Source organism: Acidimicrobiia bacterium, assembly GCA_040878325.1.
In the GTDB taxonomy this organism is placed as follows: domain Bacteria; phylum Actinomycetota; class Acidimicrobiia; order Spongiisociales; family UBA11373; genus JAUYIV01.
This window is the reverse complement of record JBBDMM010000004.1, coordinates 1-48,594: the sequence shown is the minus strand read 5'-3', so window position 1 is coordinate 48,594 and position 48,594 is coordinate 1. Positions and strand designations below refer to the sequence as shown.

At 66.3% G+C, this 48,594-nt stretch carries 47 protein-coding genes and 1 tRNA gene; 25 read left to right on the top strand and 23 right to left on the bottom strand.

Annotated features, from left to right (window positions below; genetic code table 11):
• The first annotated feature begins 52 nt into the window (after positions 1–52).
• Positions 53–1,048 carry a GNAT family N-acetyltransferase gene (locus WD184_02190; GenBank protein MEX0825558.1) on the top strand — a complete coding sequence of 332 codons (996 nt, stop codon included), beginning with the start codon at positions 53–55 and terminating at the stop codon, positions 1,046–1,048.
• Positions 1,049–1,078: 30 nt separating this feature from the next.
• On the opposite strand, the gene WD184_02185 is transcribed toward WD184_02190, so the two are convergent.
• Positions 1,079–2,488 (bottom strand): septum formation family protein, encoded by a 1,410-nt coding sequence (locus tag WD184_02185; GenBank protein MEX0825557.1) that lies wholly within the window; start codon positions 2,486–2,488, stop codon positions 1,079–1,081.
• Between the two features lie 25 nt (positions 2,489–2,513).
• Between WD184_02185 and WD184_02180 the strand changes: the two genes are divergently transcribed.
• Both WD184_02180 and WD184_02175 read left to right on the top strand, forming a co-directional pair.
• Positions 2,514–3,563: an alpha-hydroxy acid oxidase gene (locus WD184_02180; GenBank protein MEX0825556.1), complete on the top strand. Its 1,050-nt coding sequence runs from the start codon at positions 2,514–2,516 to the stop codon at positions 3,561–3,563.
• A 150-nt stretch (positions 3,564–3,713) separates the two neighbouring features.
• A complete protein-coding gene (locus WD184_02175) occupies positions 3,714–4,424 on the top strand; it encodes a hypothetical protein (protein ID MEX0825555.1) in 711 nt (236 codons plus the stop codon).
• Positions 4,425–4,446: 22 nt separating this feature from the next.
• On the opposite strand, the gene hflX is transcribed toward WD184_02175, so the two are convergent.
• From hflX to WD184_02155, 4 genes are all read right to left on the bottom strand, one after another.
• A complete protein-coding gene (gene hflX, locus WD184_02170) occupies positions 4,447–5,739 on the bottom strand; it encodes a GTPase HflX (protein ID MEX0825554.1) in 1,293 nt (430 codons plus the stop codon).
• 154 nt (positions 5,740–5,893) lie between these two features.
• Positions 5,894–7,687, bottom strand: a complete 1,794-nt coding sequence (locus WD184_02165) for an ABC transporter ATP-binding protein (GenBank protein MEX0825553.1) — start codon at positions 7,685–7,687, stop codon at positions 5,894–5,896.
• A 50-nt stretch (positions 7,688–7,737) separates the two neighbouring features.
• Positions 7,738–7,827 (bottom strand) — tRNA-Sec (locus WD184_02160).
• Between the two features lie 85 nt (positions 7,828–7,912).
• Positions 7,913–8,722: an ion channel gene (locus WD184_02155; GenBank protein MEX0825552.1), complete on the bottom strand. Its 810-nt coding sequence runs from the start codon at positions 8,720–8,722 to the stop codon at positions 7,913–7,915.
• Between the two features lie 223 nt (positions 8,723–8,945).
• Here WD184_02155 and WD184_02150 point away from each other — a divergent pair, with 223 nt between their 5' ends.
• Together WD184_02150 and WD184_02145 are read left to right on the top strand one after the other, a co-directional pair.
• The gene (locus tag WD184_02150; protein ID MEX0825551.1) at positions 8,946–9,563 is read left to right on the top strand and encodes a helix-turn-helix transcriptional regulator; all 618 of its coding nucleotides are present in this window, start codon (positions 8,946–8,948) and stop codon (positions 9,561–9,563) included.
• 14 nt (positions 9,564–9,577) lie between these two features.
• On the top strand, positions 9,578–10,501 hold the full coding sequence (locus WD184_02145; GenBank protein MEX0825550.1) for a D-2-hydroxyacid dehydrogenase: 924 nt from the start codon (positions 9,578–9,580) through the stop codon (positions 10,499–10,501).
• Positions 10,502–10,606: 105 nt separating this feature from the next.
• On the opposite strand, the gene WD184_02140 is transcribed toward WD184_02145, so the two are convergent.
• The gene (locus tag WD184_02140; GenBank protein ID MEX0825549.1) at positions 10,607–11,935 is read right to left on the bottom strand and encodes an NAD-dependent malic enzyme; all 1,329 of its coding nucleotides are present in this window, start codon (positions 11,933–11,935) and stop codon (positions 10,607–10,609) included.
• Positions 11,936–12,060: 125 nt separating this feature from the next.
• Here WD184_02140 and WD184_02135 point away from each other — a divergent pair, with 125 nt between their 5' ends.
• The 7 genes from WD184_02135 (at position 12,061) to WD184_02105 (ending at position 18,027) form a co-directional block, all read left to right on the top strand.
• Complete coding sequence (locus WD184_02135) at positions 12,061–12,906, top strand: thioredoxin family protein (protein ID MEX0825548.1); 846 nt, start codon at positions 12,061–12,063, stop codon at positions 12,904–12,906.
• A 141-nt stretch (positions 12,907–13,047) separates the two neighbouring features.
• Entirely contained in the window at positions 13,048–14,133 is a 1,086-nt protein-coding gene (gene coxB, locus WD184_02130; protein ID MEX0825547.1) for a cytochrome c oxidase subunit II, read from the top strand.
• Positions 14,130–15,989, top strand: a complete 1,860-nt coding sequence (ctaD, locus tag WD184_02125; protein ID MEX0825546.1) for a cytochrome c oxidase subunit I — start codon at positions 14,130–14,132, stop codon at positions 15,987–15,989. The genes coxB and ctaD overlap by 4 nt, the downstream gene beginning before the upstream one ends.
• Entirely contained in the window at positions 15,986–16,588 is a 603-nt protein-coding gene (locus WD184_02120) for a cytochrome c oxidase subunit 3 (GenBank protein MEX0825545.1), read from the top strand. Before ctaD ends, WD184_02120 begins: the two co-directional genes overlap by 4 nt.
• Before the next feature lie 2 nt (positions 16,589–16,590).
• Complete coding sequence (locus WD184_02115; protein ID MEX0825544.1) at positions 16,591–16,887, top strand: cytochrome C oxidase subunit IV family protein; 297 nt, start codon at positions 16,591–16,593, stop codon at positions 16,885–16,887.
• 7 nt (positions 16,888–16,894) lie between these two features.
• Positions 16,895–17,725, top strand: coding sequence for a cytochrome c oxidase assembly protein (locus WD184_02110; GenBank protein MEX0825543.1), 831 nt, complete (start codon positions 16,895–16,897; stop codon positions 17,723–17,725).
• Positions 17,722–18,027 (top strand): hypothetical protein, encoded by a 306-nt coding sequence (locus WD184_02105; GenBank protein MEX0825542.1) that lies wholly within the window; start codon positions 17,722–17,724, stop codon positions 18,025–18,027. Before WD184_02110 ends, WD184_02105 begins: the two co-directional genes overlap by 4 nt.
• Positions 18,028–18,163: 136 nt before the next feature.
• Here the strand turns inward: WD184_02105 and WD184_02100 are convergent, their stop codons facing one another.
• From WD184_02100 to WD184_02085, 4 genes are all read right to left on the bottom strand, one after another.
• Positions 18,164–18,871, bottom strand: a complete 708-nt coding sequence (locus tag WD184_02100) for a hypothetical protein (protein MEX0825541.1) — start codon at positions 18,869–18,871, stop codon at positions 18,164–18,166.
• A gap of 8 nt (positions 18,872–18,879) precedes the next feature.
• On the bottom strand, positions 18,880–19,053 hold the full coding sequence (locus WD184_02095; GenBank protein ID MEX0825540.1) for a hypothetical protein: 174 nt from the start codon (positions 19,051–19,053) through the stop codon (positions 18,880–18,882).
• 114 nt (positions 19,054–19,167) lie between these two features.
• Positions 19,168–19,557 (bottom strand): DUF2237 domain-containing protein, encoded by a 390-nt coding sequence (locus WD184_02090; GenBank protein MEX0825539.1) that lies wholly within the window; start codon positions 19,555–19,557, stop codon positions 19,168–19,170.
• A gap of 30 nt (positions 19,558–19,587) precedes the next feature.
• Positions 19,588–20,010, bottom strand: coding sequence for a VOC family protein (locus tag WD184_02085; GenBank protein MEX0825538.1), 423 nt, complete (start codon positions 20,008–20,010; stop codon positions 19,588–19,590).
• A gap of 108 nt (positions 20,011–20,118) precedes the next feature.
• Between WD184_02085 and WD184_02080 the strand changes: the two genes are divergently transcribed.
• Complete coding sequence (locus tag WD184_02080) at positions 20,119–20,808, top strand: hypothetical protein (GenBank protein MEX0825537.1); 690 nt, start codon at positions 20,119–20,121, stop codon at positions 20,806–20,808.
• 10 nt (positions 20,809–20,818) lie between these two features.
• On the opposite strand, the gene WD184_02075 is transcribed toward WD184_02080, so the two are convergent.
• The 3 genes from WD184_02075 to WD184_02065 form a co-directional block, all read right to left on the bottom strand.
• On the bottom strand, positions 20,819–21,595 hold the full coding sequence (locus WD184_02075) for a hypothetical protein (protein ID MEX0825536.1): 777 nt from the start codon (positions 21,593–21,595) through the stop codon (positions 20,819–20,821).
• 317 nt (positions 21,596–21,912) lie between these two features.
• Positions 21,913–23,025: an LCP family protein gene (locus WD184_02070; GenBank protein MEX0825535.1), complete on the bottom strand. Its 1,113-nt coding sequence runs from the start codon at positions 23,023–23,025 to the stop codon at positions 21,913–21,915.
• A 48-nt stretch (positions 23,026–23,073) separates the two neighbouring features.
• A complete protein-coding gene (locus WD184_02065) occupies positions 23,074–25,101 on the bottom strand; it encodes a thioredoxin domain-containing protein (protein ID MEX0825534.1) in 2,028 nt (675 codons plus the stop codon).
• 321 nt (positions 25,102–25,422) lie between these two features.
• Here WD184_02065 and WD184_02060 point away from each other — a divergent pair, with 321 nt between their 5' ends.
• Together WD184_02060 and WD184_02055 are read left to right on the top strand one after the other, a co-directional pair.
• A complete protein-coding gene (locus WD184_02060) occupies positions 25,423–26,439 on the top strand; it encodes a sigma-70 family RNA polymerase sigma factor (protein ID MEX0825533.1) in 1,017 nt (338 codons plus the stop codon).
• A gap of 156 nt (positions 26,440–26,595) precedes the next feature.
• Positions 26,596–26,979 (top strand): CBS domain-containing protein, encoded by a 384-nt coding sequence (locus tag WD184_02055; protein ID MEX0825532.1) that lies wholly within the window; start codon positions 26,596–26,598, stop codon positions 26,977–26,979.
• Between the two features lie 18 nt (positions 26,980–26,997).
• On the opposite strand, the gene WD184_02050 is transcribed toward WD184_02055, so the two are convergent.
• The 3 genes from WD184_02050 to WD184_02040 all read right to left on the bottom strand — a co-directional run bounded on the left by WD184_02050 (position 26,998) and on the right by WD184_02040 (position 30,303).
• Positions 26,998–27,372 carry a hypothetical protein gene (locus WD184_02050; protein ID MEX0825531.1) on the bottom strand — a complete coding sequence of 125 codons (375 nt, stop codon included), beginning with the start codon at positions 27,370–27,372 and terminating at the stop codon, positions 26,998–27,000.
• A 30-nt stretch (positions 27,373–27,402) separates the two neighbouring features.
• Positions 27,403–27,810 (bottom strand): hypothetical protein, encoded by a 408-nt coding sequence (locus WD184_02045; protein MEX0825530.1) that lies wholly within the window; start codon positions 27,808–27,810, stop codon positions 27,403–27,405.
• Positions 27,811–27,945: 135 nt separating this feature from the next.
• A complete protein-coding gene (locus WD184_02040; GenBank protein ID MEX0825529.1) occupies positions 27,946–30,303 on the bottom strand; it encodes a DUF87 domain-containing protein in 2,358 nt (785 codons plus the stop codon).
• Between the two features lie 87 nt (positions 30,304–30,390).
• Here WD184_02040 and WD184_02035 point away from each other — a divergent pair, with 87 nt between their 5' ends.
• Positions 30,391–30,741 (top strand): hypothetical protein, encoded by a 351-nt coding sequence (locus tag WD184_02035; protein ID MEX0825528.1) that lies wholly within the window; start codon positions 30,391–30,393, stop codon positions 30,739–30,741.
• Between the two features lie 46 nt (positions 30,742–30,787).
• Here WD184_02035 and WD184_02030 read toward each other — a convergent pair whose 3' ends face one another.
• Complete coding sequence (locus WD184_02030) at positions 30,788–31,333, bottom strand: LOG family protein (protein ID MEX0825527.1); 546 nt, start codon at positions 31,331–31,333, stop codon at positions 30,788–30,790.
• 209 nt (positions 31,334–31,542) lie between these two features.
• On the opposite strand from WD184_02030, the gene WD184_02025 reads away from it, so the two are divergent.
• Positions 31,543–32,946, top strand: coding sequence for a tryptophanase (locus WD184_02025; protein MEX0825526.1), 1,404 nt, complete (start codon positions 31,543–31,545; stop codon positions 32,944–32,946).
• A 67-nt stretch (positions 32,947–33,013) separates the two neighbouring features.
• Here WD184_02025 and WD184_02020 read toward each other — a convergent pair whose 3' ends face one another.
• Positions 33,014–34,393 (bottom strand): hypothetical protein, encoded by a 1,380-nt coding sequence (locus WD184_02020; protein MEX0825525.1) that lies wholly within the window; start codon positions 34,391–34,393, stop codon positions 33,014–33,016.
• Positions 34,394–34,838: 445 nt separating this feature from the next.
• On the opposite strand from WD184_02020, the gene WD184_02015 reads away from it, so the two are divergent.
• From WD184_02015 to WD184_02005, 3 genes are all read left to right on the top strand, one after another.
• A complete protein-coding gene (locus tag WD184_02015; protein ID MEX0825524.1) occupies positions 34,839–35,894 on the top strand; it encodes an NAD-binding protein in 1,056 nt (351 codons plus the stop codon).
• 58 nt (positions 35,895–35,952) lie between these two features.
• On the top strand, positions 35,953–36,366 hold the full coding sequence (locus WD184_02010; GenBank protein MEX0825523.1) for a cyclic nucleotide-binding domain-containing protein: 414 nt from the start codon (positions 35,953–35,955) through the stop codon (positions 36,364–36,366).
• Between the two features lie 76 nt (positions 36,367–36,442).
• On the top strand, positions 36,443–37,258 hold the full coding sequence (locus WD184_02005) for an MBL fold metallo-hydrolase (GenBank protein MEX0825522.1): 816 nt from the start codon (positions 36,443–36,445) through the stop codon (positions 37,256–37,258).
• A gap of 162 nt (positions 37,259–37,420) precedes the next feature.
• On the opposite strand, the gene WD184_02000 is transcribed toward WD184_02005, so the two are convergent.
• Positions 37,421–38,968 carry a putative glycoside hydrolase gene (locus tag WD184_02000; protein ID MEX0825521.1) on the bottom strand — a complete coding sequence of 516 codons (1,548 nt, stop codon included), beginning with the start codon at positions 38,966–38,968 and terminating at the stop codon, positions 37,421–37,423.
• A 98-nt stretch (positions 38,969–39,066) separates the two neighbouring features.
• Between WD184_02000 and WD184_01995 the strand changes: the two genes are divergently transcribed.
• Both WD184_01995 and WD184_01990 read left to right on the top strand, forming a co-directional pair.
• Positions 39,067–39,381 carry an XdhC family protein gene (locus WD184_01995; GenBank protein MEX0825520.1) on the top strand — a complete coding sequence of 105 codons (315 nt, stop codon included), beginning with the start codon at positions 39,067–39,069 and terminating at the stop codon, positions 39,379–39,381.
• Complete coding sequence (locus WD184_01990) at positions 39,378–40,073, top strand: XdhC family protein (protein ID MEX0825519.1); 696 nt, start codon at positions 39,378–39,380, stop codon at positions 40,071–40,073. The genes WD184_01995 and WD184_01990 overlap by 4 nt, the downstream gene beginning before the upstream one ends.
• Before the next feature lie 9 nt (positions 40,074–40,082).
• Here WD184_01990 and WD184_01985 read toward each other — a convergent pair whose 3' ends face one another.
• The 4 genes from WD184_01985 to WD184_01970 are packed head-to-tail and all read right to left on the bottom strand — an operon-like array spanning position 40,083 to position 44,475.
• Positions 40,083–40,613, bottom strand: a complete 531-nt coding sequence (locus WD184_01985) for a nitroreductase (GenBank protein ID MEX0825518.1) — start codon at positions 40,611–40,613, stop codon at positions 40,083–40,085.
• Between the two features lie 33 nt (positions 40,614–40,646).
• Positions 40,647–42,569 carry a penicillin-binding transpeptidase domain-containing protein gene (locus tag WD184_01980; GenBank protein MEX0825517.1) on the bottom strand — a complete coding sequence of 641 codons (1,923 nt, stop codon included), beginning with the start codon at positions 42,567–42,569 and terminating at the stop codon, positions 40,647–40,649.
• A 48-nt stretch (positions 42,570–42,617) separates the two neighbouring features.
• A complete protein-coding gene (locus tag WD184_01975; protein MEX0825516.1) occupies positions 42,618–43,385 on the bottom strand; it encodes a methyltransferase domain-containing protein in 768 nt (255 codons plus the stop codon).
• A gap of 7 nt (positions 43,386–43,392) precedes the next feature.
• Positions 43,393–44,475 carry a hypothetical protein gene (locus WD184_01970; GenBank protein MEX0825515.1) on the bottom strand — a complete coding sequence of 361 codons (1,083 nt, stop codon included), beginning with the start codon at positions 44,473–44,475 and terminating at the stop codon, positions 43,393–43,395.
• A 67-nt stretch (positions 44,476–44,542) separates the two neighbouring features.
• Here WD184_01970 and WD184_01965 point away from each other — a divergent pair, with 67 nt between their 5' ends.
• From WD184_01965 to WD184_01955, 3 genes are read left to right on the top strand one after another with little or no spacing between them, the layout of a single operon-like run.
• Positions 44,543–45,679: a carboxylate-amine ligase gene (locus tag WD184_01965; protein ID MEX0825514.1), complete on the top strand. Its 1,137-nt coding sequence runs from the start codon at positions 44,543–44,545 to the stop codon at positions 45,677–45,679.
• Positions 45,680–45,719: 40 nt separating this feature from the next.
• Positions 45,720–47,159, top strand: coding sequence for a TldD/PmbA family protein (locus tag WD184_01960; protein ID MEX0825513.1), 1,440 nt, complete (start codon positions 45,720–45,722; stop codon positions 47,157–47,159).
• The gene (locus WD184_01955) at positions 47,156–48,487 is read left to right on the top strand and encodes a TldD/PmbA family protein (protein MEX0825512.1); all 1,332 of its coding nucleotides are present in this window, start codon (positions 47,156–47,158) and stop codon (positions 48,485–48,487) included. Before WD184_01960 ends, WD184_01955 begins: the two co-directional genes overlap by 4 nt.
• Positions 48,488–48,594 lie beyond the last annotated feature (107 nt).

The window sequence follows — 48,594 nt, the reverse complement described above, 5'->3', positions numbered from 1 at the left end:
GCGCGGAAGGCGGAAGGCGGAAGGCGGAAGGCTCCCTGTATCCTCCACGCCGATGCCCAGCCTTCCTGAACCAATCGACCGCGTCCGCTTCCGTCACTTCGGGGGCGATGACGACTTAGTTGGCATGGTCGCGGTGCTCTCTGCCGCCAAGCGGGCCGACGGAGTGGACCGCACCGACACGGTCGAGACCATGCGGAACGTCTACAGCAATCTCAACAACTGCGATCTCGACACCGACCTCTTGATCGCCGAGACGGACGACGGCATCGTCGGCTACTTCCGGGTCACCTGGTGGATCGAAGAGGCGACCCGGGTGCGGGTGCTGGTCCATGTGGGATGGGTGCATCCGGCAGTCCGCGGGCTCGGGGTGGGCACCACGATGCTCGAGTGGTCTGAGGCGCGCCTTCGGGAGATTGCCGCCGAAAAGCCCTACGACGCGGGAACCACCGTGTTCGAGTCGTGGTTCGACGACGGCGAGGTCGTCCGGCGGGAGGCGCTCCAGGCGGCCGGTTACGCCCCTACCGAGATGTATGCCGAGATGACCCGGCCGCTCGACGAGCCGATTCCCGACCTGCCCTTGCCCGATGGTCTCGAACTCCGCCCGATGTCCATCGACGACGCCCGCAGGGTGTGGGAGGCCGATCAGGAAGCATTCCGGGATCACGTCGGCTACTCCCCGGGCACCGAAAACGATTACCGCGAGTTCCTCGGGGGCCACTACTGCAAGGATCCCTCGTTGTGGAGGGTCGCTTTCGAGGGCGATCAGATCGTCGGCATGGTCCTCAACTACATCGACCACGACTCGAACAAGGAGTACAGCCGCAAGCGCGGATACACCGAGAGCATTTCGGTGCAACGCCCGTGGCGCGGCAAGGGCGTGGCCCGGTCCCTGATCGCCGAGAGTATGCGGATGTTTCGTGGCATGGGAATGACGGAGGTGGCCCTGGGCGTGCACACCACCAACCCCACCGGCGCCTTTCGCCTGTACGAAGGCCTGGGCTACAAGGTGGTCGCGACCAGCAGGGAGATGCGCAAGGCGTTCGAGTAGCGCTGCCCGTTGTTGGGCTTCGTCTCTCGGCTACCCGCCGATCGCCACCGGGGCGAACATCGGGTAGCCGGTGGGGGCATCGAGAGCGAGCAGCGATTGGTCGGAGCCGTCCCAACGCATCACCCAGATCTGGGTGGCTCGGTGACGGTACGACTGGAACGCGATGTACTCGCCGTCACGAGACCAGGTCGGGTACTCGTCGTCGCCTGGGTGGTCGGTGAGCGCGACCTGGCCCGAACCGTCGGCGTTCATCACCCAGATGTCGAAGTTGCCCGAACGGTCGGAGGTGAACAGGATCTCGGTCCCGTCGGGCGACCAGGCCGGGTCTCCGTCGAAAGCGAGGTTGTTGGTCAACTGGCGAACATCGGTGCCGTCCGAGTTCATGACGAAGATGTCACTGTTGCCATCGGTCCGCCGCCGAAAGGCGATCTGGGTGCCATCTGGCGACCAGGTAGGCGACGAGTCGCGATCTTCGAATTCGGTGAGTCGGGTGACCACCCCACCCGCATCGAGGTCGATTACATAGATCTCGAATTCGTCGCTTTCCCGATCGGAGATGAACGCGACCTTGGTGTCGACCGGTGCGATCACCGGCCGATCGTCGCTCCCCTCCGCCTCGAGGAGGGGCAGGACGCCCTCTTCGTCCACGAGAGCCAGGAACAGGTCGCTGTCACCCCCTGCGCCGATCGCGGCGAACGCCACCGCGCTGCCGTCCGGCGCCCACGATGGTTGAGAGCTCAGAGTGCCGGTGGCCTCTCCGGAAGTCAGATTCCGCGTCAATTCGCCGGTGGTGCCATCCATCAGCCACACGTCGAGGACGCCATCGACCTCGGCAAGCACCGCGAGGGTTTCGCCATCGACCTGAAGCGAGCCGCTGAAAGTGGTCCCGAGGAGGGGCTCGTCGGAATTCACGGCACAAACCGCCTGACGCGCTCCGGCGGCCCAGTCGGCCTCGTCGGGCCATACCACGAAGGCCGAAAGGAGCGTTTCGCCGAGGGGTCGGCCCAGATGACCTTCGAACGCGGCGTCACACCCAGCGGTCGCCGAGTCATTGACCGCCTCTTCGCCGGGGTATGAACCGCCGGCACCGGGAGCGATGTCCACCAGTGCGGCGACTTCGTTGTCATGGGCGGCTTCGCAAGGGACGATTGCCGGAGGTGTGGAGAAGTCGAAGTCGTCGCCGTTGAAGACACTGTCGAAGCAGATGCCGGCGGCGAGATCGTCGAACCACGTCCCCTGCCCGGGCGCGGCGCTGCTCGTGGTGGTGGAGGCGGTTCCAGCCCCAGTGGTGACGGTGGTGGACCCCGTGCCCCCACCGCAGGCGGTGGCGAGGACCATCAAGGCCATGAGTGCGGCTGCTCTGCGGATGTCGGCCTCCCTCGTGAGTCGGCAGAGGCTACCTGTCCGATAGGGCTTGGCGGCCGCGCCGCCTCGGCGCATGGTCCAGGCCGGTAGCCTCGCCCGAATGGATTCCGCTGCACTCGAGACGCGAGCGCGCCAGGTGCTCGACCGGGCGGCCTACGAGTACTTCGCCGGCGGGTCCGACGACGAAGTCACGCTTCGCGACAACGAGGCGTCGTGGCAGCGGCTGCGGCTGATTCCGCGCGTCATGCGGGATCTGTCCTCGGTGTCCATCGAGCAGACGTTGTTCGGTAACCAGATGGCTGCTCCGATGCTTGTCGCCCCCATGGCGTTTCAGCGGATGGCGCACCCCGATGGCGAGGTGGCCACTGCTCGAGCCGCTCATTCGGCCGGCATCCCAATGGTCATCTCGACGATGTCGACCGTGACCCTGGAGGACATCGCGGCGGCAGTCGGTGACTCGCAACGATGGTTCCAGTTCTACCTCCATCGCGACCGCGGTCTCAGCCGTCGGCTGCTCGAGCGTGCCGAGGGGTCGGGATGTACTGCGGTGGTGCTCACGGTCGACGTTCCGGTGGTGGGGCGGCGGCGCCGGGACGAAACGAATCGGTTTCAGCTCCCCGACGGCATCACGGTCGCCAATCTCGAAGCCTCTCTCGAGAGCGGCGGAGGCTCGGCCCTGTCTGAGTACTCCGACGCTGCATTCGAGCCATCGTTGACACCCGACCTCCTCGAATGGATCGCCGGTGTCACCGCTTTGCCGCTGCTGGTCAAGGGGGTTCTGCATCCAGACGACGCGGTCGCGGCCGTCGAAGCGGGTGCCGCCGGCGTGATCGTGAGCAATCACGGGGGACGCCAACTCGATGGTGCGATTGCGTCGGCGGACGCTCTTCCCGCCATCGCCGACGCCATCGGCGGGCGGGTACCGCTGCTGGTGGACGGCGGAATCCGTAGTGGCACCGACATCCTCAAGGCACTCGCCCTTGGGGCGACCGCAGTCCTGGTGGGCCGGCCCGTGCTGTGGGGTCTGGTCGTGGGCGGGGAGCACGGGGCGGCGGCGGTGCTTGAGGAACTGGCCCAGGAGCTGACCCGGGCGATGACGCTGTGCGGGGCCAAGACGGTCGGCGACATCGAAAGGTCCCTGATCGCGTAGCCGGGCGGCCTTCCGCCATCCGCCTTCCGGCGGGCACGAGTCGGCTCCTTTCTTGCTGGAGCCGGAGCAGGAGCAGGAGCCGGAGCCGAGGCCGAGCGAAGCGAGGCCTCCTGCGGTACCTTTCAGGCACCAATCTGGAGGGATCCGCCCATGGAGGACATCGACTTCACCCCGGTACAGCACAAGACGTGGGCTGAGCTGTACCGTCGGCAGCTACCGAAGATCCGCAAGCATGCCTGCTCGGAGTACATCACCGGATTCGACCTGCTCCAACTCCCCGCCGACGAGATTCCGAGCCTCGATTACCTCAACTCGAAGATCACCCCGGCGAGCGGCTGGACCATCGTCCGCACGGATACTCGCTACACCGACAGCGACGAGTGGTACCGCTACTTCGATCGCAAAGAGTTCCTCATCACCAACTACATGCGGTCATGGGAGGAGCTCGATTGGACACCGGAGCCCGACATGTTCCATGACATCTTCGGCCACCTTCCGTTCTTCATGCTCCCCGAGTACGCCGCGCTGCAGGAGATGTTCGCTCCTGCCTATCTGGCGACCGATGACTCGGAGGAGAAGGAGAACATCAAGCGGCTCGCGTGGTACTCGACCGAGTTCGGGATGAAGCGCGAGGACGGCGAGCTCAAGGTGTTCGGCACCGGCTTGATGTCAGGGGGCGACGAATTCACCCGCGCGGCCGAGGGAAAGATGGACTACCACGACTTCACCGTCGAGAACGTGGTGGGTCACGACAAGGTGATGTACGAGCAGCACACCGAGCTGTACGTGGTCGGCTCGCTGGACAGCCTCAAGGCCGAGCTGGCACGGTTCTTCGACCCCATCCTCGAACGAGCGTCCTGACCGTCATTGGTGGACGGCGTGACTAATCGAACGACCCGGCGTAGCGTTTCGGTATCCGGGCCTTCACCCGGGTTCCTGCGGGCTCGTGGGACTCCGACACGATGTCGCCGATCCGGTGGATCAGATCGACCAGGTCACCACGTTCGAAGGGGATGAGCACCTCGACGTCGATCCGGTCGAGAGATAGCGTCACGTCGAGCGCCTCGAGCAGGGCATCGATTCCGGTTCCCCGGGTCGCGGCAACCGGCACGGCACCGGGATGACGGGCGAGGAGCCGGTCCACTGCAATCGGTGACGCGATATCGATCTTGTTGAGCACCATCATTTCCGGGATCTGATGCGCCTCGATCTCCTGCAGGGTCGCCCGGACGGCGGCGATCTGGCGCTCGGGGTCGTCCGCGGCCGCGTCGACCACGTGGACCAGCAAGTGGCTGCCGACCGTTTCCTCGAGCGTCGAGTGGAACGCGTCGACCAGTCCATGGGGAAGGTCGCGCAGGAAGCCGACGGTGTCGGATACCACCACCTCGCGGCCGCTGGGCAATTCGAGCCGCCGCACCGTGGCATCCAGGGTGGAGAACAGCCGGTCCTCGACGAGTACTCCGGCGTCAGTCAGCCGGTTGAGCAGGCTCGACTTGCCCGCGTTGGTGTATCCCACGAGAGCGACCGAAGGAACCTCTGACTTCATCCGGGCCTTGCGCTGGGTCGCCCGGACCACCTCGAGTTCCTCCAGTTCCACTTTGAGCTGGGAGATTCGGCGCAGCACCCGCCGCCGGTCGGTTTCGAGGCGGGTCTCGCCTGGGCCGCGGGTGCCGATTCCGGCGCCAAGGCGGCTCATCTCGACGCCCTTCCCGCGGAGGCGGGGGAGCAAGTAGTGGAGCATGGCGAGTTCCACCTGCGCCCGGCCGGCCTTGCTGGTGGCGTGCTGGGCGAAGATGTCGAGGATCAAAGCCACCCGGTCGACGACGTCGGTCCCGAAGATCTCCTGGAGATTGCGCTGTTGGATCGGGGACAGCTCCCCGTCCACGACCACCAGGTCGATGTCACTCGCCCGACCGATGTTCGCCAACTCTTCGGCCTTTCCCTTCCCGATGTAGGTGGCGGGGTCGGGTTTGGGACGCTTCTGCACCGCCCGCTCCACCACGATGGACCCGGCCGTGTCGACCAGTCGCTCGATTTCGTCCAACGACATGTCGACCCCTGACGAGTCGCGCCCGTCGTCGAGGGCGACGATCAGGGTCCGCTGAACGGCGACCGTGACATCGGTGACGGTCGCAGTGAGCCGGCGCCGAGAGCGCCCAACATGTCGGTTGGTCATGTACGCATGTTCCCACGGGTGTGGACGGCTAGCGTCGCCGACCGCGATGCGCGATGCGCGACCGGCTGAACGCTTGGCGAGACTCTCACCGCTCTCTTGCGGGAGGCGGGAGGCGGGAGGCGGGAGGCGGGAGGCGGAAGGCATGAAGGCTGCTTCAGCCTTCATGCCACCTCACTGCCTCACCCGTCTGCACATCCCACAGAGCGCGGTAGATCCGGGAGTTGGCGAGCAACTCGTCGTGCGTGCCCACTTCGGCTACCCGGCCGTCGTCGAGCACATAGATGCGGTCGGCGTGGCGGATGGTGGAGAGGCGGTGGGCGATCACGACAGTTGTTCGGTCGAGGGAGATCCGCTCGAGGGACCGTTGGATCGCCGCTTCGGTCTCGTTGTCGACGGCCGAGGTCGCTTCGTCGAGTACCAGGATCGGCGGGTCGACCAACACCGCGCGAGCGATCGACACGCGCTGGCGTTGGCCGCCGCTCAGCTTCTGGCCGCGCTCGCCGACGATGGTGGCGTAACCCTCGGGGAGGCGGGTGATGAATTCGTGGGCCTCGGCGATTTCGGCGGCTGCCCGAATCTCATCGTCGGTGGCTTCGGGCCGCCCATAGGCGATGTTGTCGCGCACGGTTCCGTGGAACAGGAACACGTCTTGGCTCACGAGGCCGATCGCCCGTCGCAGGTCCCGGGCCTTGAGGTTGCGCAGATCGTGCCCGTCGACCGTGATCCGCCCCGAGTCGACGTCGTAGAAGCGGAGCAGCAACTTCACGAGGGTCGTCTTGCCCGATCCGGTGGCTCCGACGAAGGCGGTGGTTCGTCCCGCCTCGGCCGCCACGTTGATGTCGTTGAGGACGCGGTGGCCCGCCTGGTAGGCGAAGGTGACCCCGTCGAAGTGGAGGTCGCCCTTGACCGTCTCGCGGGGGAGCGGTCGATCGCCGTCCTGGAGACGCGGTCGAGCGTCGACGACGTCGAGGATGCGGTTGGTGGACGCCATGGCCCGCTGGTAGAGGTCGAATGTCTCGCCGAGGCGGGTCAACGGCCACAGCAGGCGCTGGGTGAGGAACACCATCACGCTGTAGGCGCCGACTTCGAGGCCGCCCTCGAGCGCCCGGAAGCCGCCCCAGACCAGGGTGGCGGTGAACCCGACCAGGATCACCACGCGGATCAGTGGGGAGAAGGCGCTCGACAAACGAATCGCCGACCGGTTGGCGTGGCGGTATCGCTCGCTCTCCTGTTCGATCCGGCGGACGCTGTCGTCCTCTGCGGTGAATGCCTTGATCGTCGAGATGCCGCCGAGGTGATTGGACAATTCCGCGTTCACCGCCGCCGCCCGCTCCCGCACGTCGGCGTACCGCGGCTCTAGCAACCGCTGGAACCGGAACGATCCCCACAGGATGAATGGGATCGGGAGGAACGCCAGCCAGGCGATGCCGGGGGCCAGGTAGAAGAAGATCGCCCCGATGAGCACCACGGTGGTCAGCACCTGGAGGATCTCGTTGGCGCCACGGTCGAGGAAGCGCTCGAGTTGATTGACGTCGTCGTTGAGCACCGCCATCAGGTCACCGGTCGCCCGGTCCTCGAAGTAGCGGAGCTCGAGTTCCTGCAGCTGGGTGTAGGCGTCTATCCGAAGCTCGTGCTGGATGCTCTGGGCGAGGTTGCGCCAGGCGACCCCGTGCAGGTACTCGAAGAGCGACTCGAGCGCCCAGATGATGAAGGTGATCACGGCCAGCGCCACGATCTGAGAACGCGGCGTCTCGAACCCGAACGACGCCAGCACCGACCCCTCCTGGCGGACCACGATGTCGACCGCGGCGCCGATCAGCATCGGCGGAGCGATGTCGAAGGTCTTGTTGAGCACTGACCACGACGACGCCGCGATCACATCCCGGCGGTGCCCGGCGGCGTAGCGCCACAACCGGCGGAGGGGACGCTTTCGGATCGGCTGCTCCATGTTGGACCCGGCCTTCTTGCGACTTGCCACTTGCGACTTGCTACTCATCGCGGAGGCGCAAGGAATCGAACCCTGCGGGCCGATGAGGCCCGCCTCCGGTTTTGAAGACCGGGGAGCCCACCAGGCACTCGAACGCCTCCGCCGGGCACGCTATCCGGAATCCCCCTATGGGACAATGCGGTTGGCGGGTGGTCTCCGTGTCCGATGTCCGCCACCCGCTCGAGATCAGCCCTCGGGCTGGGGCGGGTGAGGGAGCCGGGCGAGGAAATCAGCCTTGCGCTCCTCGTCGAGCAGGTCCAGCGGGTTGAACGGCGCCGGGTCGAGCACATGGAGCATCGCCTCCCTGCTTGAAATCACCACCAGGTCCGGGGCGGCGTGCCTCATCAACTCGCTGTGGGGGTCGACGATCTCGACCACGATCAGCGCATGGGGGTTCAGAGCGCGCACGCGCGAAGCGATGTGCAGTGTTTTCGCGTCCGGGTCGGCGAAGCGGAGGTTGGCGAACACGAACACCATCACGGCGCCGGCGCAGTTGGCCTGGCGGAGAACCGAGGGGTTGATGGGGACGCCACGCACGAACCAGTGTTCTGGGTAGGGGTTGCGATCGACGAGGTCGGTTGTGATCACAACCGGGTAACCACGGAGTTCGGGCACCCGGGGGAGGCTCTGTACCAGCTCATCGGCGATGGCGGTGTACTCGCAAATCATGATGTGGCCCCCGAACCGGATCTGCGCGGTTCCGGCGCGGTGCCGGTCGATGACGCGGTGAGTCGACTCGACGATCATGGCGATCAGGTTCGTGAACACGAAGAAGCCGCTCACGATCGTCACGATGGCCACTATTCGCCCTCCCTCCGTAATGGGGACGATGTCGCCATAGCCGACAGTGGTGCTGGTGACCACCCACCACCAGATGACGTCGAACCAGGTCTCGATCTCGGGGTTGGTGCCCTTCTCGAAGATCCCGATCCCGACCATCGAGACGAGGAGGCTCCCGAAGGCAACGACAACGAGGAGCCGCATGCGCTGCCTCATTCGAGTCCGTCGCCCTCCTCGTGGGTTCCGCCAAGGTAGCGGCTCGACCGCCTGTTAATGCCTCTTCGGCTGACGCCTCATCGCGGTGTCGGCCGGGTCCCTGCCCAGCCGACCGTGGGGCCTTTGACCGTCCACTGCCTCACGCCGCCCGTGGTGTCTCGTTGCGGTTGACTCGACTACACACGGTGGTCGGGTTTCGTTTACGATGCCTCCTGTGGGAGTCATGAGATCGGTCCGGCCGCGGTTCGGGCAGGCCTTGCGCGCGCGGCGTTTCGACTTGGGGTGGACCCAGGCGCGCCTCGCCGCGGCCCTGGGGGTTCGTCCCTCCGACGTCGCCAGATGGGAGCGAGCGGAATCCCTTCCGCCCGCCGCCACGATCAGAGCAGCCGCCCGAGTGCTGGGCGCAAGTCCCGAATTGGCCCGATCATGGCTCGAGGAGGTCGGTGAGGCTCCGGCGGCGACGGTCGGGGAGATCTCGGTCCGCCTCTTGACCTCGGTACTCCCCGCGGATCCCTTCCAAGGACCGACCCCCGGTCCGCAGGCGATCCAGGAGATCATCGACCTTCGCGACCGGCCCGCCGCACCGGAGAAGACCGTGGTGGTTCGTCCGGCGCCCACCGGGGTGGTGTTCCCCGGCCGGGCGGAGGCCGTGGTGTACTCGTCGGCACCGCTCGACCCGGCAGCGCAGGCGCCTTCGGCGGGCCGGGTGGCCTTGACCTCGGCTGCGCTGGTCGCGCTGGGTGCCGTGCTCTGGTGGGCATTCGGCCAATTGGGAACCGGGCTCTCGGCGCTGTTCGACCTATTCGGCGGTCCTCCTGATACCGGTCCGTTCGGCGGCTGATTAGTTTCCAGGGGATGGAACCGATTCGATTGGTCGTGGGACCCCTGGGAGGCTCCGGCGTTGCCGAAGCCGTCGCAGCCGTGCCCGGCACCAATCCCCTGATCGTGCGGTCGGCCGACCAGATGCCGGCCTCCCTCGGCGAAGCCGAGGTGGTGGTCGCATTTCGCTGGTCAGACGACTGGCTGATCCCGTCGCTGCGCTGGGTGCAGTCGGTGTCGGCCGGCACCGATCAGTTCCCGCTCGATCTGCTGCGCTCCAAAGGCGTGGTGCTCACCTCGGCGCGGGGGATCCATGAGACGCAGGTTTCAGAGCATGCCCTCGGACTGTTGTTGGCGATGACGCGGGGAATCGCCACTGCGGCGACCAACCAGGCAACCCGGACCTGGGTGTGGTCCGAGGTGACCGAACTCAGCGGCAAGACCCTCGGGGTGCTCGGCCTCGGAGTCATCGGCGAGGGAGTGGCCCGGCGCGCCCGGGCCTTTGGAATGCGAGTGATCGGTACCAAACGGAATCCGTCGTCCTACGAGGGAGTGGCCGAGAAGGTGTTCGGTCCCGAAGGGACCCTGGAAGTGTTCCGGGCCGCCGACGCCGTCGTCATCACGCTCCCCGGAACGGCCGAGACCGAGCATCTCGTCGGTGCGGCGGAACTGGAGGCGCTCAGCGGCGGTTGGCTGGTCAACGTCGGCCGGGGATCGGTGATCGACACCGGCGCGCTGATCACCGCGATGGGCGACGGGCGGCTCAAGGGGGTGGCGCTCGACGTTTTCGACCAGGAGCCACTCCCGCAGGATTCCCCCTTCTGGGACCTGCCAGGCGTGCTCGTCTCCCCCCACCTTGCCGGGCTGTCGCCACGTTACGGCGAGCGCCTCGCCGCCCTCTTCGAACGTAACCTGGCCGCGTATCGCGGAGAAGCGGAGTGGGTGAATAGGGTGGTCTGAAGGGACCGCCTTCGGCGGTCCGCAATTCGCGATGCGCGATGCGCAAACGGTTGAACAGGGGTTGAGACCCTGACCCGGTCTTGCTGAGGGCGGAAGGCGGAAGGCCTATCCGGCTGCTTCAGCCACTCTCTTTGCCACCTCGGCATGAACCGCTCTATCGAGGGCATCGGGGAGGAGGTCGGCTCCGGTGGCGAGCGATGAGAGGGCCTCGGCGGCTGCCCGCTTCATGGCGGTCGTGATGGAGGAAGCACCGGCGTCGAGGGCCCCGCGGAACAGGCCGGGATAGGCGAGCACGTTGTTGACGATCGATCCGTCGGCGGCGATCGCGGCCCCGCCGGCAAGCGCCTCGTCGATGGCGATCTCTGGCTCCGGGTTGGTGAGTGCCACGACTACCTGTCCCTTTCGAACCTTGCTCGCTTCGAGGAGCCCTGGCACCCCTGACGTGAGCACCAGGACGTCGGACCCGGCCACCACCTTGTCGAACCCACTCGGGTCCGCGGTGGCCCTGGTCGGCGCCCGGCATTCGCCTCCCGCCTGATCGAACCGCTCCACTGCTGCCTGGTTCGGGTCGAATGCCGAGACGAGGCTGAATGGAAGGGACGCCGCCAGCACGGCGATTGCCGAGCCTGCCGCCCCCAGGCCCACCTGGCCGAAGGTCATCGATTCGATCGGCCGGTCGAGCAGGCGCACTGCGGAAAGGACCGCGGCCAACACCACCACCGCGGTGCCGTGTTGGTCGTCGTGCAGCACCGGGATATCGAGCCGCTCGATCAGTTGCTGTTCGATGTGATACACACCGGGGCTGGCGATGTCCTCGAGATGGATGCCACCGAACCCCGGCGAGATCCGCACCACCGTCTCGATGATCTCGTCGGGGTCGGTGGTCCCGAGCACGATCGGCACCGCGTTCAGGTCCACCAGGCGGGAGTAGAAGAGCGCCTTGCCTTCCATCACCGGGAGGGCGGCGAGGGGACCGAGGTTGCCCAGGCCCAGTACCCGGGAGCCGTCGCTGATGACTGCCACCGTGTTGCGCCGCCAGGTGTAGCGATCGGCAAGACCGGGGTCGGCGTGGATCGCCTGCGCCACCCGGGCGACCCCGGGGGTGTACACCTGGCGCATGTCGAGCAGCGTCTCGACCTCCACGGTGGGGACCACCGCGATCTTGCCGCCCTCGTGCGCCGCAAAGACGCGGTCGATGCTGTGCTCGACGAGTTCGACGTCCGGTAACGCCTCGATAGCGACACGAATCCGATCGACCGCCTCGTCGCCGGGGGCGATCACGGTGACGTCACGCACGTTGTGGTCGCGGGTGATCGACAGCGTTTCGATCTCGCCGATGTGGGCGCCCTGCTCCCCGATGGCCGCCAGCACTTTGGCGAGCGTCCCCGGCGTGCGCCGGGTGCGGATGCGGAAGACCTCGTCTCGTTCGATCACGCTCGCGAGTATCGCGGGTCTTGGACTGGCAACTGGCAATTGGCGAATGGCGGTTGGCAAGAAGCTCGATGTGAATGCTGTCATGCAATCTCTTGTCGCTGCCCCTGGGTTACTCTCCGCGGGCCATGCGCCGAATCGTGCTTGCCCTCCTCTTGATCATCGTTGCCTGCGGGGACGACGCCGTCTCGACCACCGCCCCTGCCGCGGCTTCACCGTTTCCGGAGGGGGCCTTCGCCTTTGCGGCATCAGAGAACCTCGGGGTGGGGGAGGAGAGGCTGCTGGTGGCGGTCGCCGACGTTGCCGGTGCCAGGCTCCCTTCGCCGACCATTCCAGTCACGATCTCCGTCTGGCCCGAAGGCGACGAAGCCTCGGCCCAGGCGGTCGCCGGTACCTTCACCTGGGTGATCCCCGAAGTGAGCGGCCTGTATCGGGCGACGTTCGAGTTCGACCAGCCCGGCACCTGGATCGTCCGCCTGACCCCCGATGGTGCCGAGCCTCTCGAGACGTTTCCGGTGACCGTCCACGCCGACCACCCCGTGCCGGCGGTGGGGGAGGCGGCGCCGCAGTCGGACACCCCGACCGCCGACGATGCCCCGCTCGCCGAGATCAGCACCGATCCCGAGCCCGATCCGCGGTTCTACACCCTGAGCATCGCCGAAGCGGTCTCGAATGGGCGTCCTACGGTCATCGTCTTCGCCACCCCGAAGTTCTGCCAGACAGCAGTGTGCGGCCCCACTCTCGACCTCGTGAAGGAGATCGTCGCCGATCACCCCGACGTGGACTTCGTCCATGTGGAGATCTACACGAATCTCGACGACGCCCAGAACCTCGAACTGGTGCCCGCGGTCTTGGAGTGGGGTCTGACGTCCGAGCCCTGGGTCTTCGTAGTCGACGCCGCGGGCATCGTCGTGGCACGGTTCGAGGGAGTGGTGGCGCCCGAAGAGATCGCCGCCGCCCTCAGCGGATCCTGAGCCCCCGAAGTGGTTTTGCCGAGCGTTCGGACTGGGGACTGGAGACTGGAGACTGGCGGCTGGAGCCGGTTACCATTCCGGCCGCTCAGTCGGAGGACCGGAGGGACTCCCCTTGATGGCGATGAATCGGGTAGCCGCGTGATGGAGAGATCGCGTCTCCGGTTGTCGCTGCTGGCTGGATCCATCGTGGCTATGGCGGTCAGCGCGTGCTCCTCCGACGACCCCACCGATCTCGGCTCGATCGTCGAAGGCGACTTCCCCCAGAATTCGCTCAATCCCGCCGGCCCGCAGGCCCGGCAGATCGACGACCTGTTCTGGCTGGTCTTCTGGATCGCGGTCGTCGTGTTCGTGCTCGTGATGGTCGCCCTGCTCGTTGCCCTGGTCCGTTACCGACACCGGGAAGGATCGGACCGACAGGTCCGGCAGGTTCACGGCAACACGAAGCTGGAGATCCTGTGGACGATCATCCCGGTCGTGATCCTTGCCGTCATCGCGGTGCCGACGGTCGCCACGATCTTCGATCTGCGGGAGGAGCCGCTGCCGGAAGAGAACGCTCTCATGGTCGAGGTCATCGGTCATCAGTGGTGGTGGGAGTTCCGCTATCCCGAATATGGATTCAGCACGGCCAACGAGATGCACATCCCCACCGATCGGCCGGTCTACCTGTCGATGACCTCGGTGGATGTGATCCACTCGTTCTGGGTGCCCCAGCTCAACGGGAAGCGGGACGTGGTCCCCGGGCGGACCACCCATCTCACCCTGCAGGCGGACGAGCCGGGGGTCTATCTGGGCCAGTGCGCCGAGTTCTGTGGCCTCGCCCATGCCGACATGCGCCATCGGGTGTTCGCCCATGAAGAGGCGGAGTTCCATGCTTGGGCGACGGCTCATGCCCAGCCGGCAGTCATTCCTACCGAGGGCCTCGCCGGCGAGGGTTGGGAGACGTTCCAGGTGATTTGTTCCGCGTGCCATGCCATCGATGGCACCAGCGCCTCTTCGCAGTTGGCGCCGAACCTGACCCATTTCGCGTCGCGGACCTCGTTCGGCGGTGCGACCTTCGCCAACAATGAGGAGCATCTGCGCGAGTGGCTCCGTAACCCGCCGGGCATGAAGCCGATGGACCCGGACCGCAACGACCTGGCCGCCGGTCGAATTCTGGGGATGCCCGACTTCGGGCTCACCGAGGAGCAGATCGACGGCCTGATCGCACTCCTGGAGACGTTGAAGTGAGCGAGGAGACCCAGATGGCCTCGACGGATCACACCGCCCATCGGGGCGGGGCGTGGGGTTGGATCACCTCCACCGATCACAAGAAGATCGGCATCCTCTATGGCGTCTCGGCAATCATGTTCTTCCTGATTGGTGGAGTCGAGGCGCTCCTGATCCGCACCCAGTTGGCCCTCCCCAACGGCGACGTGCTGTCGGCGGACGCCTACAACCAGATGTTCACGATGCACGCCACCACGATGGTGTTCCTCGTGGTCATGCCGGCCGCGGCGGCCTTCACCAACTACTTCCTCCCACTGCTGCTCGGGGCGCGCGATGTCGCCTTCCCCCGACTCAATGCGCTCTCGTACTGGATCTTCTTCTTCGGGGGGCTGTTCCTCACCATCTCGTTCTTCGTTGGGGGAGCGCCGGATGGCGGGTGGTTCGGGTATGCCCCGCTCAGCACGCAGGTCTCCGAGGTGGTCCGAATGGACTACTGGGCTCTGGGGTTGCTGATACTCGGCCTGGCCTCGGTGCTGTCAGCCATCAACTTCATCACCACCGTGTTCACCATGCGCGCTCCGGGGATGACCCTGATGCGGATGCCGGTATTCGCCTGGATGGCATTCGTCGTGGCCTTCTTGCTGCTCTTCTCGCTCCCGATCATCACCGTCGGCCTGTTCCAGGTATTCCTCGACCGAAACCTGGGCACCCTGTTCTTCTCGGCTGCGGGCGGTGGCGATCCAGTGCTGTGGCAGCACCTGTTCTGGCTGTTCGGCCACCCGGAGGTCTACGTGCTCATCCTTCCGGCGATGGGCATCGTCTCCGAGGTGCTGCCGGTGTTCTCGGGTAAGCCCCTGTTCGGTCGCTCCTTCGTGATCTTTTCGGGCATCGCCATCGGCTTCATGGGCTTCGGCGTGTGGGCGCACCACATGTTCACCAGCGGCCTCGGCCCGGTGGCGGAGGCGGCTTTCGCGCTGACGACGATGTTCATCGGGGTGCCGACCGGGGTGAAGATCTTCAACTGGCTAGGGACGCTCTGGGGAGGTTCGATCAGGTTCAAGACACCGATGCTGTTCTCGCTGGGCTTCATCGCCATGTTCGTCATCGGCGGCCTCTCCGGGGTCACCCACTCGATAGTCCCCGCCGACACCCAGCAGCACGACACCTACTACGTGGTCGCCCACTTCCACTACGTGCTCTTCGGCGGCGCCATCTTCGGCTTGTTTGCCGGCGTCTACTACTGGTGGCCCAAGATCACCGGCCGATTGCTCCACGAGGGCTGGGGCAAGCTCCATTTCTGGACGATGTTGATCGGCTTCAACCTCACTTTCGCCCCGATGCACGTCCTCGGGCTGGCGGGGATGCCCCGGCGGACGTATCGGTACCCGGAGGGGCTGGGATTCGAGTTCTGGAACTTCGTGGCCACGGTCGGGTCGTACTTGATCGCCGTCTCGATCCTTGTCTTCCTGTGGAACTGGTGGCGCAGCCGTCACCACGGCGAGGTGGCGGGGAACGACCCTTGGAACGGGCGCACCCTCGAGTGGACCATCCCGTCGCCCCCGCCGCACTACAACTTTGCCACGGTGCCCACCGTGCATTCTGAGGATTCCTTTTGGCACGACAAGTACCGCGAGGACGAGGCGGGCAATGCGGTACCGGTGGCAGCGGCTCCGACGACCACCGCCGCCGAGGAGGACATCCACATGCCGTCGCCTTCGTACTACCCGGCGCTGACCGGATTCGGGATGTTCATCGCCCTGATGGGCTTCGTGTACCTCCCCGTCGGCTTGGTGGCGGTGGCGGCTGGGCTCATGGTGACGATGTGGGGTCTGTTCGGGTGGGCGATGGAGCCGCTGACCAGGGAGCCCCACGAATGAGCGCCGTTACCCATACCGATCCGGCCGAGCATGGCGCCCACCCACCTCTCCCGCATGTGCGCAAGGTGGCGATGTGGGCATTCCTTGGCTCGGAGTGTCTGTTCTTCGGCACCCTGATCTCCACGTTCCTTCTGTATCGGAATCGCACCGGCGACGGGCCGACGGCGGCCGAGATCTTCGACATCCCGTTCACCTCGATTTCGTCGTTCATCTTGCTGATGTCCTCCCTGACGATGGTGCTGGCCCACTACGCCTCGGAGCGCAAGGACTGGCGGCGCATGCGGGTGTGGCTGCTGGCGACGGCCCTCCTCGGCATGACCTTCCTCGCCGGCCAGGTCTTCGAGTTCACCGAGTTCGTCCACGAAGGCCTGACCGTCACCACCAGCCCGTTCGGTTCGGCGTTCTTCGTGATGACGAGCTTCCACGGGGCCCACGTGGCCGTCGGGGTGATCCTGTTGCTGGCGACGGCGTTCATGTCGTTCGGCGGCAAGCTCCGCGCCGACGGCGGGATGAACGTCGAGCTGGTGGCGCTCTACTGGCACTTCGTCGACATCGTCTGGATCGTGATCTTCACCGTCGTCTACCTGCTGCAGGTGTGACCATGAGCGAGAGCACCCACCGCCCCCATCCCAGGCCTCGGGACTATTGGAAGATCGCGGTGCTGCTGGCGGTGATCACCGCAGCCGAGGTGGCGGTCACCTACCTCGACGCGCTCGATGCCGTCGTCGCTCCGCTGCTGATCGCCATGGCGGTGGCGAAGTTCTGGCTCGTCGTCGCCTTCTTCATGCACCTTCGGTTCGAGGCGCCCATCTATCGCAACCTCTTCCTGATGGGGGTGATCGCAACGCCGATTCTGTTCGGTGTGGTGCTGTTCACCTTCGGCGTCCTCATCGGTTGATCACCTGATGGTCGCGCAGGCTGTCGGGCTGGACGCCTTCCCGTTCCATGTTCACTACGACGTGCTGGGTGTCATCGCCGGGCTCGTCGTCGGCTACGTCTACGGTTTGTGCCGCCTCGCCGCGAGGCATGCGCCACCGGGCGAACCGTCGGTGACCCGACGCCAGATCGCCTGGTTCACCACCGGCATCGTGTTGTTCGCCGCGGTGGAGACCTGGCCGATTCACGACATCGGCGAGGGCAGCCTCTACTCGTTCCACATGGTCGAGCACCTGGTGCTCGCGTTGATCGTTCCCCCCGCACTGCTGAAGGGGACGCCGTCGTGGCTGCTCCAGGTCGTGCTCCGGCCCCTGATGCCGGTGCTGCGCGTGCTCACCCGGCCGATGGTGGCGCTCCTTGCGTTCAACGGCGTGCTCGCCTTCATGCACTCCCCGGCGGTTGTCGAGGCGATGCTGTCGAGCGAACCCGTCCACTTTCTGCTCCACGCCGCCCTCCTCGGGACTGCCGCAATGATGTGGTTCCCCGTGCTGGGGCCGATCCCCGATCTGCCCAAGCTGGCGCCTCTCATGTCGATGGGATACGTGTTCCTCCAGTCGCTGATCCCGACGATCCCGGCCTCGTTCCTCACTTTCGCCGACGAGCCGGTGTTCCCGGTCTACGAGACCTTGCCGCGATTGTGGGGCCTTTCGGTGCTCGACGATCAACTGATCGCCGGTCTGATCATGAAGATCGGCGGGGGCATCGTGCTGTGGACGGCGATTGCGGTGATCTTCTTCAAATGGGCATTCGAGGAGGAACGCGCCTCGGACGCCAGGCGCATCGAGATGTCCTCGCGATGAGGAACGGGCTCCTCATCCTGGTTCTGGTCACGGCACCTTTCACGGCGTGTTCCGGCGACGGGGGTCGGGTGACCGGGGTGCTCACCGCGGTCGACGGTGATCTGACGGGGGTCGAATCCTTCGAGATCCAATCCGGTGGAGAGCGCCTCCGCTTCGTCCCCGCCGACGGGCTCGACGTGTTCGGCGACGACGGCACCCCCCTCAGCCACCTGTTCGAGCACCTTCAGACTGGCGATCCCGTGCGAGTCACCTACCGCGTCGAGGGGGACGCGAGGGTGGCGACCCGGGTCGAGGATGGGTGAAAGCCACCAAGTCTCCAGTCTCCAGTCTCCAGTCTCCAGCAAGAACGGATGTAGTTCTCGTCGCGACCCCTCTCGGTGGGCGCGCTGGATTCTGTGTGGGGATTCTGACTGGGGACTGGGGACTGGGGACTGGGGACTACTTGCTTGGTCTGGTGGCGATGACGGCGCCGAGGAGAATCAGGGCGGCGACACCGCCGAAGACGATCAGGGCCACTTCGGCTTCCGATTCGAGGAGGACCCTGCTCAGCCCGTAGATGATGCCCGCGCCGAGCGCGATCCCCAGGGACGGGAGGCCCATCGCGGTCACTGCGTCCTTCATGAAGGCTGCGGGGCTACGGGGCCAGGCCTCGCCGCCGATGCCGAGAGCCTCGGTGCGTGAGATTCGTTCGACCGTCCCGCCGACGATCCCGCCGGTGATGCCTCCCGCGATCAGCGCGACCAGGGCCGCCCGGAAGGGAGACAAGCTGACGATCCCGAACGCGATGGAACCACCTGCACCCACCGCCGCCCGGGTGGCGGCGAATCCGATCGTGGCGCCTACTCCGGCGCCGATCAACGCCAAGGGGAGGGGGCTGAACCGGGGCTCGTCAGGGGCGGCCTCATGCCCTACGGCGTAGCCGATCAGCCCGAGAACCGTTCCACCGACCGCCCCGGCCACGGCCACCAGCAGGTACATCGCCCCCTGAGTGACCTGGAACACCGGAGTAGCCCCGCCGGAGCCATCGACGACCGCTCCCAGGCCGCCATCGAGAACTCGCGAAGCGGCGAGTGCGAGCACCCCCACGCCGAGCAGCGCCCCGACGAGCGATCCGATGAAGATGGCGAACAAGGTTCGACGGGGCACGTGGGTCCTCAGTCGTCGGCGTCGGCGGCGATGTTAGTTGGCGGGGCGGGTGGCTCCTGTTCCCGGCGGGTGCGGGCGCGCCGCTCCGCCCAACGGACCCACAGGATCACAGCAACGGCAGGAAGGGCGAGCAACAGAATCTCATCCCAACCCCCCTGATGAGCGACGAGACGAAGGGGCACGACAACCAGCGTACCGGCGGCAGTTCACCCGCTCCGGAATCCAACTCAAGCTCTTCGATCTGGCTGTGGCTGGGCTCCTATCTGGCAGGGGCCGGAGCCGGAGCCGGGGCTTCTCTACTCCATCCCCCTCAGGTCTTCAGGAACGTCGACTGCGTATTCGCTCAGGATCTCTAGAGGGATCATCTCGAGCACCGCCTCGTTGGTGGCGGCCAGTACCACCGGCGCCGCCACCCCGTCCTGGTGGGCCCTGGCCCAGTTCCGGGCGGTGACACACCAGCGATCTCCGGGGTTGAGGCCGGGGAAGTGGAATCGTGCCATCGGCGTGCTGAGATCGTTGCCGATCGATTTCTGGTGCTCGAGGAAGTCGTGGGTGACGACCGCGCAGATCGTATGGCTCCCCAGATCCTCAGGCCCGGTGTTGCAGGAGCCGTCGCGGTAGAAGCCGGTCAAGGGCTCGAATCCGCAGGGTTCGAGCGCGCCCCCGAGCACGTTCTTTTCAGTCATCAGGTCAGTATCGTCATCCGCCGAGGGCTCTCAGCTGGGCTGACCGAACATCCAGCGGTGGCCCTCAGGATCCTCAGCCGTGTAGACCCGGAACCCGTACCCGGAATCGGCGAGGGCGCGGACGATTGTCGCCCCGGCCTCCTGCGCCTGTGCGTAGTGGGCGTCGATGTCGTCGACCTGGACGAACACTCCGTCGATCACCCACGGATTGTCGAGCCAGCGTCGGGCGGGCTCACAGTGCTCGCCGTGACGCTTGGGGCCTTCGTAGTGGGGGTTGGGGGTCGCCAGCATCACCCGGTCGCCACCGAGTTCCAATTCGGCGTGGCCGAGCGACTCGTCGTCATTCACATAGCGTTGGCTCTCGTCCTCCTGAAACCCGAACGCCCCCTTCAGGAAGTCGATGGCGGCGAGGCCGTCTGCATAGGCGATCATCGGGACGATCCGCTGAGACATGGACACCCTCCAGTAGGGCCCACGATACCCACCGCGTCACGACCCGCCGGCACCGCGTTGACGCATTCGATCCCAGGGTGCGGCCGCGGTCCCTCGTAACCTCGCCCGGTGACGACCATTGGCTCCCTCAACGAGAAACCGCTGCACGCGGCCCTCAAGGACTGGTATCGACGCGAGGGCGATCTGATCGAGGCCCCCACCGAGGGCTTCGTGGTCGACCTGGTACGAGCCGGGGTCCTCATCGAGATCCAGACCGGGGGCTTCGCGGCAATGAGGCGAAAGTTCGACCGATTGCTCGACGGGCATTCGATGCGTCTGGTTCACCCGATCGCGGCCGTAAAATGGATCGTGAAGCTGGATGCTGAGGGCGGTGAGGTGGCTCGCCGGCGTTCCCCGAAGCGGGGAATCGTCGCCGATGTGTGCGCTCAGCTTGTGTCGTTCCCCACACTGTTGAGCCATCCCAATTTCGTGCTCGAGGTCCTCCTGACCGAGGAGGAGGAAATGTGGCGGCCGGACTCCACGAAGGGCTGGCGCAAGGGGGGTTTTGTGATCGAGGAGCGAAGGTTGGTCGACGTACTCGGCTCGACCGAGTTCGGCTCGCCGGGCGCCTTGCTGGCGCTGCTGCCGGATCACATGCCGAACCCGTTCACCACAAGGGATCTGGCGACCGGGCTGAAGCGCACGCGACATCTCGCCCAGGAGGTCGCGTATTGCTTGCGCGAAGCGGGGGTCATCAAATCGGTCGGGCGGGATCGGCGAGGTCACCTGTACCGGCTCCCATCGCGTCGCGGCGGCTAGCGCACCCTCGTCACGCGTCGGGGTCGGGGTCTGCGGTCTCGCAATGGTCCTTGGAGTAGATGCCCGTCACCAGGGCGTCGTCGGCCTGGGAGTCGACGGGGCCCCAGAGGAGGATGTCGCCGGCCTGGTTCTCGCGCAATTCAAAGACCAGTCCGCCGATGTCGTCGTTGACCACGTACTCGATCGCGAAACCCGCGTAGATGCTCTTGAGGTCGCCCACGGTGTCGCCCACCCGCAACCCCGAGAGGGTGGCGATGTCGGTGGTGGGTGAAGTGATTCCGCCGTAGCTGAGGTCGAGGCGATACGAGACGAAGTCGGCAGTGCCCTCCGGGCCGACGGAGGCGACTCTGAGCGGGCCCCAACTCACGATCCGCACCGAGTCGCCCGGGCACTCGCCGAATGTCCCGTCCCCGACGAAGAACCCCGTGTCATCGGTGGGCTGACCGTAGGTGGCGGCGAGTCGGCCGAGTACCTGATCGGAGTCCCGGCCGAACTCGAGCGGGCCGAGGGCGCTCGCCGCCATCTTGACCTCGCTGAGGAGGATGGGGTCGCCGATCGGGGTGATCGTTCCGCCCCCGGTCATGGGAATGGTGGTTTGACCGGGAATGGTGGTGCTCGAACCGTCATCCGGGAGGGTGGTCGACCCGTCGACGGGGAGGGTCGTCTCGGTCCCGGGCAGGGTCGTCGCGGTGGTCGACGTCGTTCCTGCGGTCGTGGACTCCCCGCCGAAGACGCCGAAGGTGATGATGCTCAGTGCGGCGAGCACCGAGGCAACGGCGGCGCCCACCAGCCACGGATTCGGCTGATCCCCTGAGGACCGCGGAGGACGCCCGCCCGGGCGCGGTTGACGCGGAGCAGGTGCGGCTTGCCGAGGTGCGGGGGTGCGCTGTTGTGGGCGCGGTGGCCTGGCCTGCGGAGCGGGTCCGCGGGCCTGTTGCGCAGGCGTGAAGTCGGGGTCGAAGGAGGGGAAGGGCTCCCCCCCGCCGGGCCCGGCTGGTGGCTGTCGTTCCACGGCTGACCTCTTCCCACCATCCTAAGGGTTGGCGTCGTTAAGTATCGGCTTCGCGAACCGGTCGGGCCACCTCCGGCGAGACCTTCCCTGGATCAGGAGAAGAGCGCCGCCGCACTCGGGTCGGCTTCGACGACCACTTCCTCGAATGACTTCGAAGGGACCAGCACGTATGCCCCGTTCGGATCGATGAAGTTGGCCACCGCCAGCACGGGACGCACGATCCGGGTCAGGTCGAGTGATCGCAGACTCCAGGCCGTGCCGATCGCCTCGCCGAGGGTGAGGCGATCGTCGATGGTGAAAGCCGCCGAGAGCTCCTCGACCAGTGCCGTCAGTTCCGAGATGTCGCGGAAGTCCTTGAGGCGGGCGAGCGCCTGGATGATCAGATCCTGCTGTCGCTGGCTCCGGGCAAGATCGTTGACCGATGCTTGGGTGCGCCACACGCCGTTGACCTGCTCCTGAGTCTTGCGGGACCGCACCCACGACAGGGCCATGTCGCCGTCGATCGTCGAGCACCCGGCCGGAATCTGGAGCTGGGTCGGAGTCACGTTGAGATCCCGGAGCGGGTGCTCGCTACACACCTCTGCGCCGCCCACGCGGTCGATGATCGCCCTGAACCCGTCGAAGTCGAAGACCGCGAAGTGGTCGATCTCGATACCGGTGAAGTCCTCGACTGCCACCGCGAGCTGCTCGGGACCGGTGGCGAAGTCGCCGCAGCCGTTGAGGTTGGCGTTGATCCGAGACAATCCACCGCTGCAGGGGTTGGGCAGGTAGAGGTCGCGGGGGATCGAGATGAGTAGCGGGTCACCTCCGTCGGCAGGCAGCACGAACAGCAGGATCACGTCGGCGCGGCGGCTGGCGCCGATCTCGGCTCGTTGGTCGCTGCCGATGATGAGGAACGCTTCGACGGCTTCGTTGACGCTGCGGGATCTCGCCCTGGCGTATGCGTCGGCCTCCTGGGCGAGTTCACCTTCGACGATCGGGCCGGGATCATCGGCGATGTCTTCATCAGGAATCGGCAGGTAGTCCACCCGCGCGGGATCGGTGCCTTCGAGAGCAGCCCGGGCGGCCGAGGGATCGAATCCGACCCGGTCGACGTCGGACCATGCCTTCCACAGGCGGAAGCCGGTCCACCCGAGGACCACCAGGACGCCGATGCCGAGGACGACACCGGCGCGACGCAAGTACCCGCCGGTTTCCTTTTCCATATGTCCCTGAATCTAGACCGGGCCGGTTATTGGGAAACCAAGGGATTGTTAGAAGTTTCTTTCAAGGGCGGCTTCGAGTGCACGGGGGTCGGTGGTGGGAGAGTCGCACACGAAGCCACGACAGACATATGCAGTGGCTACTTCGCCGATGACCGGACGATCGGCCAGCAGCGGAACGTCGGCGGTCGGCGATTCGGAGAACGCCAGAAAAATCTCGGGTCGGTAGCGGTCCCGCACGATCTGGGCGAGGCCGGTTGCTCCGGGGCCTACCAGGGCGATCTCGTATGGTGGAGCATGCTGGACCAGGGCGACACCGAGGAAGTGCCCGGCACCACCCGGGTATCGATCGATCAACCCGGACGCCCCCCGCAGTACCGCATCGACGCGATCCGACCAGGCCGGGTCGCCGGTGAAGGCGGCCATGTGCTGCATCGCCTCGGCGGCCAGCGAGTTGTCCGACGGCGTGGGGTTGTCGAACAGATTCTTTGGCCGGGCAATCAGCTCCTCGGCATCCGTGCCGGTGGCGAAGAAGAGGCCGTCGGCATCGTCGCGGAAGAGCCGGACCATCTCTTCGGTGAGATGGGCTGCCTCCCGGTACCACTGGACGTCGCCGGTTGCCTGAAACAGCGTGAACAGCGCCACCGCGCTGGCGGCGTAGTCGTCACAGAAAGCCGGGATGTCGCCCCTGCGCTGGCGCCGAGCGCGGATGAGGCGGCCGTCGGGCCGCCGCATCTCATCGAGAATGAAGCGTGCGGTCCTCTCGGCGGCTCGCAGGTAGTCGGGTTCGCCGAGCACCGTCCCCGCTTCAGCCAGGGCCGTGATCGCAAAGGCGTTCCAGGCGCAGACAGCCTTGTCGTCGAGCCCGGGCCGGATCCTGGTCGCTCTCACTGCTCGCAGGGAAGTCTCGGTTGCCGCCATCAAATCGGCAAGTTCCGTTGCCTCCAGGCCGAACTCGGCGGCGACCACTGCGGGTGCCTCTGCCTGATGAAGGATCGATCGACCCTCGAAGTTGCCCTCTTCGGTGACCCCGAGAACTCGCATCACCGGTCCGGCACCGTCACCAGCGGCTCGCGCCACCTCGTCGTGGCTGAAGACGTAGAACTTGCCCTCTTCGCCCTCCGAGTCGGCGTCCTCGCCCGACGCGAAGCCGCCGGCGGGGAGGGCGAGGTCCCGCAGCATGTACTCGATCGTGTCGCGCGCCACCGATTCGAAGAGGGGGTTCCCGGTCAGCTGCCAGGCCCGTGCATAGACCCGGGCGAGGAGGGCGTTGTCATAGAGCATCTTCTCGAAGTGGGGGACCAGCCATCGGGCATCCACCGAGTACCGAGAAAAGCCGCCCCCGATCCGGTCGTGGATACCACCATGCGCCATCGTCTGCAGCGTCTTCACGAGCATCTGCTCGGCTTGGGGCGCCCACGGCCGCCGGGCGGCCCGCAGCAGGAACTCGAGCGTCGGGCTCTGGGGGAACTTGGGGGCGGGACCGAATCCACCGTCTACCGGGTCGAATTGGGTGGCGAGGGCCTCGACCGCCCGTACGAGGGACTCGCGTCCAGGCCCCGCGTCTCCGGCCGGGATCTGCGGAGCGGCGATGGCCTGCCTCAATGCCGCCGCGTGCCCTTCCACCTCCTCGCGCTTGGTCACCCACGCGTCGGACACCGCCTGCAGTACCCGGGTGAACGAGGGCATCCCGCCGCGCTCGGTCTTGGGGAAGTAGGTGCCGGCGTAGAAGGGCTCTCCTGCCGGAGTGAGAAACACCGTCATCGGCCAGCCGCCCCTGCCCGACATCGTCTGCACCGCGTCCATGTAGATGCGATCGACGTCGGGCCGCTCCTCACGGTCGACCTTCACGTTCACGAAGAGGTCGTTCATCAGGGCCGCAGTCGCCTCGTCCTCGAAGGACTCGTGCGCCATCACGTGACACCAATGGCAGGAGGCATAACCCACCGACAACAGCACCGGGACCTCCCGCTGCTGCGCCTCGGCGAACGCCGCGGCACCCCACTCGTACCAGGCGACCGGGTTCCCCTGGTGCTGGAGCAGATACGGCGAGTTGGCCTCGGAGAGCCGATTGCGCATGGCACCGAGCCTAAGTGGTTGGCGAAAGGCAAAGTCGAGAGAGGGGCGAAGGGCGAAGGCCGGCCTTCGGCCGACCCGGCGAAACCGCGACGCTCACTCCGTGGTGCGGACACTGGCGGGCGACTCTTGCGGAAGGCGGAAGGCGGAAGGCGGAAGGCGGATGCTGGTTCGGAAAAACGCGAAAATGGGGGATTTTCTCGACGGATTGGGGGGTTCACAAGACCGGCGCACTGTGACATAGTGAGCGAGAGTTCCAGCTTGTGAAATAGTTCACGAGCGCCCTCCGTTCCGGCCCGCTTCGAGCCGGTCGACGATTTCAGGATGACGACGAGGGGCCCGTTCAACGGCCCCCACCGAGAGGACACGAAACGAATGGCAGTTGCGAAGACGCGGCGCGACCGTGACCGAAACAAGCTCACCGACGAGCGCGGCAGGCTCACCACCGACCTGGTCAGCCAGTATCTCACCGCGATCGGCGAGTACGAGCTCCTGACCGCGGAGCTCGAGGTCGAATTCGCCCAGAAAATCGAATTGGGCGAAGAGGCTCAGAAGCGTCTCGAGGAACGTGACTTCAAGGGCAAGACCGAGGAGGTCGAGCTCAAGCGACTCGTGCGCCTCGGACGTCAGGCCAAGGACGACTTCCTCACCGCCAACCTCCGCCTGGTGGTCGCCAATGCCCGTCGGTACGCCAACACGTCGGGCATCGACTTCCTCGACCTCATCCAGGAAGGCAACCTGGGCCTCATCCGCGCGGTCGAGAAGTTCGACTGGCGCAAGGGCTTCAAGTTCTCCACGTATGCCACCTGGTGGATCCGCCAGGCGATCACTCGGGCGATCGCCGACAAGTCCCGTACGGTCCGTATTCCGGTTCATTTGCACGACACCCTGGCAGCGGTTCGAGCTGCCCAGGCGAGCCTCAAGGCCGAGCTCGGCCGCGATCCCAAGCCGGCGGAGATCGCCGAAGAAGCCGGGGTGACGGTCGACAAGGTCGAGCTCGCACTCGGGGTCGCCGACACGGTGTCGCTCGAACAGCCGGTCGGAGAAGACGGCGCCCAGCTCGGCGACTTCATCGAGGATGAGGATGCTGTCGACCCGGTCCGAGTCACTGAGGAAGGCGACATCGCCGACAGTCTGCGCCGCTCGATCTCCCGACTTCCCGATCGGGAAGGCCGGATCCTCGCGCTGCGCTACGGCTTCCTCGACGGCGTCCCCCGGACGCTCGAGGAGATCGGCGAGGAGTTCAACCTCACCCGCGAGCGCATCCGTCAACTCGAGAAACTCGCCCTCTGCCGCCTCCGCCACCCCTCCTTCGGCATCCGCGAACAGGATCTCGTTTAGGAAAGGCCACAGCTCCGGCCACGGCTCCCGCCAGAGCGCGTTTCCGGCGGGTGCCGCGATCTGGCTGGGGCAGGAGCGGTAGCAGGAGCCAGTTCATCTGGACTACGTCCTCAATGGCCCCACTAGCCTGACAGGTGTCCTACTCGGGAGCGTTCGATGAAACTCGGAGCACTCGTGGGTGGCTCGGCAACGGTGATTGGAAGCGAGGCGACGATCGGCGATGCCGCCGAGGCGCTCGTCGAGGCGGGCGTGGGCAGCCTCGGAGTCATCGTCGATCGGGCGCTCGTCGGAATCATCACGGAGCGAGACCTGGTGCGTGCCGTCGCCGAGGGGGCCGACACCGAGGTCGACACGGTGGCCGAGTGGATGGCCGAAGCGCCCGACACGTTCTCGCCCGATGTCGAGGTCGAAGAGGCCGCTCGTTGGCTGCTCGAGGTCGGCTATCGCCACATGCCGGTGATGGAGGACGGCGAATTGCTCGGGATCGTCAGCATCCGGGACATCCTGTGGGCGATTCTGGGTGAGCCCCCCGGCGACTGAGTCCGTTCATCGCCCACCTCACAGGACGGTCGTCAACCTCCGATTGATGGCGTCCATGACAGCCCGTGCCGCCGCCAGTCGGTCGTCGACTTCGCCCTGGACCGCGCTGCCGACCAGGATCTCTCCGGGTCCGTAGCGAACCTGGGCGAGTGCGATCCGGGCGGCCCCCAGGTCGGTGGTGGCGAGGGCGAGGAGTTCGAGGCTGGGCGCCTTCTCGGCGAGGTGGGTCACTGCGTCGAGGGTTGCTTCACCGGCCAGGCGGGGCCGGCTTGCGGCCGAACCCACGGCCTGGCCATGCCAATCACGATCGCCCCAGGAGAGTGTCACCGTGACGCGGGTGTCCTCACCGTCGGTGTCATCTTCGATGGAGACGATGATCGGTCGAGTAGCCACGACATCGGAGAGTAGCGGGGACCCCTGCGCTCAGACGTGTTGCAGGATGCGGCGATTCACCGCGTCAAGCGTCGCCTTGGCGAAGGCCACCTGCCGGTTGTCCTCATCGACCACGGCGGTTCCCACCAGGGGGCGGTTGCTTTCGGGCTCGTGGACGGTCACCAGCGCGATGTCGGATCCCCCCGACCGGGTGGTCGAGGCGTCTACGAGGCGGAACTCGAAATCGTCGATCAACTCGACGGCCCGCAGGGTTGCAGCGGCGACCAGGCGAGGGCGGACCCCGGCGGCGGGATCACCGGCCGATTCGCCGACGTGGTCATCGCCATCCCAATGGAGGATCACCTGCACCTCGGCGCGGTGCTCTTCGGTCTTCTCGTCGATGCGGACGAGCGAGATTCGGGCGGTATCGGTGCGCAGGGTGGTGACGGAAGCGGTCATATCCCAGTTTTTCGGCAGATTTCGCGACCTGGTTTAGCGAAAGTGTTCCAGCCTCCGGGCGGCCTCCGGCCGCCTTGGGCCGGCCCCCGGGCCGGCCACGCCTCCCGCAGGGGGACCTGTCGACTCGACTATCGGCTATTGCTTGACCGGTATCCACACCAGAACGGGTGATTCGACCACGATGTCGGTCTTCTCCAGGCCGATCTCCAAGGTTTCGGTGTCCTCGGCCGCCTTGTGCCAGCGCTCGGTGATCTCGGTAAAATCCCCTTCGAGGTCGGCCTCCAACTCGTCGACATCTGCCACCTCTTTGGCGGCTTTGGCCTCTGCGGATCCGAGCCGCTGCTCGGCCTTGCGGGTCATCGACCGCTTCGACGCAGCTGTCGACAGGGAGGTGGTTCTCCTCTGCCCGAGGAGGACCCCGATGACAGTGCCCGCCCCCGACATGACCTCTTCCTGCTTGCGGGTTTCTACGTCGAGGCGGGCGTCTTCGACTTTGCGATTGGCGGTCTCGATTTCATCGCGCGCCCGATCGATCCGGGCGGCGTACCGATCACGCAATTTGGCCACCTCCGCGTCGACCCTTTCCTCGACGGCTGCCGCGCATCTCTGGTCGAATTCGTTCCGGGACTCGCCGACGCGGCCGAACAGCTTCAGTGCAGCGTTCCGATATACCTCGACCGAACGGCCGCGGAGCAGGTGGGCCTGGATCGCCGCCTTCGCCTCGGTGAAGTACTTCGAGTCGCCGATCGGAGCGTCGCCGACCAGGTACTCCGCTCCGCTGGGGGCATCTTCGATGAAGTCGCGGTCGTCGTGGTCTACCGCGGTCGCAGCTTCCGGATCGAATCGCGCCGCCAACGGGAAGTACACAGCCTCCCACTCCTCTTCATGATCGACGGCCGCCGTCGTGTCGTCGAACGTGAGATGTACCCGGACCGCGAGAGCCGGTTCAAGTCGGTTCGCTCCCGGGTGAGCCCCGACATCCCGTGCCCAGGTCGCGGCGGGATCGAGATGCTTAGCGGGGATGCCCGACGCCACCTTCGGCGCCATCGGGGTGCTGTCGGACGATTGCTGTGGACTCGCTGGCGGTGACGACTCGGAGCGGCGCTTGTCGTCGCCGACGAGGCGCGTCACCTCGTCCCGGGTGAGCGGACCGCGCAGATAGGACATCGCCCATCTTGTGGTGAACACCTTTGGCTTCGAGCCCTTGGTGGTGTGGAGCAGGAATTGCCGTTTGCCGAGGCCGGTGATGATCTTGTCGAGCGTGGCCACGTCGGCGTCGCCGCTGGCGGTCTGCAGTGCCTCGAGGATCCGAGCCTTGTCCCGCTCGGTCTGTAGTCGCCCGATCAGCCAGGTGCCGGCGTTCGACATTGCCTTGTAGTCGAGATCGACCGGGTTCTGGGTCGAGAGGAGCATGCCGATCCCGAAGGCGCGGGCCTGCTTCATGAGGGTGAGGATCGGCTTCTTGGCCGGGGGCATGGCGGTGGGGGGGACGAACCCGACTACCTCGTCCATGTAGACGATTGCCCGTAGGTCGCTCGAACCCGGTTGCGACCGCATCCAGGTGACCAGTCGGCCGAGAACGGTGGTGACGACGAACTGGCGTTCCTCGTCGGACAGGTGGGCGAGGTAGATGATCGATGCCTGCGGCTTGCCGTCTTCCGACCAGAGCAACCTCGCGGGGTCGAGCGGGGGACCGGCCCGCCACTCGGCAAAGGACGGAGAGGCCACCAGCGTGTTGAGGCGCATCGCCAACGCCAGCCGGTCTTTCTCGGGGAAGAAGGTGTCGATCTCGAACACCCCCAGTTTTCGCATCGGGGGGCGGTGCACCCGGGCGATGAGGTTTTCGATCGTGAGGTCGTCGCCGTCGCGCCAAGCCTGTTCGATGATGTTCGATACCAGAATGTGCTCGCGCCCGGACAGTGGGTCGGCGGCGACTCCGACGAGTGCGAGCATTCCCGAGACGAGGCCCTCGATCTCGTCGCGGGCGGTCTCGGCTTCTTCATCCCAGTCGACCTTCGGCGCGGCAAGGGACCCCAGCACGTTGATGGGTACTCCCGCCGTGGACCCGGGGGTATAGATGGTGAACCCGGCCGCGGCGCGGAGATCGGCGATGTCCGCACCCCCAAGGTCCCACGACTCCAAGCCCTCCTTCCACAGGGTTGCGGTCTTCTCGGCCAGCGCTTCCACCGTGATCCCCGACCGCTCTGCTTCGGCGGGGTCTACCCACGGGGCGAAGTCGGCGGGGGCGAGGTTGGGAAACGTGAGCAGGAGGTTCGTCATGTCGCCCTTGGGGTCCAGGATGAGGGCGGGAATCCCGGCACGAAGCGCTTCTTCGAGGTAGATGATCCCGAGCCCGGTCTTCCCCGAGCCTGTCATCCCCACGATGACGCCGTGGGTGGTCAGGTCGCCGGGAGCGTACGCAGTGACCTCACCGGTTCGTTCGCCTGAGCCCGGGTCGATGTCTCCACCGATGTGAAACTTGCTGCTTGCCATCGCACAAGTGTAAGGAGCGGGGGTGTGCCCCATTCCCGGCGGTCCTCTTCCAGGGACTCTCCCGACCCGCGACTAGCCTCAGCCGGTATGCGACGACTCCTCGCGATTGCCCTGGTCGCAGTGGCCGCGGCGTGCGGGGGTGACACCCCCTCGACTTCACTCGAGATCGAGTCGACCGTGGGCTACGCGGTGATTGTGGAACAGATCGGCGAGCAGATAGAGATCGGGCTGAATTCCGACCGAGACGCCACCGCGGGCGAGGCCTACGACGTCACGCACGCAATCTGGCGGGTCGAAGACGGACCGTGGAACGAGCCCCCTGCCACCTGCGTAGGGCGGGGTCAGCGGGTAGAACTCGGTGTCACCATGGTCGAGAACGAAACGCGCCCCGGCCTGTTGATGGAACGGGTCGTGTGGCTGGTGTGCCTGGCACCCTGAGGAGAATCAAGAATCAAGACTCTTGACTCTTGACTCTTGACTCTTGTTACTCCGCAGGCACCCTGCGTTTGATCTCTGACACTGCTGCCTCGACGTGCTCGGCGGGGGTGATCAAATCGGTGTCGGCGCCCAGCTGTTCGACGATCGTCTCGACCATGTGGGCCCAGCGCGCTCCCACGACCACGACCGGCTTGGGTAGACCTCCGCTGAATCGAGCGACGTAGGCGAGGTTCCACGCAAGGACCAGTTCGGCGAGGGTGCCGAGGCTGCCGGGAAGGGTGATGCTTCCCGACGACACGTTGGTCAGTTCGTGGATTCGTTCCATGAGGTGAGCCGCTTGGGACTCCTCGCTCACGAACGGGTTGGCTCCGGGTCGGTCCGGAAAGACCTGCGGGGCGGTGACGCCCAGTACCCGCCCGCCCACCTCGTGGGCGCCCCGCGATACCGCCTCCATCAGCCCGCCGTATCCGCCCGTGGCCACCGCGTACCCAGATTCAGCGAGCAGTCGCCCACATGCGATTCCCTGCTCATAGTCGCCGTCCCCCGGCCGCGCTGCCGAGGCCCCGAACACTGCGATCACGGTGCGCGTCATAGGGGGGAGGGTAATGAGCCGCCAGCCTCCAGCCGCCAGCCTCCAGCAGATCGCCAACCGCCTTCCGCCATCCGCCTTCCGCAAGAATCGACCTGGTCCTCTCGAGTGCGATAACTCGGCGTATTGCGTATTGCGTATTGCGGCCGAGCGAAGCGAGGCCCATCGCCTGGGCGCATTACCGTCCTTCTCACCAAGCAGTGAGGACCCCCGTGCCCTACCGCACCATCATCGAGCCCTTTCGGATTCACAGTGTCCAGGCGATCGCGTTCCCTACCACCGAGGAGCGAGAGGCCGCGCTGCAACGGGCGGGATACAACCTGTTCGGGTTGCACGCCGACGAGGTGATCATCGACCTGCTCACCGACTCGGGCACCGGGTCGATGTCGGCTGATCAGTGGGCGGGGATGATGGTGGGCGACGAGTCCTACGCCGGTAGCCGCTCGTATTACCGGTTCGCCGAGGAAGTCGAGGGGCTTACCGGGCTTCCGGAGGTGATCCCGGTCCATCAGGGACGCGCGGCAGAGTGGATCCTGTTCTCCGTCACCGCCGGTCCAGAGTCGGTGGTGCCGAACAACACCCATTTCGACACGACCCGAGCGAATGTCGAGTTCCAGGGAGCCGAGGCCCGCGACATGGTGATCGCCGAAGGACGTGACCCCGCACTCGATCACCCGTTCAAGGGAAACATGGATCTTGCCGAGCTCGAGCGCACCATCGGGGAAATCGGGGCGGAGCGGATCCCGCTGGTGATGGTGACCGTGACCAACAACTCGGGTGGTGGTCAGCCGGTCTCGCTCGAGAACCTGCGGGGGATTCGCGAGATCTGCACCCGCCATTCGATCCCGTTCTTCATGGATGCGGCCCGGTTCGCCGAGAACGCGTGGTTCATCAAGCTCCGGGAGCATGGGCAATCCGAGAGGACGCCGCGCCAGATCGCCGCGGAGATGTTCTCCCTGGTCGACGGAGTCACCTTCAGTGCGAAGAAGGATGGCATCGCCAACATCGGCGGGTTCCTGGCGATGCGCGACCCCGACTTGGCGGCCAAGTGCCGCAACCTCCTGATCCTCACCGAAGGGTTCCCCACCTATGGCGGTCTCGCCGGACGCGATCTCGAGGCGATCGCGGTGGGCCTGCGGGAGGTGCTCGACGAGAATTATCTCCGGTACCGCATCCGCAGCACGGAGTACCTGGGGGAGAAGTGCCGGGACGGCGGCGTTCCCATCGTGTGGCCCCCCGGGGGACACGCCATCTATATCGACGCGAAGGCGCTGCTTCCCCACATTCCTCCGAGCCAGTACCCGGCGCAGTCACTGGCGGTCGAGTTGTATCGCGATGGCGGGGTTCGGGGGGTGGAGATCGGCTCGGTGATGTTCGGGGTGCCCCACGAGGACGGCAGCGAGACGCCTGCCACCATGGAGTTGGTTCGGTTGGCGATCCCGCGGCGCACCTATACCCAGAGCCACATCGACTACGTGGCCGAAGTCGTCCTCTCGGTCGCCAAGCGGGCGCCTTCCCTCGGTGGATATCGGATCACCGAACAGGCGCCGTGGCTGCGGCACTTCACCGCAAAGTTTGAACCAAGTCACCAGTCGCCAGTCGCCAGTCTCCAGTAAGACCAGGGAACCGGGCCTCGGCCGCGTTTCCTGCTGGGGACCGGAGACTGGCGACTGGTCCCGTCCGCTATGCGGGCGGGACCCCTGGTATCAGTTCCCCGATCCCGGTGGCCCATTTCTCGTCGGTGGCCCGGAAGGCTTGCATCACGACGGGTGCAGCCTGGGTTCCGGCGACGACGTGGTCGGGGTCGAGCGTGAAGCGGACCATCCCTCCGGCCGACGCGGGCCCCCTGAGCAATGTGGCGTTGCCGCCTTCGCCGTCGAGGATGGTCAACTGTGCGCCGTCCCAGTTTCCCCGGCTCTCCACCGTTTCGTCGATGGCCATCGAAACCATGGTGAATCCGCCAAGATGCCGTTTGGCATCGCCCCCCTCCACTGAGATCTGCTCGATCTCGGCGGGATCGAGGCCGTCGGTTTCCCCGGCGATCAGCAGCCGGCTGATTCCCAAGAGCGGCATGTCTGCGGCGCGGGCCACCGGACCGAGCCCTGCGCCGAAGCGAGGGTTGAGTTCCGTCGGCAGGAAGCCATCTGCCGTCGCCACGCCGTCGACGGTGAACACCCCTCGGAAGCCGACGAGGTCGCGCAGATGGCTGCCGACCCGCCGCGCGGCCGCCCTCATTTCCTCCCGCATTTCGGCCGGGGGATCCCACGAGGTGGCCACCGAGGCGTAGCGAAACATGTCCGAACCCGGGGCACGGAACACCACCATCTCGACGGGACGAAAGGCTGCCACCCGGTCGGGGAACACCATCCCGTGGATCGAACACGGCACGCCTTCGAGGAAGGGCATGACACGGGCCTTGTCGCAGTGGGCTTGAAAGAACGCCACGGCCGCAGATGCGTCTTCGGGATCGGCGATGTATCGGGTGTACTCCGCCCCGCCGTGCCAGCCCTCCCGGTTGTCGCCGGCCCACACCGAGCCCAACGCGCCCTGGAGTCGGCAGGAGGCGTCGACAAGCGCGGCCGCATCCGCGGCGACGGCTTCCGCCGGGGCGGCGTCCACTTCGGCTCCTCGCCAAATCTCGCCAACCGTCGTCTTGTCATCGAGGGCGATCCACGCTTCGGGACGTCCCCCCCAGGCGGGGCGGCCACCGATCTCGAAGTCGTTGTCGAGAAATGACGCCAGCACCCGAGCCTCGCCAGTGGGGTCCCACGCATCGATCCGATCCATCGCCCAGCCGGGGAGGTCACGCAGGGCGGCGTGGTAGGCACGGATCCCGCCCATCATCGTGTCGCCCTTCGTTCCGAGGATCACCATCTCGCAATCGTCCCCGGTGGGGAGATCACCCGTCCCTTTGCCTCCGCAGAGCAACAGCGGTCGGGGTGCCCCCTTCTCGCGCATCTCCTTGACAGCCGGGGTGAACGCCGCGGCGACGTCGGCGCACAAGATCCACCGGTGGCGCCCCATCGCCGCGTCGACCAGGTTGCGGTACCGCTCGGCGGTCATGAATTGAAGGTAGTCCGGGGGAGTGCGGAAGGGGCAGGTTGGCAAGGAAGGGCGAAAGGCGAAAGGCGAAACCCGGATAGCCGAGTGGATGCGGATGCCCGCGGGTTGGAGTTGGGGCTGCTGGCTGGTGCTGGAGCCGTGGCTGGCAGCTGGTTGTTGAGGATGCGGCGGGAGGGGATCCACCACTCACAGGAGGGGGCGCTGTGTCGGGTCGGACCCGCGCTCCCGCCGAACATCCTCTCAGCCCGACAATGTCGCTTTCGCCCCGTCCCTACCAGGGGCGAACGGCCCTGGCAGCGGCCGGAGAGCAAACCGCGAGCGCTTGAGTGCTCTTGCGGATGGCGGATGGCGGATGGCGGATGGCGAAAGGCCCGCCTGCTGGAAACTGGCGACTGGAGATTGGAGACTTCCTCCCTATCCTCCACGTTCAACCGGAGGCACGGACTTGTTCAAGCGGTTGCGGTGGCACTACCGGCGGATTCGCGGGCAGTTCGGCGGAAAGGTGGTCAGGCCGCTCCTAATTACGAGCCTGATCGTCGTCCTCCTCGCCACCATCGGGGTGACACTGGTCGAGAAGGAGGCCACGCTCTCGGAGTTCGGCCGATCGTTCTACTGGTCGGTGATGACGATTCTCGACGCGGGCGACATCTCGTACGTGTCGACCCCCACCGGGTGGGTGATCCATTGGATGCTGGCGATCTTCGGTGTCGGAGTGCTCGTCACGGTTACGGGCGCCGTCGTCGGAGTGGTCATCGACTTTCTCATGAAGGAGGGTCAGGGCATGGGTGCTTCGGGATATGAGGGCCACATCGTGGTCTGCGGATGGAACACGACGGCGCGCGACCTCATCGAAGAGCTCCGGTCTGACGAGTACGGAGTGAAGATCGTCCTCTTGCACGACTCGGAGAGGAGTCCGGCCGGGGAGGGCATCTACTTCGTACGGGGCGATGCAACCAACTCCGAGGACCTCGAGCGCGCCGGAGTCGCTCACGCCTCGGCCGCGATCATCTGCCCGAGCGACGCGTCGGACGCCGCCGACATGCGATCGATCCTGGTCGTGCTGGCCATCGAGACGATGGCCCCGAATGTGCGTACGGTGGCCGAGGTGAACAACCCCAGGCATGTGACCCACTTCGAACGGACCCATGTCGATGAGGTGCTGGTCACTTCGCGACTGGCGTCGAGGCTCCTCGCCCGTACGGCGATGTACCCGGGCCTCAGTGAGTTCGTCACCGACATTGTGTCGGGCGGAGAGGGATCCGAGCTCTACCGGGTGATCCTGCCCGACGAGTATTGCGGTCTCAGCATCGATGAGCTTTCGGCACGGATGCGCCGGGACCATCAGGCGACCCTCATGGCCGTGTCGCGAGGTGACGTCACCTACAGCAATCCTCCGAGTGACTTCACCCTCTCGTTCGGTGACCAGGTCGTCGTGGTAGCGCAATCGTTGGGTACGCTGCTGCCGCTCCAGTCGGCCCGGGTGACCGGCCCATACGCTTGATCGAAAACTCGCCCGCTCGGTTCGGATATCGTGTGCGCTCACTAGAAGGTGGAGGGTTATGGGTATCGAGTTGCTGAAGCAGACGGGGCTGTTCAGCGCCTGCACCGAAAAGGAGCTGGCGAGCGTGATGGTGACCGCAAAGGAGCGGACATTCGAACCTGGCGAAGTCATCATCCGCGAAGGCGATCCGGGCCTCGGCTTCTATCTGCTCCTCGAAGGGACCGCGCAGGTTCGCAAGGGCGGCGTCGCCGTGGCCGATCTCGCGACCGGGGACTATTTCGGCGAGATGGCACTGCTGCTCGAGGACACGCCGCGCACCGCCGACGTGGTCGCACTCACGAAGGCAAAGTGCCTCGTGATCACCCAGTGGGACTTGCGCGCCATTCTGAGCACTCATCCCGATATCGGCATGAAGATCATGAACGAGTTGGCCACCCGGCTCAGCGGTACCGAGAAGGCGCTGAGCGACTGAAACCCCGGTCATGTCTCTCGCCGGGTTCGACCCTGCGCACTCAGGCACGCCCTGAGCAGACCGGACGCGTCTCACGATGACCCTCACCCTCACGGTCGGTGGTTGCCGCGGCTCAATGTGCGTCTCGGGTCCCGAGTACCGGCGGTACGGGGGAAACACCACCTGCTACTACGTCGAGGTCGAACCCGGGCATTACCTGGTGATCGACGCCGGCACCGGTCTGCGGAACCTGCAGAATCTGGTGCGCAAGCAGGAAGGCCCGAAGCGCTTCACGGTCCTCCTGACCCACTACCACTGGGACCACATCCAGGGCTTGCCGACGTTCGGCGCGGTGTACGACCCGAGCGTTCGGGTGGACCTCTACGGCCCCGCCTGCGAGGCAAAGACACCGGCAGAGGCACTTGGCGACGTGATGAGACCGCCGTGGTGGCCGGTGCCTGTCGACAAGGCGACGGGAGTGAGCATCCACCTCCTCGAAGATTCGATGAAGCTCGGGCCGGTCAAGGTGACTCACATCGGGGTCAGCCACCCGCAGATGACGGTGGCCTATCGTCTCGAGGCGGAGCGGACCATCGTCATCGTCACGGATCACGAGGCGGGAGACAGCGCCGAGTTGGACGAGGCGATCACCGATTTCGCGTCCGGCGCCGACGTGATGTTCCACGATGCGCAATACACCCCCGAGGAGCACCTGGCGACCAAGAAGGGCTGGGGTCACAGTGATTGGGAGCAGGCCGCGACTGCAGCCCGCGCCGCCGGGGTGGGTCGGTTGATATTGACGAGCCATGATCCCGACCGCGATGACGACGAGATCGATGCGATGCGCGCCGAGGCCCGTCGCCTCTTCACCCCCGTAGACGCCGCGTACGAAGGAATGACGCTTCCTCTGTAGAGCGCGATTCGCAATTCGCGATACGCAATACGAAGGAGGGCGGTTTTCCCCTGAGCTGGGAGTTAGACGTTCCGGAGGCGGGAGTTTCAAACTCAGCGGTGGACGCGATCTGTCGAATTGCGTATCGCGTATTGCGTATCGCAGGCGAGGCCCCGCGAGCCCTCACTCCTCAGGTATCCCCTCCACCACGAAGTCACTGATCGAGTTCCACAGCATCCAGCCGTTGGTCGATTCTTCGGCGGTGAGGATGCTTTCGAGCACCTGGGAGGCATCCCACGAGAAGGCCTGTAGCCAGGGTCGCATCAGCGCCCCACCTTCGAGGCGGGGCATGCCGGCCCGGAGGGCCTGTCCGACGACCTCGGCGGGGTAGTCGTTGGGATTGTCGAGGTTGAGCCAGCCGGGGCCGTAGTGGCTGGGGTAGATCATCGGGCTGATCGCATCGACCGTCCAGGACAGCTCTTCGACCCGCTGGCCGATGCCCTGGTCGTCGAAGACCGAGAGCACGATTGCGAAGATGTCCGCAGACACCGCGCAACCTTCCTCGTGGATCTGGTCACGGGCTTCCCCCAAGAATGCAGCGATGGTCTCCACCCGGGTGTCGGCATTCGGCGAGTCGATCGAGTAGCGAGCCGTCGAGATGTCGCCATCGGATGGAAACCGGACGTAGTCGAACTGGATCTCGTCGAAACCCAACTGGCACGCCTCGATGGCGAGGTCGATCGGGTACTGCCACGAGTCGCGGTTGGTCGGGTCCATCCATCCGAAGCCCTGGACCGTCGTCCACGCACTCCCGGTCTCGCTGTCCTTGATGGCCGCGTCGGCGTTGAGGACGGTGGCGTATGGGTCCTGGAACACCACGATCCGGGTGATGGCGTACAGGCCCCGCTCCTTGGCCTGCGCCAGCACGTCACGGACGTCGTACCTGACCTCGATCGCGCCTGCTTCACGGGCGAAGGGGACCGCCGAGTCATAGAGCACCCAACCCTTCTCCTCTTTGGTGTCGAAGATGAGAGCGTTGACGGCGGTGGTCTCGGCGATGCGGAGTATCTCGGCGAACGCCTCGGCGTCGCCGGCGGCGTCGTAGAACACCCGAAGCCCCTTGACCATGAAGGGCTCGAGCACCAGGTCGAGGCGGGTTCGCTGGCCACCCCACTCCTCCTCGGTCGGAGTCCACGCCGCCTTCTCCGCCCTGACGATCCCTGGCTCCGCCGCCACGATCTCGAAGCTGCCAAACTCACCCGCAGTGACCGCCTGGTCTCCGAGTACGACGGTCGCTCCCGGTAGCCCGATTCCGTTGACGTCGGTGACCCGCCCCTGCAACACCCGTGGGTACATCTGCAGGGAAATGGCCCCCTGGGGTGGGATCACGTCGACCGGATAGGTCGCGCTCTGGTGGCCGCGAGCCGTGACGGTGAGCGTTGCCGGCGCCTCGAAGGCGAGAGTGGCGAGTCCTCCCTCGGAAGTGACGGCCTCGCGCCCGTTGTCGGCGACGATCACTGCCCCGGCGATGGGCTGCTGGTCGGCGCTGATGACCCGAAGGTGGACTTCGTCGGTGGCGAAGGCGTTGCGCAAGATGACCCAGCCACCCACCAGGACGATCACAACCAGTGCCCCGATCAGCGAGCGTGAAATGACCTGTCCCCAGTTGCGCCGACGCTTGAACCGTCGGCTGTGCCGGGAGTCGAAGAGGTCGTGGGGTGCTCGGCGCATTTGAACCAGCGATGGGAGGGGTGGAGGCAGAGACTAGGGCGGCGGGTGAGATCGGCGTTGTCGGGGGCTCCCGGCGTGCGGAGGCGTACTCTTCGGCAATGAGTCTTCTTGCAGATCTCGCCACCCGTGATCGGTGGCGGGCAGAGGGGAGGTCTGTCGTGTCGGCCACGGTGATTTCGGTCGAAGGCACCGCGCCTCGTCCGCCGGGATCCCGAATGCTCATGGCCGGCGATGGAGAGGTGGCGGGATCGGTGAGTGGGGGCTGTGTCGAGAGCGACGTCATTGCGCAGGCGGAACACGTAGCTCGGAGCGGAGAACCCAGGGTGCTCACCTACGGCATCACCGACGAAGAGGCCTTCGAGGTTGGTCTGGCATGTGGGGGGACGATCCGGGTGCTCGTCGAACGTTGGTGATCGACCCGCTCGACGCCGCCCGCGACCTGCTGGAGCATCGCCGGGCGGGCGCGCTGGTCACGGGCCTCGCGAGCGGCGATCGCGTGCTGCTGAGCGCGTCCGGGGAAGTACTGGCGGGCAGGTTCGAGATCCCCGACGAAGTCAAGGTTCGAGCCGTCGACCTTCTAGGCCGGGGTCGGTCGGGCACTGTCACCACCGAGACGGGGGAGTTCTTTGTCGAAGCGATCTCTCCGCCCCCTCGGCTCCTCGTGTTCGGCGCCGGGCCAATCGCCGAGGCGTTGTGTGCGATGGCTGCCATGGTCGGCTTCGAAATCCAGGTGGGTGACCCCCGGCCCGCCTTTGCCCGGGAGTCGCGCTTTCCGGCAGCCATTGCGGTGAAGGTCGGTTGGCCGGGCGAATTGCTTGCGGAGTGGGCCCCTGACGCGGCGACCTATGTGGTCTCACTGCTGCACGAGGCACGGTTCGAGGCCGAGCTGATGCCCGCCCTGCTTCGTACCCCCGCCCGCTACATCGGGGCCCTCGGATCGATGCGAACTCACATCGCCCGGATCGAGCGCTTGTCGACGGAAGGCTTCTCCAAAGAGGACATCGATCGAATCCACGGCCCGGTCGGCCTGGGCATCGGAGGGGTCACCCCGGAGGAGATAGCCGTGTCGATCGTCGCCGAAATGGTGTCGGTTCGAAGAGGTTGAGAGGCCTGCCTAGCTTCCCCACACCTCACGATGCACGATCTGCTCGATGGGTTTTCTTCCCGTGAACCCCTGCGCCCGCCGCTCAGCTCGCACGGCGCGCTCGCGTTCCTCATCGGGATAGCCGAGGGCGATGGCATAACGGCATTCGGCCTCCGACGGAATTCCGAGCACCTCGCGTGCCCGGGCCGTGTCGTGAAGCGTGATGGGGCAGGACCCGATTCCGCGAGAGGCGGCCGCCAGCATCAGGTTCTGGGCGATCCGGCCAATGTCGAAGTCGTTCCCCTCATCGGTGCGGACCAGGGCGATGGTGGCCACCGAGGAGCGGATGGGGTCGGTGAAGCTTCCGGCCGATGCCAGACGGTCGCGTTCGTCTACGACGACGATGAATGCCCAACCCTGCCGGTTCTTCGATGAACCGGTCCAGCGCCCCGCCTCGAGAATCTCATCGAGCACTTCACCGGGAATCGGGTCGGGCCGAAAGGCTCGCACCACCCGGAGCGACCGGATGGCCGAATAGAACGAGTCGGAGGTGGATGGCATGCCGCCGACCTTAGGGGGTGAGCGAACCCGGCGTCAGTCCCCGAGTAGCTCGATCAGTTCGGCGGCGATCGGTGCTGCCACTTGCCCCCCTGAACCGCCTCCCTCGACGACCACCGCGATGGCGTAGTCGTCCCAGAAGCCGATGAACCAGGCGTGGGTCGATCCGGTGTCGTCGAACTCGGCTGACCCGGTCTTTCCCGCAACCTGGCGTCCCGGCACGTCTGCCTGCTGGGCGGTGCCGTCGGAGACCGAGAGCCGCATCATCGACGCCAGACTCGCTTGCACCGTCGCATCGAGCGGTATCCGCACTCGGCCGGCGAGGTCGGCCAGCAGCGTCGGAGCGAGCCACCCGGAACCGGCGACGGCGGCGGCGACGGACGCCTGATGGATCGGGGTCACCAGCACCCGGCCCTGGCCCATTGCCTGGGCACCGAGTTCGGCGGAGTCGGCGGGATCGGGGAAGCGGGAGGTTGCTGCGGGGAGTCCTACCTCGTATCCGGTGTCGAATCCGAACGAGCCCCGGGCCGTCGCTGCCAGCGCTCCGCCCGCCAACAAGTCCGCCGCCATTGCGGCGAAGGTGGTGTTACAGGACTCGGCCAGGGCGGTCTGGAGGTCGATGCTTCCCAGGTCGAGGTCCCCTGCGTTGCCAATCCGGAGCCCGCCCACGAACACCTCGGCCGGGCACTCGACCGGGGAGCCCGGAGTGAGTCCGGTGGCCAGCAGAGCCGCCGCGGTGACCACCTTGAAGGAGGAGCCCGGTGGGTAGAGGCCAAACAGGGCACGGTCGATCCCGTCGTCGGGGCTGCTGGCCGAAGCGACCACTCCGCCGGTGGCAACGTCGACCAGCACGATCGCTGCCGGAAGTTCGACGCGGGCGATGGCTCGTTCAGTGAGTCGCTGCGCTCGGAGATCGAGGGTGGTTCTCACATCGGCTGCGGGGCGGCCGGCGACAAGAAGTAGCTCCGCCACCTCGCGACCGTATCGGTTGATCCTGACCACCCGCAGGTCGGGGGATCCGGCGAGGACGGGTTCGAGCGCCAACTCGAGTCCGGAGCGGCCCACCAAGTCCCCGACTTTGTAGGGCCGGCCCCACGCGGTCAGTTGGTCGAGGGTGATGGGTGCCACCTTGCCGACGATGTGATCGGCGAGATCGCCCGACGGCAGGATTCGGGCGACCCCGTCCTGAAGGATGACCCCCGGCGTCGCGGCAAGGGTGGCTGCATCACCGACTCTCGCCGCATCGATGGTCCCCACCGGCAGGAACCAGTCCGGTTGGACGCCAGGCCGTTCGATCTCCGCGACGACCGCGGACGGAGGGATACCGGCGAGCACCTCCAACAGTTGGGTGACCTCGTCCAGATCCTCGATCCATTGGGGGACGACGCCGATCACGTGGACCGGGCCCTGATAAGCCAGGGGCACGCCGTCGCCCGCCAGAATCGCCCCGCGCCGGGGCCACTCGGCGACCACCTCCAGCCGATCACCGGCTTCGAGATCCGGATGGAGCGCCCCCGGAGACCAGTCGATCTGCCACCCGACCGTCCGGGTGAGGGCGGCGGTCGTGGTGTACTCCCATTCGCCGAACGACGCCGAGCGGAGGAACACCGTCACTTCGACTGTGGCTGTGTCGCCGGCGAGATCAACGGCGCCGATCTCGAACGTGGCCGAGTCGAGTGCGAGTTCGTTGTTCCATGCAGCGACCGCGGACGAGATGTCCTCGGTCGAGGCGCTCGAGAACGCCGCGGCGGCACTGAGGTCACCCGAGCCGATTGCCAGGTAGAAGCCTTCGGCCGTCGCGACCGCAGCGGCCAGGTCATCGGGATTGGCTTGAGCCGTCGTGGTGTTCGCCGGAGTGGTGGAAGTGCCAACCGAGTCGGGGCTGAGCCCGCCCCGTGAGCACGCCCCGGTGAGGAGCGCGAGGGCGAGCAGCGGGCGGAGCAGGGTGCGGAGGCGCATGACCTCCGTTCACACTAGGGATGCCCGCGATCAACGCTGGGGGCTTCGTCAGCCGATCGGGCCAACTCCGATGAGGAACAGCCGACGGAATGGGAAGAGTGTCGTTCCATCGTCACTTCGCGGGTACGCCCGGCGCAGGCGGGACGCGTAATCCTCCATGAACTCTTCGCCGTGGCCGTCGAGCGCGTCGAGGTAGGGGCGGGCGGCGGTGCCCCGAGCCCACTCGGCGACCGGGTCCTCGCCCTCGAGGACCTGGAAGTAGACGGTCTCCCAAATGTCCAGCGTTGCGAACCGACCGGAGAGGAGGTGGTGGTATTCGGCCGGCTCGGCAACAGGGGCCGGGCGGACCAAGTGGCCGACAGCCTCCCGCCACCGGCTCGAAGCAGCCGTCGCCGCGAGGAGGGCGTGCGAGGGCTCGTCGAAGTTCCGGGGCATCTGAACGGCGAGCACCCCACCGGGGGCCACCTGCGCGGCAAGACGTGGCAGCAGCGTGGCGTGGTCGTCGAGCCAGTGCAGCGCGGCATTCGAGAAGATCAGTTCCGGAGGCTGTTCGGGTTCCCACGACGCGATGTCGGCGAGCCGCCATTCGATGCCAGGTATCTCCCGGGCCCGACCGAGCATGGTGGGTGAGGAATCGAGCCCGCCAACCGTGGCTTCGGGCCACCGCTTCGCCAGCAGCGCGGTGATCGACCCGGTCCCGCACCCGAGGTCCCAGATCGATCGTGGAGCGATAGGGATCCGGGCGATGAGGTCGAGTGCCGGCCGCAGCCGTTCCCCGGCGTACCGGTCGTACTGCGCCGGGTCCCAGCTCGTCATCGGGGGGCTATCGGGTGCCGCCGATCAGAGTCAAAATCCCGGCGCCGAGGGTCACCCCGGGCGCCCATCCGACGATCTCCTTCAGATCGTCGAATCCACCGCCGCCTTGCTCGAGGGCTCGGTACAACTGGGCCACGAACAGGCCTGCCACCGCGACGGTGAGGATTCCGAGAAGCACTGCCGGGCCCAAGGGACGCTTGAGGAACGCGGTGCCGAGCACGAGGGCAGCGAGTCCGATCAGCACCCACCCGATGTACGGCGCTCCCTCGGCCTCGAAGTCCCATAGAAAGCCAAGGGTCAGCTCCATCGAGTTGCGACCGTCCTGGAGCCACGGCAGCAGCGCCGACAGTGCCGTGAAGAACGCGCCGGCGAGCAGCAGGGGGTTCACCGGCCTGGAACCCCCCGCCGTGGCGGGAGTGACTGCTGCAGGTTCGGCGGCAGCCAGCGGTGCGATTCGGCGGGCATCGACCCAGCCGGTCCACCCGTTCGATCCGACCACTCGTGCCCAGTCGCCGCGCCGTTCGGCAATCGACAACCTGACCCTGGCCTCGAGCATGGCGGTGGGCTGGAGCTCCGGATTCGGCTCGGGCCATGCGGGCATCCCCCCCGCCGGCACGGCGTGCGTCGCGATCCACACCGGATCCATCACGCGGGTCGGCTCGGGCTCCATCGGTACCTCGGCCGTCGACTTCGCCACAACCGGCTCGGCCGGTTCGTGGGGCGTGTGATCGATCGCCAGGGCGTCGACCGCCCCAACCAGATCGCGGAGGGCGGTCGCAAACGTCTGGTGATTCAGGCCGTCCAGGTATACGCGATTGGTCAAGTGGACGGCCGTGCCCGACTCGACTGGCGCGACCTCGCCGGTCATCGTCGTGGCCCGCCCGGGAAGTAGTGATCGCAGCTCGGCGATCCGCTCGGGGGTGGCCACCGGTTCCAGCGAGCGATGGGTCAGCAGCAGGCGGTCTTCGTCCGTTTCGACCTCGATGATCATCTCGTCACCGACGACGATTCGACCGTGGTCGTCGAGGGTGAGATCTTCTTCCGCCTGGACCCAGTCGGCAATGCGGTCAAGAGCTGTGCGATCGGTCATGGGCGAACGCTACCGAAATGCGGGCCGCATCGTTAACCGCAGGCACTGGTGGGTATCGTTCCGCACCATGCCCCGCCGCCGTCCCGCGTTCAGCATCGGCATCGAAGAGGAGTACCTCCTCGTCGATCCGGAGACGAGGGATCTCTTGCGCAACCCCCCGGAGCAGGTGCTGGAAGATTGCCGCAAGGTGCTCGGGAGCCAGGTGAGCCCGGAATTCCTTCGTGCGCAGCTCGAGGTGGGGACCGCAGTCTGTGCCGACGTGCCGACCGCTCGGGCCGACCTGCTGCGGCTCCGCGCCGCCCTGTGCGAGGTGGTCGACCGCCACGGCATCGCCTTCATCGCCGCATCCACCCACCCCTTCGCCGACTGGGCCGACCAGCAGGTCACCGAGGCTGATCGGTATCTCACGATGGCGCGCGACCTGCAGGTGGTGGTGCGGCGGCTGGTCATCTGCGGAATGCACGTACATGTGGGGATCGAGGACCGTGAGTTGCGGCTCGACCTCATGAATCAAGTGACGTACTTTCTGCCGCACCTACTGGCCATGAGCACGTCGTCCCCGTTCTGGCATGGCGTCGAGACCGGGCTCAAGTCGTATCGGATGAGCGTCTTCTACTCGCTGCCCCGCACTGGCCTCCCCGAGCAATTCTCGTCCTGGGCGGAGTACGAGCGGCACGTTGCCGTGCTCGTCGACGCCGGGCTCATCGAGGATGCCACCAAGTTGTGGTGGGACGTCCGCCCCTCGGCCCGGTATCCGACCATCGAGATGAGGATCGCCGATGTCTGTACCCGGATCGAGGATGGCATCGCCATTGCTGCCCTGTTCCAGTCGCTCCTGGCGATGCTGTTCCGCCGGCGGTCCGAGAATCAGCGGTGGCGTGCCTACGCCGACATGCTGGTCTCGGAGAACACCTGGAGGGCCCAGCGCTATGGCGTCGAGGCGAGTCTGATGGACTTCGGCAAGGGGGAGCTGGTGCCGTATGCCGACCTGGTCGAGGAGATCATCGGCCTGGTGCACCAGGATGCGATCGAACTCGGCTGCGCCGATGCTGTCGATAGTGCCCGCGGGATAGTGGTCACCGGAACCAGCGCGGACCGTCAATTGGCGATCTACCGTGCTTCCCTGGAGTCAGGCAAAGAGCCCAAGGAGGCCTTGCGTGACGTGGTGGATGAGTTGATCGCAGACACCAGAACCGGACTGTGATTCTTGATTCCTGCTACTTGATTCTCCGAAGGGAGTCCACTTGTTCGAGCTAGCTGAGAAGGCAGTCGAGGGGGCACTGGCCGCCGGCGCCAAATACGCCGATGCGCGGTTCGTCGAGGGCCGGGGGGAGGCCATCGAGGTCCTCAATGGGCGGGTTCAGAGCGTCGACCGCAACGAATCCGCCGGTGTCGGGGTCAGGGCTCTGGTCGGATCCTCGTGGGGCTTCTTCGCGACCCCGGATACCTCCGACGCAGCGCTCCGCCATGCCGGTGAGCGCGCCGCGCAGATCGCCAGGGCGTCGGCTGTCGCGCCTGGCGACCCGATGCCTCTCGCCGATGTCCCTGTCGTTCAGGCGAACTACGAGACACCGCATCAGGAGCCCTCCCTCGATGTTTCCCTATCCGAGAAGGTCGACCTCCTCGTCGGGGTCACCGAGACGATGCAGGCCGTCGATCAGATTCGACTCGCCCGCGGCTCCCTCGGTGCGTGGGACACCCGTAAGTGGTTCGTCTCCTCGCAGGGCCATCGCATCAGCCAGCACCTCGTCGAGACGGGCGGTGGCTTCGCCGCCACCGCGGTGGGCGAGGCCGAAACCCAGCGACGGTCCTACCCGCAGTCGTTCGGCCAGTACGAGACCGGCGGGTACGAGGTGATCCGCCGCTGGGACTTCGCCGCCAACGCCGGCCGCATCGCCGAGGAGGCCGCCGCGCTCCTTGGCGCCGCCGATTGTCCCGAAGGCGAGGAGACCCTGATTCTCGAGGGGAGCCAGTTGGCACTGCAGATCCACGAGTCGGTGGGCCATGCCATCGAACTCGACCGCATCCTCGGGTGGGAGGCGGCATTCGCCGGCACCTCGCACCTCGAACTGCCGAAGCTGGGCACCCACAAGTATGGGTCGCCCTTGATGAACATCACCGCCGACGCCACCCTGCCCGGGGCGCTCGGGAGCTTCGGTTACGACGACGAAGGGACTCCGGCACAGCGGGTTGCGATCGTGGACGAGGGAATTTGGGTGGGCGTGCTTTCGGGCCGTGATTCGGCGTCGATCGCGTCCCTTCCCCCGGGCGGGATGGTGCGGGCCGACGGGTTCAATCGTCTGCCGATGGTGCGGATGACCAACGTGGGGCTGCTCCCCGGTGACTCCTCGCTCGACGAGATGATCGCCGAGACCGAGGACGGAATCCTCATGTCGACGAACCGCTCGTGGTCGATCGACGACAAGCGGCTCAACTTCCAGTTCGGTTGCGAGATCGGCTGGGAGATCAAGAATGGGAAGCGGGGAAAGATGATCAAGAACCCGACCTACACCGGCATCACGCCGAAGTTCTGGGCGCAGCTCGACATGCTCGCCGGTGAATCGGAGTGGGTGCACTGGGGCACTCCGAACTGTGGCAAGGGTCAGCCGATGCAGGTGGCCCACACCGGTCACAGCGCAAGCCCCGGCCGGTTCGGCACCGTGAGAGTGGGGGTGCGGGGATGACCAAATCACTCGACATCGCCCGGCGGGTCATCGAAATGGTGGGCGATCGCGCCGAGGCCGAGGCGGTCGCCACGACCGGCCGGCAGGCGCTCACCCGGTTCGCCAACTCGTTCATCCACCAGAACGTCAGCGAGGACACGGTCGAGGTGTGGTTGCGGGTCGCGGCCGATGGGCGGGTTGCCGCGCTGCAGGGCAATCGGGTCGATGACGCCTCCTTGAAGCGGTTGGTCGACGGTGCGCTCGAAGCAGCGTCGTTGCAGCCTCGAGACGAGGAGTGGCCCGGGATCGCGCCAAAGGCGAAGGTGCCCAAGATCCGCCATGTCGATCCCGGCACCACCGACGTGGTCCCGGAGCAGCGGGCCTCACTGGTGCGTGACTTCATCGATGCGGGCGAGGGCCTGAGCGCGGCCGGGTACTGCGACACCTCGTTCAACGAGCGGTCGTTCGTCAACTCGGCGGGCCAGGAGGCCACCGCCGACGACACCCGGGCTTCGATCGATGGCATCCACCAGACCGGCGAGAGTGCCGGTTCAGCCCACCAGACTTCTGTATCCATCGGTGACATCGACGGTGGCGCCGCCGGCACTCTGGCAGCCGAACGCGCCCGGATGGGAATGAACGCGTACGACACCAAGCCCGGCGACTACGAAGTGGTGCTGTCGCCGGAGTGCGTGGCGTCGATCGTGATCTTCCTCTCCGTCTATGGCTTCTCCGGCAAGGCCGTCAACGAGGGCCAGTCCTTCGTGGAGCTCGGCAAGGCGCAGTTCGGCCCGCGGATCATGATCACCGACGATCCGCTGTCGAAGGGTGGCCTGGGAGTGCCCTTCGACACCGAGGGGACGCCCAAGCGTCAGCTCGAGTTGGTGGCAAATGGGGTCACTTCGGGAGTGGCCCACGACCGGCGCAGCGCCAAGACGGCAGGCGCCGAATCGACCGGGCACGCACACCCGCAAAGCGCGGTGTGGGGGCCGGTGGCCGCCGACCTCGTCGTCGGCGGAGGCAGTGAGAGCGTGGAGGATTTGATCGCCGCGGTCGACCGGGGCATCTACGTCGCAACCTTCAACTACTGCCGGATCCTCGACCCGAAGACTCAGGTGGTCACCGGGCTTACCCGCAACGGCACCTTCATGATCGAGAACGGCAAGATCACCGGGGCGCTCACCGGCCTCCGTTTCACCCAATCGTTCGTGGCGGCCCTCGGGGACGGCAACGTGCTCGGCCTCGGCGACGACACCCGATACGCGGACTCCGAGTTCGGAGCCGGCTTCGTGCGGGCCCCGTCGATGCGTCTCGCCAGCTGGCACTTCACGGGGGGAACGGAAGGGTAGAGGGGCCTCGCTTCGCTCGGCCCGCAATTCGCAATTCGCAATACGCAATACGGGAGAACCATCAGGACATCGTTGACGGTTTGTAGACGGTCTATGTCCATCAGGAC

Bases quoted from the DNA above. Each gene is read 5' to 3' on its own strand.
- WD184_02165 (MEX0825553.1), bottom strand. From the start codon at position 7,687: ATGGAGCAGCCGATCCGAAAGCGTCCCCTCCGCCGGTTGTGGCGCTAC.
- WD184_02175 (MEX0825555.1), top strand. From the start codon at position 3,714: ATGGAGGACATCGACTTCACCCCGGTACAGCACAAGACGTGGGCTGAG.
- WD184_02065 (MEX0825534.1), bottom strand. From the start codon at position 25,101: ATGCGCAATCGGCTCTCCGAGGCCAACTCGCCGTATCTGCTCCAGCAC.
- hflX (MEX0825554.1), bottom strand. From the start codon at position 5,739: ATGACCAACCGACATGTTGGGCGCTCTCGGCGCCGGCTCACTGCGACC.
- WD184_01955 (MEX0825512.1), top strand. From the start codon at position 47,156: ATGACCAAATCACTCGACATCGCCCGGCGGGTCATCGAAATGGTGGGC.
- WD184_02110 (MEX0825543.1), top strand. From the start codon at position 16,895: ATGGTCGCGCAGGCTGTCGGGCTGGACGCCTTCCCGTTCCATGTTCAC.
- WD184_02185 (MEX0825557.1), bottom strand. From the start codon at position 2,488: ATGCGCCGAGGCGGCGCGGCCGCCAAGCCCTATCGGACAGGTAGCCTC.
- WD184_02045 (MEX0825530.1), bottom strand. From the start codon at position 27,810: ATGACCGCTTCCGTCACCACCCTGCGCACCGATACCGCCCGAATCTCG.
- WD184_02155 (MEX0825552.1), bottom strand. From the start codon at position 8,722: ATGAGGCAGCGCATGCGGCTCCTCGTTGTCGTTGCCTTCGGGAGCCTC.
- WD184_02020 (MEX0825525.1), bottom strand. From the start codon at position 34,393: ATGACCGCCGAGCGGTACCGCAACCTGGTCGACGCGGCGATGGGGCGC.
- coxB (MEX0825547.1), top strand. From the start codon at position 13,048: ATGGAGAGATCGCGTCTCCGGTTGTCGCTGCTGGCTGGATCCATCGTG.
- WD184_02180 (MEX0825556.1), top strand. From the start codon at position 2,514: ATGGATTCCGCTGCACTCGAGACGCGAGCGCGCCAGGTGCTCGACCGG.
- WD184_01970 (MEX0825515.1), bottom strand. From the start codon at position 44,475: ATGACCGATCGCACAGCTCTTGACCGCATTGCCGACTGGGTCCAGGCG.
- WD184_02150 (MEX0825551.1), top strand. From the start codon at position 8,946: ATGAGATCGGTCCGGCCGCGGTTCGGGCAGGCCTTGCGCGCGCGGCGT.
- WD184_02105 (MEX0825542.1), top strand. From the start codon at position 17,722: ATGAGGAACGGGCTCCTCATCCTGGTTCTGGTCACGGCACCTTTCACG.
- WD184_02085 (MEX0825538.1), bottom strand. From the start codon at position 20,010: ATGTCTCAGCGGATCGTCCCGATGATCGCCTATGCAGACGGCCTCGCC.
- WD184_02190 (MEX0825558.1), top strand. From the start codon at position 53: ATGCCCAGCCTTCCTGAACCAATCGACCGCGTCCGCTTCCGTCACTTC.
- WD184_01995 (MEX0825520.1), top strand. From the start codon at position 39,067: ATGAGTCTTCTTGCAGATCTCGCCACCCGTGATCGGTGGCGGGCAGAG.
- WD184_02040 (MEX0825529.1), bottom strand. From the start codon at position 30,303: ATGGCAAGCAGCAAGTTTCACATCGGTGGAGACATCGACCCGGGCTCA.
- WD184_02145 (MEX0825550.1), top strand. From the start codon at position 9,578: ATGGAACCGATTCGATTGGTCGTGGGACCCCTGGGAGGCTCCGGCGTT.
- WD184_02055 (MEX0825532.1), top strand. From the start codon at position 26,596: ATGAAACTCGGAGCACTCGTGGGTGGCTCGGCAACGGTGATTGGAAGC.
- WD184_01975 (MEX0825516.1), bottom strand. From the start codon at position 43,385: ATGACGAGCTGGGACCCGGCGCAGTACGACCGGTACGCCGGGGAACGG.
- WD184_01985 (MEX0825518.1), bottom strand. From the start codon at position 40,613: ATGCCATCCACCTCCGACTCGTTCTATTCGGCCATCCGGTCGCTCCGG.
- WD184_02070 (MEX0825535.1), bottom strand. From the start codon at position 23,025: ATGGAAAAGGAAACCGGCGGGTACTTGCGTCGCGCCGGTGTCGTCCTC.
- WD184_02060 (MEX0825533.1), top strand. From the start codon at position 25,423: ATGACGACGAGGGGCCCGTTCAACGGCCCCCACCGAGAGGACACGAAA.
- WD184_02135 (MEX0825548.1), top strand. From the start codon at position 12,061: ATGCGCCGAATCGTGCTTGCCCTCCTCTTGATCATCGTTGCCTGCGGG.
- WD184_02115 (MEX0825544.1), top strand. From the start codon at position 16,591: ATGAGCGAGAGCACCCACCGCCCCCATCCCAGGCCTCGGGACTATTGG.
- WD184_01980 (MEX0825517.1), bottom strand. From the start codon at position 42,569: ATGCGCCTCCGCACCCTGCTCCGCCCGCTGCTCGCCCTCGCGCTCCTC.
- WD184_02120 (MEX0825545.1), top strand. From the start codon at position 15,986: ATGAGCGCCGTTACCCATACCGATCCGGCCGAGCATGGCGCCCACCCA.
- WD184_02010 (MEX0825523.1), top strand. From the start codon at position 35,953: ATGGGTATCGAGTTGCTGAAGCAGACGGGGCTGTTCAGCGCCTGCACC.
- WD184_02090 (MEX0825539.1), bottom strand. From the start codon at position 19,557: ATGACTGAAAAGAACGTGCTCGGGGGCGCGCTCGAACCCTGCGGATTC.
- WD184_02030 (MEX0825527.1), bottom strand. From the start codon at position 31,333: ATGACGCGCACCGTGATCGCAGTGTTCGGGGCCTCGGCAGCGCGGCCG.
- WD184_02000 (MEX0825521.1), bottom strand. From the start codon at position 38,968: ATGCGCCGAGCACCCCACGACCTCTTCGACTCCCGGCACAGCCGACGG.
- WD184_02005 (MEX0825522.1), top strand. From the start codon at position 36,443: ATGACCCTCACCCTCACGGTCGGTGGTTGCCGCGGCTCAATGTGCGTC.
- WD184_01965 (MEX0825514.1), top strand. From the start codon at position 44,543: ATGCCCCGCCGCCGTCCCGCGTTCAGCATCGGCATCGAAGAGGAGTAC.
- WD184_02035 (MEX0825528.1), top strand. From the start codon at position 30,391: ATGCGACGACTCCTCGCGATTGCCCTGGTCGCAGTGGCCGCGGCGTGC.